The following is a 56,049-nucleotide window of genomic DNA, read 5'->3' as shown; positions in this document are numbered from 1 at the left end:
CTCGCCGAGGGACAGACCGAGCTGCGCAACGCAGCGATCGAGCCCGAGATCATCGACCTCATCTGCATCCTGCAGAAGATGGGCGCGATCATCTCGATGGAGCCGAACCGCGTCATCTTCATTGAGGGCGTCGAAGAGCTCCGCGGCTACGACCACAAGGCCATCTTCGACCGCAACGAGGCCGCAAGCTGGGCAGCAGCCGCGCTCGCGAGCAAGGGCGACGTGTTCGTCGGCGGCGTGAAGCAGGAAGAGATGATGACCTTCCTGAACGCCTACCGCAAGGTCGGCGGCGACTTCGACGTGCGCGACGACGGGATCCGCTTCTGGCATCCCGGCGGCGACCTGAAGCCGGTCACGATCGAGACCGATGTGCACCCCGGATTCATGACCGACTGGCAGCAGCCGCTCATCGTGGCGCTCACGCAGGCCGTCGGGCAGTCGACGATCCACGAGACCGTCTACGAGGATCGCTTCGGTTTCACCGACGCCCTGAACAAGATGGGTGCCGCCATTGAGGTGCACCCGGACGGGCTCGCCGATAAGGCACGCCGTGTGAAGCGGCGCGAGTTCGAGCAGGCAGCGGTCATCACTGGCCCGACGCCGCTGACCGCGGCCGACGTGGTCGTGCCTGACCTGCGAGGCGGCTTCAGCTACCTCATCGCGGCGTTGATCGCCGACGGCGAGTCGAAGGTGTCGAACATTGGCATTATTGCTCGCGGCTACGAGAACATCATCGAGAAGCTCCGCGTGCTCGGTGCTGATTTCCAGTTCGAAGGCTAACGGTTCGGGCCGACGAGTCTCAGCGATGGATCCCGCGCCGCACGGCGCCTATGCTGTTGCGTGCGCGGGATTGCGAGATAATCAAAGTATGACGAAAACGGTGAAGCTGCGAAACCGTCCGGGGGCCGAAAAACGCAAGCCCTCTATGTTTTGGCTGCTTGCGGGCCTGGTGTTGCCGGTGTGGTCGCTGATGGTGCGTTACCGCTTTACGCCGAACTCATCGCTGCCGAAGACCGGGCCGTTCATTCTGGCCCCGAACCACTTCAGCGAGATCGACCCCGTGGCGATGGGCGTCGCCGTGTGGCACCTGGGCCGCGTGCCGAGGTTCCTCACGAAGGCCAGCCTGTTCAAGGTGCCGGTGTTCGGCTGGATGCTCCGCAAGAGCGGGCAGATTCCGGTCGAGCGTACGGGCACGATGCGATCCACCGGGCTCGACAACCCGATCAGCTCGGCGAGCAAGCTCATCGAGAGCCAGGCCGGCGTCGTCGTCTACCCCGAGGGCACGCTCACGCGCGACCCCGATCTCTGGCCCATGCGCGGCAAGAGTGGCGCGGTGCGGCTTGCGCTCGAGAGCGGTGTGCCGCTGATTCCCGCGGCACACTGGGGCACCCAGGAGCTCATGCCGCGCTACGGCAAGTCGATCAAGCCGTTTCCGCGCAAAACCATCGAGGTCGCCATTGGCGAACCCCTCGACATGAGCGAGTTCAAGGGGCGCCATGTCGACCAGAAACTGATTAACGAGGCGACAACGAAGCTCATGAACGCGATCACTGCACTGCTCGAGGGCCTGCGGGGCGAGAAGGCCCCGGCTGAGCGCTGGGATCCAACGCAGCACCAGCAGAACGAAACAGGTCGTTTTTGAACGCCGCGCGGGGCGGTGCGCAGCGCGCTGCGAAGGTTGCGGTCATTGGTTCAGGCAGCTGGGGCACCACCTTCGCGAAGGTGCTCTGCGACGCCGGATCAGACGTCACGGTCTGGGCTCGCCGCTCGGAGGTCTCTGACGAGATTCAGGTCGCGAAGCGCAACAGCCAGTATCTCCCCGGGATCAACCTGCCGAAGAACCTGAAGGCCACCTCGGACCTGGCAGAGGCGCTGCGCGGCGCGCGACTCGTGTTCCTCGCCGTGCCGAGCCAGTCGCTCAGGCAGAACCTCCTCGACATCGAGCCGTTCCTCGAGCCGACGAGCGTGCTCGTGAGCCTCGTGAAGGGCGTCGAGCGCACCACGACGATGCGCATGAGCGAGGTCATCCACGACACGCTCGATTTCGAGCCCGAGCGCATCGCCGTCGTCTCCGGGCCAAACATCGCGCTCGAGATCGCGAAGGAGCAGCCCACCGGTGCCGTCGCCTCGTGCGCGTCGCTGGAGATCGCTGAAGAGGTCGCGAAGGCCTGCTCGGCTCCCTACTTCCGCACCTACGTGAACACCGACGTTGTCGGCACGGAGCTCGGCGGTGTACTCAAGAACCTCATCGCGCTCGCGATCGGCATCGTCGACGGGGTGGGGTACGGCGAAAACACGAAGGCCTCGATCATCACCCGCGGCCTCGCCGAGATGACCGCGTTTGCGGTTGGCCAGGGCGGTGACCCCATCACGCTCTCCGGGCTCGCAGGCCTCGGCGACCTCATTGCAACTTGCCAGTCGCCGCTGTCCCGGAACAACACGGCTGGCCGGCTTATCGGCCAGGGCTACTCGCAAGAGGAGACCCGCGAGCAGATGCAGCAGACCGCCGAGGGCATCACCTCGGTGGCCCCGATCCTTGAAATCGCACACGCACAGGGCATCGTGATGCCCATCGTGCAGCAGGTTGGCATGGTGCTCGACGGCGAGATGGAGCCGAAGAACCTCGGCCCGCACCTCGCAACCGAGGACGGTATTCCGCGGCGCGAGCTCGTGCTCGGCCGCCAAACGACGACTGGGTGGCGACGGTTCTTCGGTCGCCGGAAGGAGCGCACCAAGTGAGCGCAGTTCAGGCAGCAGATCAGACGCCCGCGAATGAGGCCCCCGCAGATGAGGCACCAGCGGAGCGCAAGCAAACCATCGCACTGTTGTTCGGCGGGCGGTCGAGCGAGCACGGCATCAGCTGCGTGACGGCGGCGGGGATCCTCCGCGCCATCGACCGCGCGCGCTTCGACGTGCTGCTCGTTGGCGTCACCAAGCGCGGCGCGATGGTGCTCATGCACGAGGACGACCTCGCCGACTACCGACTCGACGGGCCCGCGCTTCCCGAGGTGCGCGACAACGGGACCCGGGTGATCTGGCCCGCCTCGGTTGACACGCGCTCGCTGACGCTCGTGTCGAGCGACGGCTCGCTGAGCACGCTCGGTCACGTCGACGCCGTGATGCCGACGCTCCACGGCCCCTACGGCGAAGACGGCACCATCCAGGGCATGCTCGACTTCATCGATATGCCCTACGTCGGCTCGGGCGTGCTCGGGTCTGCGCTGTGCATGGACAAGCACCTGGTGAAGGTTGTGCTGCAGAGCATGGGGATCCCCGTCGCTCCCTGGCGCACCATCACGCGCGGCGAGGTGGATCGCGACCCCGCAATCGTCTCGACCCTCGACGAGGGGCTCACGTACCCGCTGTTCGTGAAGCCAGCGCGCGCCGGATCCTCCGTGGGCGTGAGCCGCGTCACCGAGGCGTCGGAGATCCCCGCGGCGCTCGAGATCGCGTTCGCAGAGGATCGCACGGTGCTTGTCGAATCCGGCATCACCGGCCGCGAGGTCGAGATCGCCGTGCTCGAGGGCCGGGAAGGCCAGCCGACCCGCACGAGCGACGTGCTCGGCGAGATCGTCGTCACCGGCCGCGAGTTCTACGACTTCGAGGCGAAGTACCTCGGTGCCGGGGGAGTCGAACTCGTGCTGCCCGCAAAGGTCACGCCAGAGGAGTTCACCGCGATCCGCGACGCCGCTGTGCGCGCGTTCGAGGGCACGCAGGCGCGCTCGCTGTCGCGCATCGACTTCTTCCTCACCGAGAACGGCCCCGTGCTCAACGAGATCAACACGCTGCCCGGCTTCACGCCGGCATCGATGTACCCGATGCTCTGGGAGGCCTCCGGGCTGGGCTACACCGCGCTCATCACCGAGCTCATTGAGCTCGCGCTCGAGAAGCGCCCAGCGTACTAGCCCGCGTAGACTGAAGTGCCCGCGCGGACTGACCTGCTCGCGCGGGCTGACGTCCTCGCGCGGCTGTTTATCCCTCGTCCTTGGGCTTGGCGTCGGGCGCGACGTCGGTCTGGGGCTGGTCGCCGAACTGCGAGTCGTCGATGCTGTCGGTGATCGCGGTGCACTTGCGCTCCTGCGGCAGCTTTGACACCGAGCCGCTGAGCTCGGTGATCACATTGGTGCCGCTCACGCCCTCATCAGCGTTCACAATCACCTCGAGCCCCGGGTTGCGGCCGTAGGCCTCGAAACGGAAGAGCGGGGCGCGTGAGTCGTCGATGATCCAGTCGACGCCGTTGACCGTCACGCAGCTATCGGTTGTCGGGCCGCTCGGCTCGATGCCGCAGTAGAGCAGCACGCTCGAGGGATCGCCCCATGCGCCGGTCGCCTGCGCGTTCGTGAATCGCCTGTCGAGGCCGTCGACCGAGGACGGCAAGCGCACGATGACATCGGCGCAGGCGGGGTTGTTCGCGTCGGGAGCAGGTTCCATCGGAACATCGGTCGCGCAACCACTGAGGGTCATCGCGATGGCCCCGGCTGCGAGAATGAGGGCGCTGGAACGAACTGCACGAGCTTTCACGCTGTAAGCCTACCCGCCGGCGCTCGGGAGAACCGGGAGAGCGCTGAGCGTGGGGCAGGCTGAGCGCTGGGCGGGCGGAACGGGCCGCCAGTCCGGGTCGGCTTGCTCGGCAGCTCCTGCTTGCCCCGCAGCTCCTGCTTGCCCCGCAGCTCCTGCTTGCCCTGCCCCCGTAGCCCGCCCCCGTAGCCCGCCCCCGTACCCCGCCCCGTGCCCCGCCCCTTCTCCCTGACGCACGCGGTACCGTAGGGGAGTGATGACTGTGGGAGAACTCGGCGAATCTGGCGTGCTCGCGCGCATCCTGGCGCAGCTCGGGGCTGCTCGGGCTGCGAGTATCGGGCCCGGAGACGACTGCGCGGTGCTCGCGAGCGTCGGCGATGTCGCAATCACGACCGACACGATGATTGAGGGCCCCGACTTTCGGCTCGCCTGGCACGAGGGCTTCGACCTGGGCTGGAAACTCGCGGCGACCAACCTCTCCGACGTCGCAGCAATGGGGGCCCGCCCGACCGCGCTGACGGTCGCGCTCGCCTGCCCCAAGAGCACCCCCGTCGCGCTGCTTGAAGAAATCTCCCGCGGCCTCGACGCCGCCTGTCGCGAGCTCGCCCCCGGGTGCGGAGTCGTCGGAGGCGATCTCGGACAGGCCCCCGTGCTCACCGCCGCAGTCACCGCCATCGGAGACCTCGAACGACGCACGCCCGTGACGCGCAACGGGGCGAAGCCCGGCGACACAGTCGCGTACTCGGGGGTGCTCGGGCTCGCGGGGCTCGGGCTCTCGCTGCTCTTCGAGCACTGCGCCGACGCAGACGGAACAGCACACTCGATCGGGCTCGCCGAGCTCCGCAACACTCACTCCGCCGAGCTCTCCGCGCAGTTCGCGCCGCGCGCACCGATCCACGACGGCATCCTCGCGAGCGAAGCGGGGGCGACAGCCATGATGGACGTCTCTGACGGGCTCTCACTCGACGCCGATCGGCTCGCGCGGGCCTCCGGGGTGCGGATCGACTTCAGCCCCGAGCTGCTCCTCGCCGGCTTCGAGGCCCAACAGGGGATCAAGGTGCCGCTGCGGGCCATGCTCGACGGCGGCGAAGACCACGGCCTGCTCGCGTGCTTCCCGCGGGGCACCCAGCTCCCCGGCGGCTTTGTCGCGATCGGCGAGGTGCATGCCGCAGCTGGTGAAAGCATCACAGTTGGCGGGTCGCCCTATACCCCGAGGGGCTGGGATCCCTACAATAAGCTCACCACACTCAACAACCCCGCAACGCTGAGTAGCGACGCTGCTGAGTAGTGACCCGCCTGCGCCTGCCCTGAGGGCTCGGGCCCACAACTGAGGGAGACCGCATGACCCAGATCACCGTCACCGGATCAGCCGAGGCCCGAGTTCCCGCAGACCAGGCCGACATCTACGCATCCGCCTCGCAGCGCGACGCCGTACGCGAAACCGCGCTGCAGGCCGCGAACGAGGCCCATGCCAAGCTCGTTCGGCGCGCGCAGGCGCTCGTGGCCGAGGGCGCGGCGATCCACTATGTCGCCGACCCCGTGTCGACCTATTCGAACTCGTGGCGCGACGAGCGCGGCGACAACGTGGTTGAGCACCAGGCACACGCAAGCGTGCGGATCGTGCTGACCGCCCTCGACCGCGTCGGTGAGGTCGCCGCCGAGCTCACCGAGAGCGGAGCGGATGTTCGGGTGCAGTGGGAGCTGGGCGCAGAGCTGCGCGATGAGTGGACCCGGAACCTGCGCAGCGCAGCGGTGAAGGATGCCCGCGCTGCCGCCGAGGACTTCGCCGAGGCGATCGAGGCACCCGCCCTCACCCTCGTGTCGCTACGCGACGGCCGCTCTGGTGGCGGGCCCTCGCCCATGGGCGACGCGCGGTTCGCGATGGCCGCCGCTGCGGCCCCTGAGGTGACCGTTGGCCAGATCTCGGTGAGCGTGCAGGTCGAGGCCACCTTCACGGCTGCGTAGGCAGGTGCGCTGGGCTGAGGATCCGCAGAGCGGTCCACAGCTCGGCGCGAGTGTCGGGGGAGTCGATGTCGCGCTGCAGCAGGCTCGCTGCCGTGCGGATCCGCGCGCGCAGTGTGTGCCGGTGGATCTCGAGCTCCTCCGCCGCCGGTGAGAGCTGACCGTTGTGGCGCAGCCAGGCTTCAAGGCTGCGCTCGATCTCGTCGCCGTGGCGCAGGTCGTGCGTGCGCACCGGCGAGAGGAAGCCCGTGGCGCGGCGGCGAGCGTCCTGGCTTTGGCCGATGAGCTGCAGGAGCCCCGCGTGCATGGCGGGCCGGTATTCGACGAGCTTGCCGCGGAGCGGGGCTCCGGTTCCGGTGCTTCCCGCGCCGCTACCTGCCGCGCGACTGCTCGCCGCGGGATCGGGCGGGAGCGCCTCGGAGAGCGCGTGTTCGAGTGCCCGATCCGCCTGCGCGACGAGCTCGCCCAGGTCGTCGAGCGCCCCGCGCTCAGACAACCCGCCTGGCAGACCGCGCACCAACTTCTTCGCGGCGGGAATCTTGGCGGCCTCGCAGACGAGCAGTAGCCTGCCGTCAACGAGCCCCGCCGCGTGACCGTCGCCGAGCGCTGTGAGATCGAGGCCGGGGTGGCTCCCCGCGAGCGCGATGACCGACACCTGCCCGCGCGGCAGCCGCGGCAGTAACGGCCCGGCGATGTCCTCAGCGAGGCCCTTGTGGCCGGCAACCAGCAGCTTGATGACCGCGGCGGCAAGTGCGGCGATGGATCGCTCAGCCGTCGTGGATCGTGGCGAGTGTGTGCTCGTGAGCCTGTCGATGGTTTGCGCGTGGACGGCGGCGTCGATGAGCCGCGCTGCCGCCCGCGTGATCGCGATGAAGGGCGTGTCGTACGGTACCCGGATGAGGGGGAGGCCCAGACGCTCGCACGCTTCGACGAGCGTGGGCGGGATCCGATCCCACTTGATGCCGACACCCACCCCGAGCGCGGTCGTGCCGGCGGCAACGAGCCGCGAGACGTACGCCTCCGCCGCGCGCAGGCCCAGCGTCGTCTTGAACTGCGCCCCGGTGGTGAGCAGCACGGTGCGCGGCGTGAGGAACGGCGTGGGGTCTGTGAGGTCGCTCGAGTGCACCCACTGCACCGTGCGTGCGCCGGTGTTATCGTCGCCGCCGGCCACGACAACCAGGCCGAGCTCGTAGTCGCGCAGTAGCGTGTCGAGATCGATCCAGGAGTGAATTGCCGGTTCGGCGAAATATTGCATCATCAATCGCCATTATGGCATCTCATCTCGGAGGCTGCGACTCGTATCCTGAGAGGTATCAGTCGCGCGGAGGAATACCCGCCGCGCGCCCCCACCACACAACGTAAGGAGACATCCATGACTCTCACCGGCGGACCCTCACTCCCGCAGGAGCGCAAGCTCGTCACCAGCATCCCCGGCCCGAAGTCGCAGGAGATGCTCGCACGTAAGAACGCAGCGGTTGCCGCTGGCGTCGGCGTCGCACTCCCCGTCTCCATCGTTGCCGCAGGCGGCGGCGTCATGGTTGACGTTGACGGCAACTCGCTCATCGACCTCGGCTCGGGCATCGCCGTGACCGGCGTCGGCAACTCGGCTCCGGCCGTTGTCGAGGCAGTCACCGCGCAGGTCCAGCAGTTCACCCACACCTGCTTCACCGTCACCCCCTACGAGGGCTATATCGCCGTCGCAGAGAAGCTCAACGAGGTCACCCCCGGTGACTACGAGAAGCGCTCCGCGCTCTTCAACTCGGGCGCCGAGGCAGTGGAGAACGCGATCAAGATCGCGCGCCACTACACCAAGCGTGACGCAGTCGTCGTCTTCGACCACGCCTACCACGGTCGCACCAACCTCACCATGGGCATGACGGCAAAGAACATGCCGTACAAGGACGGCTTCGGCCCGTTCGCTCCCGAGGTCTACCGCGTTCCCACCTCGTACCCGTACCGCGATGGCCTCTCGGGCATCGACGCTGCCGAGGTTGCGCTCACGCAGATCGAGAAGCAGGTTGGCTCGAAGAACGTTGCGGCGATCATCATTGAGCCGATCCAGGGCGAGGGTGGCTTCATTGCTCCCGCAGCAGGCTTCCTCCCCGCGATCCAGGAGTGGGCAACCGCCAACGGCGTCGTCTTCATCCTCGACGAGGTGCAGACCGGCTTCGCCCGCACCGGCGACCGTTTCGCAGCTGATCACGAGGGCGTTGTTCCCGACCTCATCACCACCGCGAAGGGCATCGCAGGCGGCCTTCCGCTGTCGGCAGTAACCGGCCGCGCCGAGATCATGGACTCCGCGCACGCAGGCGGCCTTGGCGGCACCTACACCGGCAGCCCGATCTCGTGTGCAGCAGCGCTCGCAACGATCGACACCTACGAGAAGGAAAACCTCGCAGCTCGCGCAAACGAGATCGGTGCAATCATCACCGAGTTCTTCGCAGAGCTCCAGAAGACCGACGACCGCATCGGCGACATCCGTGGCCGCGGCGCAATGATGGCAGTTGAGTTCGTCGAGTCGGGTTCGAAGACCCCGGCTGCCGCACTCACCGGCGCTATCGCGAAGCACGCAGCAAACGAGGGCGTCATCCTCCTCACCTGCGGCACCTACGGCAACGTCGTACGCTTCCTCCCGCCGCTGTCGATCTCCGACGAGCTGCTCCGCGAGGCGCTGCAGATCGTCGCAGACGCGCTGGCAGCAAACTAGTTCGTAGCTCCACGCTCGAAGTATTTTTAGGCTGAAAGGACAGACCGTTATGGCTCTCAAGCCCAACGAACAAGAACTCCTCGACCGCGTCCCCTCCGGGCTCTCGATCGGCGGCAAGTGGGAAGACTCCACCTCGGGCGCGACGTTTGACGTCCGCGATCCCGCAACCGGCGAGGTCATCAAGACCATCGCCGACGCAACCGTCGAAGACGCAGTGCGCGCACTCGACTCGGCCGTGGCCGTGCAGGACGAGTGGGCAGCAACGTCGACGCGCGAGCGCTCGAACATCCTGCGCCGCGCATTCGACCTGCTGCAGGAGCGCAAGGAAGAGTTCGCGCTGCTCATGGCCATGGAGATGGGCAAGCCCATCGCTGAGGCACGTGGCGAGGTGAACTACGGTGGCGAGTTCCTCCGCTGGTTCTCGGAAGAGGCTGTGCGCGTGCGCGGCGACTACCGTCAGAACCCCGAGGGCACCGGCAACATGGTTGTCTCGCACATCCCCGTGGGCCCCTGCTACTTCATCACGCCGTGGAACTTCCCGCTGGCAATGGCGACCCGCAAGATCGCTCCGGCGCTCGCGGCTGGTTGCACCGTCGTCATCAAGCCCGCAGCGCTCACCCCGCTCACGACAATGTTCTTCGCGCAGCTGCTCGAGGATGCCGGCGTTCCCGCCGGAGTCGTGAACGTCGTGCAGACCTCGAAGTCGAGCGCGCAGTCCAGCGCACTCCTCTCCGACACCCGCCTGCGCAAGCTCTCGTTCACCGGCTCCACCCCGGTCGGCGTGACGCTGCTCCAGGCTGCTGCGCAGAACGTGCTCCGCACCTCGATGGAGCTGGGTGGCAACGCCCCGTTCGTCGTCTTCGAAGACGCGGATCTCGATAAGGCTGTTGAGGGCGTGCTGCTTGCGAAGTTCCGCAACATCGGCCAGGCCTGCACCGCTGCGAACCGCATCATCGTGCACGAGTCGGTCGCTGACGAGTTCGCTCGTCGCGTCGGCGAGAAGGTGTCGGCGATGAGCATCGGCCGCGGCGCTGAAGAGGGCAACGACATCGGCGCGCTCGTCGAGGAGAAGGCCGTCGCAAACACGGCTCGCCTCGTCGCAGACGCAGTCGAGACCGGCGCCACCATCATCACCGGTGGCGAAGCGATCGACGGCCCCGGTTACTTCTTCCAGCCGACCGTCATCGACAAGCTCAGCCCGCAGTCGGCGATCATGCGCGAGGAGATCTTCGGACCGGTCCTCGGCATCATCCGTTTCTCGACCGAGGAAGAGGCAGTCGAGCTCGCAAACGCGACCGAGTACGGCCTCGTCAGCTACGTCTTCACTGAGGACATCGCTCGCGGACACCGCATGATCGAGAAGCTCGAAACCGGCATGATGGGCCTGAACACCGGCCTCGTCTCGAACGCTGCGGCACCCTTCGGTGGCCTCAAGCAGTCGGGCATCGGCCGCGAGGGTGGCTTCGAGGGAATCCACGAGTTCCTCTCGACGAAGTACACGCTCATCCCGCGCTAAGCCGCGCTGAGCCCGAAACGGCGGGGTGTCGGAGAGATTTCTCTCCGGCGCCCCGCCGTTTCTGCATCCTGGCCGCCCGTGTCTGCGCGCCGAGCCCCTACATCCTCCCTGCCCCGATTAATTCATTCCGACCCGTGCACAGTCCGAACAAGACGCGCACGAGAAAACTGGGGTCGGAGAGGACGGGCGCGGGGTCGCCTGCCGACATCTGGGTTCGGGGCTGCGGTCGGTGGGCCTTGTTGTTCTGGCGTTTCCGTGAGTCCGGCAATGCTGCTGAACTAGTGGTCAGTCTGCGCCAGAAATGTCACCGAATCGCGTAGTTTTTGGCGCAAATTGACCACTGGTGTGACTGGTATGACTGGTGTGGTGAGCGCGGCATTGCCGGACCCAGCAGAAAGCCACAACACGCGGCCCAACTTGAGCAACTTGTGAGCTGCGCAACGCACACGGCCCGGGCTCACCCGCCCTCATGGCAAGGCCGCGGAGCGCCCGCGGCAGCCCAGCCACCCAATCCATTCTGACCCGATTTTTCCTTGCGGTGCCGAATCCACCCCGCGGAAGGCTCGCACGAGAAAAAACGGGTCAGTAAGGAGTGCAGCAGGCCAGCCGGGCAGCAGAAACGCGGCTAGGCGAGCTCAGACCACCAGAGCACGGTCTCGCCGTAGGCGCGGTTGCGGATCGGCGCGAGAAGCGCGGGCAGCGTCGGCTCGGGGGAGCGGCTGCTGCGCTCCACGAGCACGAGCGCGTCTGGAGAGAGCAGCGGCGCAAGCGCCGTGAGGTTCTCCGTGAGCGCCGCGTCGTCAAGATCGTAGGGCGGATCAAGCAGCGCGACGTCCCAGCGAGCCGACGCCTCACCGCGCGCCAGCTCCCGATCGAGGAACGTCTGCACGGAGTGGCGCTCGATGTCGATTGTTGGCGCAGCCCCGGCCTTGCCCCCCTGCCACGCCTGCAGCACGGTTCGGGCGTTGCGCGAGGCCACCCCCGCCGCCTGCGCATGCTTCTCGACAAGCGTCACCGAGGCAGCCCCGCGGCTCGCCGCCTCGAGTCCGAGCGCTCCCGACCCTGCGTACAGGTCGAGCACGCGCGCACCCTCAATCGCGCCCCACGACTCGAGCGCGGAGAAGATCGCCTCACGCACCCTGTCGCTCGTTGGGCGCGTGCCGGCCTTGGGGACCTCGAGCCTGAGCGAACCCGCCCGACCCGCGATAATCCGTGTCATGCGCTACGCCGCGATAAAGCGGTCACGGAGCACCCGCAGGCGGTCCTCTTCGAGCCCGAGTCCGCGCACGAAGTACTCCTCGACTGTGCCGTATTCGGCGCGCATCGCCGCGAGTGCCGCGCCCAGCATTTCGGGCTGCACGGTGAGCACTGGCAGCAGCATCTCGGGGTCGAGCCCGTTGGCCTCCGCCTTCGCGAGCATCGGCTCGACCATCGGCATGATGTCGACGTTCGTAAGGAGGTAATCCTCGAGCACGGTAGCCTCGTCCGCGCCGAGTAGCAGCAGGAAGACGGCAGCAGCCCAGCCGGTGCGATCCTTGCCCGCCGAGCAGTGGAACAGCGTTGGCCGGTACTCGCCCTCCTCGGTGAGCGCGGCGAAGAAGCCGTGGTAAGCGGTGCGCGCAGAATCGGTCTCGACGAACTGACGGTAGGAGTCCTGTAGCAGCGCGATTCCGCGCCCCTCGCCGAGTGCGTCGGCGATGCCGCGGGCGGCTGCGGCTGCGGCCTCGGGGGTCATCTCGGAATCGTCGCCCGGCATACCAATGTGAGCGAGGCTCGCCGCCATGCTGCTCGGCTGGTCGCCGAGCACGTCGAACACGACACCCTCGACATCGTCGGGCAAGACGTCGGGCGCGCTCTCGCGCTCGCCGGCGGTGCGGAAATCAGCGACACGGCGGATGCCGAGGTCGACGAGCGTCGCGCTGTCTGCTGCGGACAGCGAGCCGAGGGTCGCCGAGCGGAAAATCATGCCCGGAGCGACGGTGCCCCCTGCAACAGGGAGCCCGCCAAGCGAACGAAAGTTTGGAACGGTTGCGAGATGCACTCGGCGGCTGTTGAGTTCTGACACCCCCTCAGACTACCGTCGCTTTCCCGGAAATCTAGGGTGAGCGCGCTAGCCTGGGTACATGGCACAGGTAACGCTCGACTCACCGCTGAGCGGGGTCATCGGTGGCCGCAGCGCGAAGCCGCTCGAGAAGGCGTTCGGGATCACGACGGTCGAGAAACTGCTCTGGCATCTGCCGCGTAAGTACTCTCGCCGCGGTGAGCTTACCCCGCTGCAGGGTCTCCCCGTTGGAGAACAGGTCACGGTCGTTGCGCAGGTGCTCCGCGCGACTTCCCGGCAAATGCAGCGGCGTCGTGGATCGATTATTGAGGCGCAGATCACTGACGGTGTGGGCACGCTCACGCTCACGTTCTTCAACCAGCCCTTCCGCTTGCAGCAGCTGCGCAAGGGCCGGCAGGGGATCTTCGCGGGCAAGGTCTCCGAGTATCGCGGGGCCTATCAACTGCAGAATCCCGACTACGAGTTTTTCGACTCCGATGATGAGGTGCCTGGGGCCGCGCAGCTCGAGGAAGCGGCTGCGAAGGCGTGGGCTGAGAAGCCGGTGCCGATCTACCCGGCAACGGCGCAGATGCCGAGCTGGACGATCGCGCGCGCGGCCGAGATGGTGCTCGATGCGCTGTCGGAGGTGCCGGATCCGCTTCCCGCGGAGCTGCTGCGGGCCGAGGGGCTGCTCTCGCTCGGTGCCGCGTTTGAGGGGGCCCACCGGCCGCGCCGCGACAGCGACTGGCGCGACGCACAGCGCAGCCTGAAGTTTCGTGAAGCGTTCGAGCTGCAGCTCGCGCTGCTCCACCGCAGGCGGCAGCAGGCCTCCGAGCCAAGCACTCCGCGCCCGGCCGGGCCGCTGCTCGCGGGCTTCGACGCGACTCTTCCCTTTGAACTCACCGGTGACCAGCGCCAGGTTGGCGCGGTGATCGCAGAGGAGCTCGCGCGCCCACACCCCATGCATCGGCTGCTCCAGGGCGAGGTCGGCTCGGGTAAGACGCTCGTGGCGTTGCGCGCAATGCTGCAGGTCGCGGAGACGGGCGGCCAGAGCGCCCTGCTCGCCCCGACCGAGGTGCTCGCGTCGCAGCACTTCCGTTCGGTCGTGGAGTCGCTTGGCCCCGACCTGGCTGCTGCGCTGAACCCAGTGCTGGTGACCGGGCGGATGCCCGTCGCCGAGCGCAGGCGTGCCCTGCTCTCGCTCGCGTCTGGGAACTCGCGGATCGCGGTGGGCACGCACGCTCTCATGAGTGAGGGCGTGACGTTCTACGACCTCGGGCTCACTGTCATTGATGAGCAGCACCGCTTCGGGGTGGATCAGCGCGAGGCCCTCAGGCAGAAGGGCGCGCAGCCGCACGTGCTGGCGATGACGGCGACGCCGATCCCGCGCACCGTCGCCCTCACCGCGTTCGGTGATCTTGAGACGCTCACGATTCGCGAGCTGCCGCCGGGCAGGCTCGGCATTGAGACCTTCGTTGTGCCGGAGCTTGAGATGCCGAACCGTGCCGCACGGGTCTGGGCGCGGGCCGCGGAAGACATCGCGGCCGGGCGGCAGATCTATGTCGTGTGTCCCGCGATCTCAGGCGGTGCGACGCCGAGCCTCGAGGAGGGGGAGAGCACGGAGGTCGAAGAGACCCAGGCGAGCGAGCCTGCAGCACAGCGCCCGCTTGCTAACGTCACCGACTCCGTCGCTGAGATCCGCGCGATGCCGCAGTTCGCCGGCTTGCGGATCGAAGCCCTCACGGGAGACATGGCCGGGCCCGAAAAGGATCGGGTCATGAGTGACTTCGCCGCGGGCGCGATCCACGTGCTCGTCGCGACCACCGTCATCGAGGTCGGCGTGAACGTGCCGAACGCGTCAATCATGATTGTGCGCGACGCGGATCGCTTCGGGGTGTCGCAGCTGCACCAGCTTCGTGGCCGTGTGGGGCGCGGATCCCACCCCGGACTCTGCCTGCTGATGAGCACCGCCGAGCAGGGAACCACCGCGCGCGAGCGGATCGAGGCGGTCGCGGCGACGGGCGACGGCTTCGTGCTCGCCGAGATCGACCTCGAACTCCGCCGCGAGGGGGATATTCTCGGAACCGCGCAGTCGGGCGGTCGGTCGACCCTAAAGCTGTTGCGGGTCACCCACGATGGCGAACTCATCGTGCACGCCCGCGAACTCGCCGGTGCGCTGCTCGACAGCGACCCGACGCTCGCCGGCCACCCCGGCCTGGCCGCGACAATTGCCCGCGAGGAGGAACACCTGGAGAACCTCGCGAAGTCCTAGCCAAATCGGGCGACCGAGGAGCGCGGCGCACGGTACCCAGGTACTACGGGGTTGATACTCCAGGGGGATACAGAATCGCGCGGTGCTTTCTAAGCTGAAAGCACAGGCGTTACTTCTGACAATTCACCCCTCTCATAAGGAGACACCATGATCGAGGCTCGCGGGCTTACCAAGCACTACGGTGCGAAGAAAGCCGTCGACAATGTCAGCTTCACCATTAAGCCGGGCCAGGTCACCGGCTTCCTCGGGCCGAACGGCGCAGGCAAGTCAACGAGCATGCGGCTCATGGTGGGCCTCGACAAGCCGACCGCAGGCACCGTCACTGTGAACGGCCAGCGCTACGAAAGCCTCCGCGCGCCGCTCGCCGAGATCGGCGTGCTGCTCGACGCGAAGGGTGTGCACCCCGGCCGCAGCGCACGCAGCCACCTGCGCGCGCTCGCCGCAACGCACGGCATCTCGGACAAGCGGGTAAACGAGGTCATCGAACTCACCGGGCTCGAGCCCGTCGCGGGCAAGCGCGTCGGCGGCTTCTCGCTCGGCATGGGGCAGCGCCTCGGCATCGCAGCCGCGCTGCTCGGCGACCCGAAGGTGCTCATTCTCGACGAGCCAGTGAACGGCCTCGATCCTGATGGCGTGCTCTGGGTGCGCAATCTTCTCCGTCACCTCGCGAGCGAGGGCCGCACGGTGCTGCTCTCGAGCCACCTCATGAGCGAGATGGCCCAGACTGCAGACCACGTCATCGTGCTCGGACGCGGTCGCGTCGTCGCAGACGCCCCCATCGCGGACTTCGTCGGCAACGGGACCACGCGGGTGACGGTGCGCAGCCCCCAGGCCGCTGAGCTTGCCTCGCTCGTGCTCACCGGGCGCAGCGATGTTGACCTACAGCCGCTCGACCGCGGCGACAGCGCCGGCTTCTCGGCGACGGGCGTCACCGCCGCCGAGATCGGCCAGGTCGCGGCGCTGCACAGCATCGTGCTGCACGAGCTGACGCCGGTCACCGGCAGCCTCGAAGACGCTTACATTCAGCTCACCCGTGACGAACTCGAGTACGCGGCCGGCTGAGCCGGGCACGCGACCACACGCACACCTTCGACGGACTGGACCCATCATGACTTCTGAAACCTACACACCACCGGCCACCCGCCAGACGTTCGCGGGCTCGGGCCACGCGCCGACGCTGAGCTTCGGCGGCATCCTCAAATCTGAGCGGATCAAGCTCACCTCGCTGCGCTCCATCCGCATCACGCTGCTCGTGACGCTCCTCGCAAGCGTCGGGCTGAGTCTCCTCAGCGCGTGGGCGATGAAGACGACGTTCACGTACGACGGGATGGATCCCTCATCCCTGCCCGCCGATGCACTCCAGAGCTACCTGCTCACGGTTTCGACCCTCGCCTCGCCGTTCCTCGCCCTGATCTTTGGCGTACTCGGCGTCTTCGTGATCTCAAGCGAGTACTCGAGCGGCATGATCCTCTCGAGCCTCGCCGCGGTTCCCCGCCGCAGCCCGATGTTCTTCGGGAAGGCCATCGTGCTCGCCGTGATCGCAGCGGTCACCGCACTCGTGCTCGTCGTGCTCGGACTCGTGATCGGCCTGCTGTTCATTCCCGCCGCCGGCGCAGAACTCTTCTCCTACCCGGTACTCACCGGCGCGCTGGGCGCAGTGGTCTACCTCGTGTGCATCGCTCTGCTCGGCTTCGGCTTCGCCGCGGCACTCCGCTCGACCGCGGGCGGCATCTCGCTCGTTGCTGGCATCGTGTTTGTGCTGCCCATCGGCCTGCAGTTCCTCATGATGACGGGCTGGGAGTGGGTTCCGACCGTCGGCAGCTTCCTGCCGATGTCGCTCGGCAGCACGCTCGCGCTGGGCGACGTCTCGACGAACACCGACCCGACCTACCTCGTCGGCATGCTCGCGATCGCGCTGTGGGCGGTTGTCCCGATGGCGCTCGGGCTGCTCGTGCTGAAGACGCGCGACGCGAAGTAGCTGCGCTGCGCGGCGCTCACGGGGGAGCGCCAGTAGGGTGAGAGGGTGAAAGGGGGAACGCTGATGAATCAGACCGCGAGAGTCGACTCTGAGGCGTTCCTCCCCAGGCCCCCCGGGGCGATTCGGCGCTGGGTCGCTGCGCACCCGCGCGCGATCGATATCGCGATCCTCGTTTGCTACCTCATCGGTGCGGTGCCGCTCGCGCTGCTCGACGTCTTCACGCTCTACTTCGATCGGGTGCAGGGCAACCTGGTTGCGGGCGCTGTCTACTCCCTGATCGTCGCGCTGCGGCTCGCGGCGGGCACAGTTGCTCTGCTGCTCAGGCGACGTGCGCCCCTGCTCGGCTTCATCATCGTCACGATTTCACTGGTATCCGACGGCGGACCCCTGCTCGTGGCCAACGCCGTCGCGAGCTGGTTCTTGCTGTACGCGGTGCCCGTGTATCGCGATGTGCGCACCGGGTGGATCGCCTACGCTATCGGCGTCGCCGCCAGCATCATCAACGCGTACATACCTGACATCGAGCCGGTGTTTGGCATGGATACGCCGGCAGTCACGATCGCCAACGTGATCCTCGACGCGATTTGGATGCTCGCGGTGCTCCTCATCGGTATCAACCTCGGTAACCGCAGGCGCTACCTCCAAGCGATCATCGATCGAGCGCACCAGCTTGCCCGCGAGCGCGATCAGCTCGCGCAGCTTGCGGTCGCTGAGGAGCGATCCAGAATCGCGCGCGAGATCCACGACATCGTCGCGCACTCAGTCTCCGTGATGATCGCGCTCTCCGAGGGCGGCGCGAGGGCTATTGAGACCGCGCCGGCAGAGGCCGCGAACGCGATGCGGCGCAGCGCCGAGACCGGCCGCACCGCGCTCACCGAAATGCGCAGACTCCTCGGCGCGCTCCAGATGAGCGAGGCCGCAGACATGGCCCCGCAACCTGGCATCTCAGACATCCCCGGCCTCGTACGCGGCTTCGAAGACGCGGGTCTGAAGGTCTCGCTCAGCGACAGCGGGTTGCGGCTCGACGACAGGCTCCAGGGCCTCGCGATCTTCCGCGTCGTGCAGGAGGGGCTCACGAATGTGCTGCGCTACGCAGGCCCCGGTGCCCGCGTGGACGTCACGCTCGCCGAAGACGCGGCCGGGTCGACGATCACAGTGCGCGACTATGGCCGGCCAGCGAACACTGTGGGCCCCACAACGGGCGTAGGATCGGGGCGCGGCCTCGCCGGCCTCGCCGAGCGCGTTCGCGTCTTTGGTGGCACGATCGAGTCCGGGCCTGTCATCGGCGAGCCAGGGTGGCGGCTCCGCGTGCTCTTCCCACGGGCCGTGACGAGCCCGGCACACGCAGTTTCGAACGAAGAAGGGTGATCGTGAGCGATCCGAACCGCATCAGAATCATGCTCGTCGACGACCAGGAGCTGATCCGCACCGGCTTCCGGCTGGTCCTCATGTCGGAGGCCGATATGGAGGTCGTCGCAGAAGCCGGTGACGGGGGAGAGGCACTCGCTGCCCTCGCGCGGCTGTCGGGAGAGGGCAGCGGCTGCGACGTCGTGCTCATGGACGTGCGCATGCCCGGGATGAACGGGATCGAGGCGACGAAGCGCATCGCCGCCGAGTTCCCCGCGACCCGCGTGCTCGTGCTCACAACATTCGACCTCGACGAGTATGCGATCGGTGCGATCCAGGCAGGCGCGAGCGGCTTCCTCCTCAAAGATGCCCGCCCGACCGAGCTGGTCGACGCGATTCGGCGCGTCGCGAGCGGCGACGCCGCGATGGCCCCCGCTGTGACAGCGCGCATGATGGAGCGGCTGCGTGAGAGCGGCGGTGCCCAGGCCTCCTTCTTCGCCGCGCCTGCCGAGGCGGCAGACGCTCCGCTGGCCGCGGAACTCGCCGAGCTCACGGAGCGCGAACTCGATGTGCTCAGGCTGATCGCCGACGGAAAGAACAACTCCGAGATCGGTGCCTCACTGTTCCTCTCAGAATCAACGGTAAAGACCCACGTGGGCCGGGTTCTCGCGAAGTTGCAACTGCGTGACCGGGTGCACGCCGTTATCTTTGCAAAGCAGCACGGCCTATAGGGTTTCTTGCACCTCAACCGCGTACTGTAGAGGGTATGAGCAAAATCGCAGTGGTTCCCGGGTCGTTTGACCCGATCACCCTCGGGCATCTCGACGTGATCCGCCGCGCTGCAGCGGTGTTCGACGAGGTCCACGTACTAGTCGTCCACAATCCCGGTAAATCGGCGATGCTGCCGATCTCGGAGCGCATGGCGTTGATTCAGCAGTCGCTTGACGACGACCCCGAGACACCTGACAACGTCATCGTTGCCTCGTGGTCCGTCGGGCTGCTCGTCGACTACTGCACCGAGGTTGGCGCTTCGGTGCTCGTGAAGGGCATCCGTTCGCAGCTCGACGTCGCCTACGAAACGCCCATGGTGCTCATGAACCGCAGCCTCGCCAATGTCGAGACCGTATTCATGCTGCCGGAGCCCGCGCACGCCCACGTCTCCAGTACGCTCGTGCGGCAGGTGTCGTCGCTCGGTGGCGACGTGAGCCCCTACGTGCCGCCCGCAGTTGCACGCTTCCTCGCGACGACGAGGCCCGCATAATGGCGCGCCTGTACGAAGAGAGCGTCCGCGACATCATGAACCGTCCGGGCGAGATGCGCGAGCGCGAGCTCGACATCGTCGTTCCTGACCGTTTTGGTGAGGCCCTGGCCTCGATCCCGGCCGGCGAGAACCTCAAGCTCGACGTGCGGCTCGAGTCCGTGCACGAGGGCATTCTGGTGTCTGCGACGGCCTATTCGACCATGCACGCAGAGTGCGGTCGCTGCCTCGAAGATTTCACCTCGCCGTTTGAAGTCGAATTCCAGGAACTTTTCGCGTATACTCCTACGGAGGCCGACGAGTATGGGGTTCACGGTGATCACGTGGATCTTGAACCCCCGCTCCGAGACGCGGTAGTGCTTGCACTGCCGTTCCAGCCTGTGTGTCGTCCGGACTGTCCGGGTCTCGATCCCGAGTCCGGCGAGTTGCGCGATGCCGAGGCTGCGATGGCGACTAATGTGGACACAGACCCGCGTTGGGCGGCACTGGCTAACTTCAATGCTGTAGAATCATCTGGTTCGGGTGTGCCCGAATCTGAGAGTAACTAGGAAAGAGAGCATCATGGCTGTTCCCAAGCGCAAGATGTCGCGTTCGAACACCCGCCACCGCCGTTCGGCGTGGAAGGCTGCGGTACCCGCACTCGTCAAGACCGTCGAGAACGGCAAGACCGTGTACAGCCTCCCGCACCGTGCCCGCGTGGTCGAGGATTCGCAGGGCACCCCCCTGTTCCTCGAATACAAGGGTCGTCGCGTAGCTGACGCGTAAGACTTACCCGTGACGGGGAATGAATCTTCACTCCCGCGACGCGAACACGAAGAGCCGTCGGGCGTGCCTCAGGGCGCGACCGGCGGCTTTCTTCACGCGTTCGACGTTGCGGTAGACCCGGAGCTGCTCGAACTCGCGCTCACGCATCGTTCGTGGGCCTACGAGCACGGGGCCGCTCCGCACAACGAGCGCCTGGAGTTTCTCGGCGACTCGATCCTCGGGCAGGCGGTCACGGTCAAGCTGTATCGCGACTACCCCGAGCTCACCGAGGGTGAACTCGCGAAGCGCCGCGCCGCGCTCGTGTCGACCGTGGCGCTCGCGGAGGTAGCGCGCGGGCTCTCGCTGGGAGCCGAACTCAAGCTCGGCAAGGGCGAGGAGCAGACTGGCGGGCGCGACAAGGATTCGATCCTCGCGGACACGGTTGAGGCCGTGATCGGCGCGGTGTTCCTGTCAACCGACTCGGTGATCGCCGCAGAGTTCGTGCTGCAGCTCATTGATCCGCTGCTCGACGACCCCGACCGCTTCTCCGAGGTGCTCGACCCGAAGACGACGCTGCAGAAGGAGGCCGCCGCCCGCGGCCTCTCGCATCCCGCCTACGACACCGTCGGCACCGGCCCCGACCACGCCCGCGTGTTCGCGTCGACCGTGCAGCTCGGTGACGTGACCGGCCGCGGCGAGGGCACGAGCAAGAAGGTTGCCGAACTCGCCGCCGCGCGCGACGCTGCCGCTCAGCTGCGCGCACTGCGTGCCGCGCGAAAGCCCCGTTCCGCCCGAGCGCCCAAGGCTTAGCCGTGCCCGAGCTTCCCGAGGTTGAGGTGGTGCGCGCGGGGCTTGCCCCCGCCGTCACCGGCGCGCGGGTGATCGCCGTCGAGGTGATGGATCCGCGCGCCCTGAAGCGTCACACCCCGCTCGGCGAGGTGCCGGGCTCCGCCCCCGGCGAGGGCGGCCACGGCCGCACCCTGTCTGCGGAGGCAGGCCGCCGCCGCGCCGCCGACTTCGAGCGGCGGATGACTGGCCGAGTGCTTGCCGCCCCGCTCAGGCGCGGGAAGTTCATGTGGATCCCGATTCGGGGGGAGAGCGGAGGCGGGGTTTCCTTGCCTGGCGCTGGCGCTGCGCTCCCCGAACCCTCCAGTGCGCTGCTTGCCCACCTCGGCATGAGTGGTCAGATGCTACTCCGTGCGACGGACGCCGCGGACGACCGGCACGTGCGCATCCGCACCTGGATCGAACACCCCGAACACGGCGAGCTGCGGCTCGACTTCTCAGACCAGCGGCTCTTCGGCTCGCTCGCGATCGACGAACTCGTTGACGCCGCGCCCGGCACGATCCCGGCGCAGGCCGCGCACATCGCGCGCGACCCGCTCGACGAGCACTTCGACGACGAGGCCTTCGTCGCGGCGATCCGCGCCCGATCGGTCGGCGCGAAGAAGCTGCTGCTCGACCAGCGGCTCGTGAGCGGCGTCGGCAACATCTACGCCGACGAAACACTCTGGCGCGCCCGCGTGCACCCGGATACACCCGGCACCTCGCTCTCGCAGCGAGGGGCCGTTACCCTGCTGCACCACATGCGCGAGGTCTTCGCGCAGGCGCTCGCCGAGGGCGGCACGAGCTTCGACGCGCAGTACGTGAACGTGAACGGGCAGGCCGGTTATTTTGCGCACTCCCTGAACGCGTACGGTCGCGGGGGAGAAGCATGCCCCAGGTGCGGCGGGCTCATCAAGCGGGTGCCGTTTGCTGGGCGGTCGAGCCACTTCTGCCCAAAGTGCCAGCGGAAGCGCTAAGCGTCGACGGAGTCACCCCATCGCGGCGCGCTCCTTGTGCCGAGTCTCGCGAGAGCGTGGCTAATCATCGCGCTGGGGACCAGCAGACAAGCTCCCATGATGAAGTCTTGTGTTCGTAGCGGAATGTTGGATCGGTGAAGCTCTCGTCGCGCAGCAATCGCGCCCGGCAGCATAACCGGCACGGCGGTGACGACTCCGGGGGTGTAGCCCCGTTTTGCGATTGACGCGGCGAGGTGGGTGTACACGTGCGCCTCGAGACCGGCGAGGATGGCTCGATACAACATCGACTGGCCACCCGTGCGCTGACCTCGCCAACACGCTGCTCCAACGATGACGCCCATGATTCCGATGGCTGTCCAAGACTGACGCTTGCCGATGCGGAGACAGTCGATTCCTGTGCGGTCAGCCGCATCGTTGCAGGCGGCAGGGAACGTCAGAGCTTCCTCGATGTCGTGAATTGCCCAAGCGGCGAACAGAAGCGCGGGTCCGCGAACTTTCATACGCACATTCTAAGTGCGAGAATGCGTGGATCCCTAGGGGCGTCATGCCGGTTGGACACCTTGTGATGATGGATTCGGCGCTCTCCTAGGCTCTCTCAGCGCCCAGGCGTGGCATGTACATCGTGTACATGATGCGCGCTTGCATCTCGTGATCTCGGAAGGCGCGCTATACCCCTCATCGTTCCAGACTACGACTCGATGGCCTCAGTGCGAAGGAGCTTCGGGGCTGTTCTAGACTCCGCCGAGCGAGGCCGGGCCGTAGTGATTCGCCGGCATGCGAGGACTGCTGCCGTAGTGCAGGCAGACCAGCTCCGGGACTATCGTGCCTCGACTCTCGACTCTCGACGCTCGACGCGCACGCGGAAGTCTTTAAGAATGGCGGTCATTGGGTCGTCTTGCTTCGCAGCAGGCCCTTCGTCTCAGAGGGCCTCACCGTTGACGAAGCTATCGATGATCTCGTCGCCTCTCTGCGAGAATACGCCGAGGAGTGGGAAGACCTGCTGAGTAGCGTCTGAGTAGGTATCCAGCGCCTACGCGCGAGCTCCACGATGTCTTCTGCACGACGGAAGACTGGACTATTGTGCGCGGGGCGACGGATACGCCGGTCAAGCACCATCGCGCGTACGAGCTAGCGCTGTGGGACGGGCGCATCCTGCGGACAAGGATCCCCAATCCAATCGATAGCACTACCTATGGTGCAAGAGTCTGGGCCCACATTCTCCGTGACCAACTCACAGTCTCCCAATATGAATGCTGGGACTGCGCCCTCCGCTCGATGAAGCCCGACCGGGGCGGCCCAAACAGGTCGCCCCTCGTGCCGCGCTGCCGCTCCATATGTACCGGCTCCTCGTGCGGATCGGTGCGACCGGCGAAGAGATTGCGCAGCTTGACCCCGCACCCGCACCCGCACCCGCATCCGTATCCGTATCCGCATCCGCGAGGCTGGCCGAGTTCTACCATCACGAGAACGAGTAGCACCTTCTCAGTAGTCGCCTTGTGGAGCTTCGAGCCCACCGGGCGAGGGCGATAGCCGCTCCGGCCATCGCCCTCGCTCAGCCTTACCGCTGCCGCTTCACCCGCCCCTCGCCCCACACCGGCACGTCCGATTCCGTCACCTCGCCGTCCTCGCCAAACACGAGGAACCGCTCGAAGTCACGCGCGAACCAGCGATCGTGCGTGACCGCGAGCACGGTGCCCTCGAAGGCGCGCAGCGCCTGCTGCAGCGACTCGGCCGAAACCAGGTCGAGGTTGTCGGTCGGCTCGTCGAGCAAGAGCAGCGTTGCGCCGCCGAGCTCCAGCAGCAGAATCTGCAGCCGGGCCTGCTGCCCGCCCGAGAGCGCCTCGAACACCTGCTCGGAAGCGCCCGCGAGCTCGTAGCGGGCTAGGGCGCGAGCGGCTTGCTCGCGAGGGAGCCCCTGCCGGTGCTCGTCGCCGCGGTGCAAAATGTCGAGGAGCGTGCGCCCGGCAAGGTCGGGCCTGCCCTGGGTTTGCGCGAACCAGCCGGGCCGCACGCGCGCGCCGAGTTTCGCGGTGCCCTCGTGGGGCACCGGCTCGATCACGACGTCGGTTCCCGGCCGGTTTTCCGGCTCAGGGTCAGTGCCGCCCCCGGCGAGCAGCCGCAGCAGGTGGGACTTGCCTGAGCCGTTCGAGCCGAGGATCGCGACCCGGTCGCCGTACCAAACGTCGAGGTCGAAGGGGAACATAAGCCCGGTGAGCTCGAGCTCGCGGCACTGGATCGCCTTCTTGCCCGTGCGTCCGCCCGTGAGCCGCATAGCGAGATCCTGTCTGCGCGGCTGTTCCTCGGGGGGACCTGCGGCTTCGAAGCGTGCGAGCCGGGTTTGCGCGGCCTGGTACCGGCTCGCCATTCCGTCATTGAACGCGGCCTTGTCCTTATACATTTGCACGAGGTTCTTGAGTTTCTGCCGTTCCTCATCCCACCGCCTGCGCAGCTCGTCGAGCCGCGCAAACCGCGCATCGCGCGCCTCGTGGTAGCTGGCGAAGGATCCGGGGTGCGTCCACGCCGTGTTCCCGGCGGCACCGAGTTCCAGGGTGACGAGGGCGGTGGCGCTGCGGGCGAGCAGCTCGCGGTCGTGGCTGATGAACAGCACGCTCTTCTCCGACGCGCGCAGCCGGTCCTCGAGCCAGCGTTTTGCCGGGACATCGAGGTAGTTGTCGGGCTCGTCGAGGATGAGCACGTCGTCGCTGCCGCGCAGCAGCGCTTCGAGCGCGAGCCGCTTCTGCTCGCCGCCGGAGAGCGTGCTGAGCTCGCGGTCGCGGCACCGGTCGTAGGGGACGCCGAGTGCCGCGATCGTGCAGACGTCCCACAGCACCTCGGCGTCATAGCCGCCGGCGTCGCCCCACTCGGAGAGGACGCGCGCGTAACGCATCTGTATGGCCTCCTCGCGGAGCGGATCGGTGTTCTCGAGCATCGCGGTTTCTGCGAGTAGCACGCGCTCCGCGGCTGCCCGCACGGGCTCCGGGGAGAAGGAGAGGAGCAGCTCGTGCACCGTGCCCGAGGTGAAGAACTGGCGCATCACGCCGACGGAGCCGCTGCGCGAGACGACGCCCTCGTCGGGGGAGAGATCGCCCGTGATGATGCGCAGGAGCGTGGTTTTGCCGGCGCCGTTCGCGCCGATGAGGCCGACTTTCGCGCCGTTGCCGACGCGGAAGCCCACGTCGTTCAGCAGGGGTCTGCCGTCGGGCAACGTGTAACTGATGCCGGTGAGTTCAAGATGAGACATGCGGGTGCTGCTTTCTTCCCCGGATATCGCGGGGAATGAAGAGGGAAGTGGATCTGTGCGCGCGGGCTGCCCGGTGAGCTCGGGGCTGCCCGGTGAGCTCGGGGTGCCGCGGGTGCGCGGGCGGTGGGGTCACGCGCGGGCGCATTGGATCGATCCGGCATCGTGCGAGCGCACAAAGCGTGCGGCGAGAAAGCGGTGGCCACGAGGCCTCCTGTACTGCGTGCCGCGAGCAAAGAGAGCGCTCGCGATGGTCTGACGGGGGTCAGGAGGGGTCAGCGACGACACCCTCCGTGGGGAACCCTGCGCGGATGAGACGCAGGCCCGTTAACCAAATGACAGGCGGTACACGCTACGACAGTATCGCGAATGCGGGGGAGAGCGCCAGACCGGGTTTCGGCAGCGCTCAACTGCGCGTTCTCGATTGCCGCGGTCGTTCGCAGCCTCGTGAGGTTAGTGTTGGACGCATGGAATCAACGATGATCGACCAGCCGACCGTGGGCTTTGTCGCCGAGCTCGCCGCGCGCATCACCCAGTCGGTCAGCCTCGCCATGAGCGATTCTCACGCCGCGGTCGACGCCGCGATCGCCACGCTGTTTGCCGGCGGACACCTGCTCATCGAGGATGTGCCGGGAGTCGGGAAGACGACCCTCGCCACGGCGCTCGGCCGCTCCATCGATGCGAGCGTGCGCAGACTGCAGTTCACCTCCGACATGCTGCCCTCGGACGTCACGGGGCTCTCGGTCTACCATCAAGACGCGCACGAGTTCACGTTTCACCCGGGGCCGATCTTCAGCAACGTCGTCATCGCCGACGAGATCAACCGAGGCACCGCGAAAACACAGTCGGCCCTGCTCGAAGCGATGGCGGAGCGCACGGTGACGATCGACGGTCATACGCGGGATCTGCCCGAGCTCTTCCTCGTCGTCGCGACGCAAAACCCCGGCGACATGGAGGGTACCTTCCCGCTACCGGAGGCGCAGCGCGACCGCTTCATGACGCAGATCTCGCTCGGGTATCCGAGCGCAGACGCGGAGACTGCGATGCTGCGCGCGCGGGCCGGTGGCGATCCCGTTCGATCGATCACCCCGGTCGCCGACGTCGCGGAGGTGCTGCGCGCGCAACGCGCAGTCAACGACGTCCACATCTCAGAGGCCGCCGCCCGGTACCTGGTGGCACTCATCACCGCGACCCGCACGCACGCGGCGCTCTCCCTCGGGGCCAGCCCGCGGGCCACGCTGCACCTCGCCCACATGGCGCGCGCCCGCGCCCTGCTGCGGGGCAGAAACTTCGTCACGGCGGACGACATCGCGCGGCTCGCCTCAGCGGTCCTCACACACAGGCTGCTCCCGAGCGGATACTTCGACAGCGAACTCGACGCGACGCGGGCCGTAGCGAACGTCGTCACTGAGATCGTCGCGAACACCCGAGCTGAGTGACACCACCGTGACGAAGCCGCGGAAGCCGCCAGGGCGCTCGCAACTGCGGGTGCCGCTCACGCTCACCGGGCGGGGCGTGTTCGTGCTGCTCGCCGCGGCAGCGCTCGGCGCGCTCTGGTGGCTGCCCGGACTGCACGGGGTTAGCATCTTCTGCTTCTTCCTCTCCGCCTGCCTGCTGCTCGCGGTGCTCCTCGTCGCGGCAGCGCCGCGAGTCTCGCCGGTGTCGCGGGGGTCGCGAGTTGCGCCGGTGTCGCGAGTTGCGCCGGTGTCTCCGGCGGCGCACGCCGGGCGGATCCTCAGCGTCGAGTCCTCGACGGCGACGGCCGGGGAGCCGTACACGGTGCACGCGAGCTTCGGCGCGCGGAGGCACCCGGTGGCCGCAGTGGCAGCGGAGTGGGAGATCAACGAATACCTCAGCGAGACGCGACGCCGCAGCTTGCCCGTGGAAACGCAGGCGGGCGAGGCACGCGGTCGCCAGGGCATCTCGGCCGCGCTCACCACCGAGCTTCACCCTCGGGGGCCCGCGACGCTGCGGCTGCTCGCGGTGCGGTTCCAAGACCCGCTCGGCTTGGTGCAGCGGTGGATCAGGGTCGACGCGAGCGTCGACGTGCTGGTGCTGCCGCGGCTGCTCACCGGTGACTACCGCTCACCGTCGCTCGATGGAGCCGGCGCGGGCGACGCCCGCCAGAAGCTCGTGGACACCGACAAGCGCGGCCTCCCCGGCGGCGACGTTCGCGAGTACCGCGCGGGCGATCCCGTCCGGCAGATCAACTGGAAACAGAGCGCGCGCCAGCGGGAGCTGCTCGTGCGCCTGCCCGAGCAGGAATCGCAGTGGGCCGTCGATCTGCGAATCGACACGGATCCGGCCGCCTACGCGGCTGCTGGCTCGCAAGCTGGCTCGCAATCTGGCGGTATCGCTGACGCTGCTACGACTGCAGCGTTGTTCGAGCACGCGGTGTCGGCAGCTGCCACCGACGGGCTGCGTCGGCTCCGCGCCGGAAGCTCCGTGCGGTTGCGCGCCGGGGCAGCTGATCCTCAGCTCTGCACGAACGCCTCGCAGCTCATGCGAGCGCTAGCCTTCGTGCGCCTCGACGACCCGGCGGCGGCGACGCGTGGCTGACCGCCGACTCCGCGCCCCAGCGAGTGGATCGCCCGCCGCGAAGCTACTCACGGTCGCGATTGGTGTCGCGCTGAGCGGGCTCTGGGCACTCAGCCTGGGGGCGCTGACCGCACTGCTCACACCCCAGGGCTGGTGGGGCACCGCAGCCGCAATCTCCGCGGTCGTGACGCTGCTCGCATGTCTCGGTCGCGCGGCGACGAGAACGCCGCGGTGGCTCGTGCTCACTGTGGCGGGCGCGGCAGGCTTCGCGCTCTGGATCGCAAGATTCGCAGGCAGCGGCAGGCTCCGGGAATGGATCTCAGCGCCCGCAGAGCAGGCCTCGCGACTGCAGGGCGAGGTGCTGCGCGGCGTCGCCCCACTGGATCCCACCCCCTTGCTCCAAGACGTCGTGCTGCTGCTCGTGTGGGCATGGAGCCTGATCGTGGTCGCGGTGCTCGCCGCATTCGGTCGTCGCCGCAGTGGCGTACCTGGCGTACCTGGCGTACCTGGCGTGCCTGGCGTGCCTGGCGCGCTGACCGCGGCCCTCCTCGTCGCGCTGCCACCGCTCTTCGTTCCACTCCTCACGAACGAATCTCCGCGCACCGGGGTGCTCGTCGGCATGGTGACGCTCGTCGCACTGATCACGTGGCTGGCGTCCGCCAGAGTCAACCTGTTCGGCGCGGCGGCCGCGGGATGCGCGGTTGCGCTCGCCGCAGGGGCGTTCGCGGTGGTGCCGGAGGTGCGCGCCCCGAGCGGGAACCGTGGCGTGCAGTTCGCTCCGGTGGGTGAGTATGTCGACGATGTCACGATCGAGCTCGCCCGCGATCTTCGGGCGGGCAGCACCACCCCCGTCCTGACGTACACGAGCGACCAAGAGCAGGCCATGTACATTCGGCTCGCAACCCTGAGCACGTTCGAAGGGGGAACGTGGCTGCCTGACGATGCACCCGACGCAGCGGGCTTGACCGTGGGGGAGGAGCGAGTGCTGGTCTCGCCGAACGGGGAGGGGGCGGTCGCCGAACTCGCGGCATTGCAGCAACTCTCCAATGGGCAGCGCGACGAGCAGGGGCGGATCTTCATTGAAACGCCGGCCGGCGCGGCATGGTTCTCCCCGAGCTCCGGGCGGCTCATCGGGATACAGTCGGCAGTCTCCGCGCGAGGTGACTTCACGCTCGAATACAACGAGAACGAGCGCTTCGTAGCGAATGTCTCGATCGCCGCGCTGCGCAGTTCGTGGCTGCCGTTGCCCAACGGGGCGACGCAGGTGGGAACCGACCGCGCAGGGGCATTCGACCCCGGCGCGTGGGCCTGGACAGCGCAGGCGAGCACCGCGATGTCGAACGGCGGCATGACGAAGCGGGGAGACAACTACCGGGTGTCGCTTGACCCCTGGAGCAGCTCGCCCACACGACTCCTCCCGGGGTGGCTGCCGCCTGAATTGCTGCGGGTATTCCCCACTCCGGAGGACGCACCGAGCGGCCTGCGCTCCTACCTCGAGCTGCCGGGGGCGCTGCCGCCGTCGCTGGCAGGCTTGACCAGCGCGCTGAGTGGATCAGATCTCGACAGAATCGATATCGCGTTCAGGCTCGAACAGTACTTCCGGCAGTCCGGCCAGTTCACCTACGACGAGGCTGCCCCGTATCTCCCCGGCGCGGATCCCGACAGTCCCTACGGTGTCATGGACGCCTTCCTGACGACCAAGACCGGGTACTGCGTGCACTTCGCCACGACGTTTGCGACGATCGCGCGGAGCCTGGGGGTGCCGACGCGGGTGGCGGTCGGATACGCGTCGCGTGCGCGGGGCGATACGCGCGTCGTGGTGCGCGGCAAGGAGCTGCATGCCTGGCCCGAAATCTACGTCGACACCGTCGGCTGGGTTCCCTTCGAGCCCACCCCGGGCGGGGCCGGGTTCCGGGCCGAGGTGGGCGGCGCGAGCTCCCAGGACGCGGAGGAAGCCGCCGCACGCGAGGCCCTCGCCAGCGCGGAGACCGACGGCGAAGAGGCAGCAGAAGCTGAGGGGCTTGCCGGCGAGATGAGCCCCCTGACCGACGAGGAGCTGGCAAGGACCCAGGATCCCGAAGCAGCCGAAGCCGCGAGCGCTGGCGGAGGAGCTCCCTGGGTCGCCACCGGGGTGGCGCTCTTGGCAGCAATCCTTCTCCTCACCGCAGTCCCCATGCTGCTGCGAACGCTGCGGCGCGCGCTGCGCGTGCGCGCGATCCGGAGCGGCGTGGATCCTGCCCGCGCGGCGTGGGCTGAGTTCGTCGCTGTGCTGCGCGACTACCGTCGCGCGCCGGGACAGGGTGCGGTCGGGGCCTCGGTGCCGCGCGCGCAGACGCCCGAGGCCCTCGTGGCCGCGCTGCGCGCCAACGGGGCGCTGTCGACGGAGGGAGGCCGCGCGGCCGCCGATCGCTTGGCGAGCGCGGTGAGCCGGGAGCGGTACGCGCCCGCGCGGCAACAGACGTCTGCGCGGCAACAGGTGCCCGCGAAGCAACAGCAGCCCGCGCGGCAGCAGGTGCCTGCGCGGCAACACTCGCGCGCGCAGCCGGCGGGGGAGGAAGCGGCGCAGCTCATTGCCGACCTCGATACGGTCCGGACCGAGTTGCGGGCGGGATCCTCCTGGAAGGGAAGAGCCCGAGCTCGCTGGATTCCGGCCTCGGTGCTCAGATAGTCACGATCACTGCTGTGCCGCAGCGGACGTGATGATCTCGGCGAGCTCAGCCGGCCTACTCCACATGGGCCAGTGACCGGTCTCGAGGTCGACGAAGGTGACGCGCCTGTAGCGCTCGACCTCGGTGAACATGGGGTGACCAGCGGCGGCCATCTCCCGCACCTCTGCGCTCAGCAGCGAGCTGCACACAAACGTCGTCGGCACGTCGAACCGCGCCTCGTTCGAGAGCTCGACCCGCTGCCGAAGCACGCCCGCGGGCTCTGCGACGGCTCGCGCGCGGAACTGCGCAAGCGCGTCGGCGCTGAGGCCCGCAATGCTTGCCTGCCCAGCGAGCTCCTCGAATGGGGGCAGCTCCAGCGCCCCGGCACCGGCCGGGTAGTCGGCAGCGAAGGCGGTTCCGGGCGCGACCGGGCCGCTGTCCACCCAGATCACCCGGTGCACGAGTTCGGGGTGGCGATCCAGCAGGAGCGTCACCGGCCCGTTTGCGCCGCTGTGCGCGACGATCACGACGGGCTGCGCGCTGTCGCGCACCGTCAACTCGATCGCTCGGAACTGGTCATCGAGCGTCCGCAGGGCGCGATCTACGTCGGTGGGGTCGAGGCCCGGGAGCGTGAGCGCTGTCGCGCGCCCGCCCGTCGCGGCCAGGTGGGCGGTGACCTCATCCCACGCCCAGGCACCGAGCCAGTGGCCGGGGATAAGGATGAGTGTGGGGCTCTGCTCGTGCGATGTCATGCCTCAATCCTCGCGCGGCCGGAGGACAGCGGCATGTCACTATTTCTGGCATGATTTAGGCGAGGCGAGGCGGGAATATGAGGCGGATCGAGCGGTTGCAAGCGCTGTCAGAGGTGCTGCGGCGCAGTGGCGCCCGCGGGGTGACGGCTGAGCGCCTTGCGCGCGAGTTTGGCGTCTCACTGCGCACAGTTAAGCGCGACATCGAGGCGCTCGACAACAGCGGGCTGCCGGTCTGGTCGCGGCCCGGGCCCGGCGGCGGGTACGGGGTGATCGCGCAGGCAAGCCTTCCTCCCGTGCGGTTGAGCCCGGCCGAGTCGGTTGCGCTTCTCGCCGCGGTCTCGGCCGCGTCGGAGGCGCCGTACTCGGATCTCGCCGCGGCGGGTGTCAGGAAGATCCTCGACGTGCTCGATCCAGAGACACGTGCGCAGGCCGATCAGCTCGCGAACCGCATCTGGGTGAACGCGGAGGAGACGGCGACGAGAGTGGTGCGTTCCGCGCTCGAAGAGGCGATGGCGAAGCAGCTGGTGGTGCGGATCCGCTACGTATCCGGCGCGGGAGATGAGACGCGCCGCGACGTCGAACCGATCATCTTCGCGTCCACCGGGGGGCGCTGGTACCTCATCGCGTGGTGCCGGCTGCGTGAGGGGATTCGGTGGTTCGTGATCTCCCGGGTTGCGCGCGCGACGGTCACGCAGCTCGCGTGCAGCGGGCACGAGATCGCGGAGATAGGCGCCCCGCCCGAGACGGCGAGGCCGCTGCGCGCCGAGGGGTGAGCCGGGCCGCGTCGTTACGTGTGCCGGATCGGTGCTTGTTATGGTGGGGCGATGAGTAGTCAGGAAGCGCAACGACGGAGGTCAAGCCCCATACCGCTGGAGATCGGTATCGCGCTTCTCGCTGCGGGGCTGAGCTGGGTCGCAGTGCCCTCGTCCGGGGTTATCATGCACTGGGATGGTGGCGGCGTGGCCGGGTGGTCGATGAATGCCGCTGGCTACGCTTCGGTTGCGGCGGTGGCGACATTCGTGATCGGCCACTTCATCACGCGGTTCGCCGCACGAAAGACTGGCTTCGCGTATACCTGGCTCGCACCTACCGCGGTCGGCGTGTACTGGGTAGCGTTCGCGGCGTTCCAGCGGCTGTGGCTCGGAGCCGGAGAGTTCGTGTTCGCGCTGGGGCTTGCCGCGATTGTGTACTTCGTGCTGCTGTGGCTGACGCTTCGCCGTGCCGCGGGTCGGGCTGACGGGACCGTGGCCTAGCTCGCGTCGAGAGTGATTCGGGCGCGTGGCCGTTCTGTTCAAGACGCCGGTCCGGGGCCGCCCGTAGCCTGATGCCATGACATTGACACTTGGTTTTATCGGAATCGTTACCCGCGACATGGGCGCCTCGCTCGCCTTCTACCGCGCCCTGGGCGTGCACATCGAACCGGGGCAGGATGACGCGCCCCACGTCGACGGCAAGCTCGACGACGGCGTCGTTGTCGCGTGGGACACCATCGAGACGATCCGCGGCTTCGATCCTGCCTTCGAGCCCGCGACCGGCGGGCATCGCATCGCGCTCGCCTTCGACAAGGGGACGGCGGCCGAGGTGGACGCCTCGTATGCGGCGCTCATCGCTGCCGGCTACCGCGGGCACGTCGAGCCCTGGGACGCGCACTGGGGGCAGCGCTACGCGACGCTCCTCGACCCCGACGGCAACTCGGTTGACCTCTACGCGGAGCTCGCCGCGAACTGACCCGGGCTCATTCCAACCAGTCGCTGGAACTCGCGCGAGAGATGCGGCTGGTCGGAAAAACCCGCGGTGGCCGCGGCGTCGGAGAGGGAGGATCCGCCCTCGAGCAGTGCCCGCGCGCGACTCGCTCGCTCGATGCGCACGAGCGTCGCGTACCCGTAGCCGAAGACGCCGAGCATACGCCGGCGGAAGGATCGTTCTGACGCGCCGAACTGCTCGGCTGCGGAGCCGGCTGGGACGAGTCCGCCAGCTGCGCGGCGCACCGCGTCAGCCCACGCGTTGTGTGCTGCGTGTGCTGCCGCGAGTACGGACGCTGCCTGAGCGAGGCTCGTCGGCGAGGTCCCGCCGCGACCCCACCGCAGCATCGCATCACGCAGCTGGCCGGCCCCGGGGTCGTGTGCGAGGTCGCTGAAAGGCACGAGCTGGTCGGCGATCTCGGGGAGGGCCGGCCCGAACAGCTGGGCGGCATGACCGGGAGGGATCCTCAGCCCGAGCGATCCACCCTCGCCGTCGCGCTCCGACACGATCCGCATCGTTGATGGCCCAGCGACGAACACGCGGTCGTCGCGCACGATGAGGTCGACGGACCCGTCGGCGGGAATCACGGCCCCGCCGGCGCTGCCCTGGGAACGCCAGAGGGCGGCGCCGTTCGGCAGGAGCGACTCGGAATACATTGCACACAGGTTATCGGGGCAGCCTGAGCTTCACGGGCGCTCCCAATTGAAGGTGCCCCAAGCCTCCTGCCCCCTACCCCCAGCGCGCCGAAAGGACATGTTCTCAGCGAGGTCAGGGTCTTTCGACTGCTTAACATCCCTGACCTCGCCGAGAACATGTCCTTTGAGCGTCGTTCGTGGCTGCTGCAGTGCAGGAGTCGCGCCAGGGGGCTGATTCTGATCGCGCAAGTCACTCGCTGCTCGGACGGGGCCCCGCCCCAGCAAACTAGACTCTCGGTATGGAGCAGCGGCAGCGGGGGAGTCAAGCAGCGGGTCGACAAGCGGGCGCCGCTATCGGCATCCGGCGGGCTACGGCAGCGGACCTGCCGAGTCTTGCGCGTGTGCTCGCCGACGCCTTTGCGGCCTATCCCTGGACCCAATGGAGCATTCCGGCAGAGGAGTACGACGCGCGCCTCGAAGAGCTACAACTGCAGTACCTAGGCCACGCGCTCGAGCATGGCCGTATCTGCGTCGAGAGCAACCTGCGCGCTGTCGCGGCCTTCCTGCCGCCAGACGCGCCGCAGCCATCGGAGGCACTGCAGCAGCGCGTCGGCGAGCTGCATGGCGATCGACTCGGCCGGTTGCTCCGTGCCTCGCTCCCGCCAGGCCCGGAGGGCGCGTGGACGCTCGCCACCGTTGGCGTCTCGCCCGAGAGCCAGGGGGCGGGCCTCGGGTCGGCAGTGGTTCGCGCCGGGCTCGCTGCAATCGATGCACTCTCCGCGCCCGTGGCACTCGAAACCTCATCCAAAGACAACGTGCGACTCTACCGCCGGCTGGGCTTCGCGGTCGACGCAACCACACACATCCCAGAGGGGCCAACCGTCTACTCGATGAGTCGGCCCGCGGCCACCGGGCACGGCGAAATGGGTAGCGACCAGCCTCGCTCCGGCTCGCGCGACGCCTAGGCTGCACTGCTGTGGGGCAGGAGGAGGCGCTCGCCGCGGTCGTGCGCGACTGCGGGGCTCCCGCCGCGGTGGTGCGCGACTGCGGGGCTCCCGCCGCGGTGGTGCGCGACTATGGCAGCAGGGCGCGCGAGTACGCCGAGCTGCTCGGCGGCGTCGAGCACCTCGCGGCCCCGGACGTCGAGCTGGTGCTGGACTGGGCTCACGGACTCAGTCAGGCTGCTTCGGCGGCAACTGTGCTCGATGTCGGTTGCGGGCCTGGGCAGTGGACGCGGCTCCTCACCCAGGCGGGCGTTGCCGCGCGCGGGATCGACTCCGTGCCCGAGTTCGTCGAGCTCGCCCGGGCCCGCTACCCGCAGCAGCGATTCGACCTAGCGTCGGCGCAAGCGACCGGCGCGGCTGAGGGCACGGTCGACGGGGTGCTCAACTGGTACTCCCTCATCCACGCGGAGCCGAGCGAGGTGCGCGAGTCGCTTGCCGAGTTCCACCGCATCCTGCGCCCAGGCGGTGGGCTCGCCGTCGGGTTCTTCGAGGGCCCGGTGCGAGAACCGTTTGCCCACGCGGTGACGACTGCGTACTTCTGGCCGATGGAAGAGCTGAGCCGCGAGGTAGCGGCTGCCGGATTCACGGTGATCCACACCGAGGAGCGGAGCGACCCGGGCTCGCGCCGGCACGGAGCACTCATCGCCACCCGCAACGCGCTGCGATAGCGCGTCCGCTGTCGCTGGGTGCCCTACGCGCGCAGCGTTTCCGCGAGCCGGTTCGCCGTCTCGAAGTCGCGGGCGACGACCTGGATCCCCCTGCCCGCGCTTGGCGTGATGGTGAGGGCGGCCGCGCCGCCCATGTTGAGCCGCGTGAGTTTCTCGCCGTCGACCTCGGCGGGCACCGCGATCCAGTTGAGGATCCCGGGGTTCATCCCATCGTCAGGTGTGACCCGCACCTGTGCGATGGTCTCGCGGGGGACTGATCGCCGGAACAGTGGTGCCGCGAAGTGGATGGAGTCGCGATCGACTGCGACCGTGATGCGTGCGACCCAGATCCACCACGCGGCAAACGCAGCGAGAGCTGCGGGCGCGACCCACGCCATGAGCGAGTCGGTTGCGGCCGCGATGAGCGCGGCGAACGCCGCCGCGATCCCCAGCGCGATGGCCGGGCCAAGCCGGGCGCTTCCGGTCGCGCGTTCGACATGCACATACTCGGAGCGGGTGCTGGGGGATCCCGAATCCTGCTGCGTCATAAATTAACTGTAGCCCGACCCGGGGTATTCAGGGCTCGGGCGTGGGTCGCGCGGCAACGAGAAACAGACGTTTGAATGGGCGGAATTTTCTAGAGGGCAGAAATACCCGCAAATTTCACCCCGGAATTGTGGGTTCGGGTGGTTGCAGAGGGGGCAGAGTAAGAACTAGCCCAGAAAGATCACCGCGACGTGATCTGGCAATCACTACAAAGGAGTCACCATGACTGCATTCAGCAACGACATCGAAGCCGTAGAAGCACTCAAGGCGCAGCACGGCAGCAGCTGGGACCGCATCAATCCCGAGTACGTCGCACGCATGCGGGCGCAGAACCGTTTCAAGACCGGCCTCGAGATCGCGCAGTACACCTCCGACATCATGCGCAAGGACATGGAAGAGTACGACGCAGATTCGTCGCTCTACACCCAGTCGCTCGGCGTCTGGCACGGCTTCATCGGCCAGCAGAAGATGATCTCGATCAAGAAGCACCTGAAGACCACGAACAAGCGCTACCTCTACCTCTCCGGCTGGATGGTCGCCGCACTCCGCTCTGAGTTTGGCCCGCTGCCCGACCAGTCGATGCATGAGAAGACCTCGGTCCCCGCGCTCATCGAGGAGCTCTACACCTTCCTCCGCCAGGCTGATGCCCGCGAGCTCGACCTGCTCTTCTCGCAGCTCGACGATGCACGCGTCGCCGGCGACGAGACCGCCGTTGAGTTCATTCAGTCGCAGATCGACAACTTCGAGACCCACGTCGTGCCGATCATCGCCGACATCGACGCGGGCTTCGGAAACCCTGAGGCGACCTACCTCCTCGCAAAGAAGATGATCGAGGCAGGCGCATGCGCGCTGCAGGTCGAGAATCAGGTCTCCGACGAGAAGCAGTGTGGCCACCAGGATGGCAAGGTCACCGTGCCCCACGAGGACTTCATCGCCAAGATCAACGCGATCCGCTACGCATTCCTCGAGCTCGGAATCGACAACGGCGTGATCGTCACGCGCACCGACTCGCTCGGCGCGGGCCTCACCCAGAAGATCGCCGTGAGCGAGACCCCGGGCGACCTCGGTGACCAGTACAACTCGTTCCTCGACGTCGAAGAGATCTCCGACGCAGACCTCGGCAACGGCGACGTCGTCATCAAGCGCGACGGCAAGCTCCTGCGCCCGAAGCGTCTCGCATCGAACCTCTTCCAGTTCCGTGCGGGCACCGGCGAGGACCGCTGCGTGCTCGACTCGATCACGTCGCTGCAGAACGGCGCAGACCTGCTCTGGATCGAGACCGAGAAGCCGCACGTCGAGCAGATCGCAGGCATGGTGGATCGGATCCGCGAGGTCGTCCCGAACGCGAAGCTCGTCTACAACAACAGCCCCTCGTTCAACTGGACCCTGAACTTCCGCCAGCAGGCATTTGACCAGCTCGCAGAAGAGGGCAAGGACGTCTCGGCATACGATCGAGACGCCCTCATGAGCGTCGACTACGACGGCACCGAGCTCGCTGACCTCGCAGACGAGAAGATCCGCACCTTCCAGCGCGACGGAGCCGCTCGCGCCGGCATCTTCCACCACCTCATCACCCTGCCGACCTACCACACGGCCGCGCTGTCGACCGACAACCTGGCCAAGGGCTACTTCGGTGACGAGGGCATGCTCACCTACGTTCGTGATGTGCAGCGCGAGGAGATCCGCCAGGGCATCGCGACCGTCAAGCACCAGAACATGGCTGGCAGCGACATCGGCGACAACCACAAGGAGTACTTCGCAGGTGACGCAGCGCTGAAGGCAGGTGGTAAGGACAACACGATGAACCAGTTCAACTAACAGTCTCCGGGGCTCAGCCCTGTAGAGGCGATCACATTTCCCGCAAACGGGGGTTCGGCTTCGGCCGGGCCCCCGTTTGTGTTGTGCGGTGGATCGCCGCGCCGCGCGCGCCTCGGTTACGGCCTGTGCCTGGCGATGCAGGAGACTGGGGGTATGCAACGCCTCCTCGCCTCCGGAACCCTCGCACTAGTCACCGGCCTGGCGCTCGCCGGCTGCGCGGCCGAAGTGCCCACGGGCACGGTGACGCTGCAGGTGAGCGAGTTCGCTGCTGACCACGGAAGTGACAGCGTTGAGATTGCCCTGAGCGTTGGCGGCGAGGAAGTCGAATTGGTCGAGCTTGGGGAAGGAGATGGGCGCGTCATCGAAGACGTCCCCCTCGGCTGGCTCAAGATCGATGCGCTCGACTATTGCTCAGGCGAGGCCGAGCTCACTGCCGGGGCCCCAGCAATGAGTCTCGTGATCTCGGCCGAGGGCTGCACGTTTGGCGACTAGCGTGCCGCCGTCACAGCCTTCATCGAGCGCCCCGGAGCACGGTGAGCCCCGCGAGGAGCAGGCGCGGCCCGAACTCTCAGCGCGGCTGACTGCCGCGGAGTTTCAGCGCTGGTATTGGCTGAAAGACGAGCTCGCAGCATTCGCGCGTGAGCTCGGGATCCGGGCGACAGGAAGCAAGGCCCTCCTGTCTGAGCGGATCGCCGCGAAGCTCGCGGGCCAAGCGTTCGCTGAGCCCACCACCACCGCACGCGCGCGGGGATCGCGGCAGCTCGCAGGCGAACTCACGGACGAGACCGTGATCCCCGCGGGCCAACGCTCGAGCCAGCTCGTTCGCGCGTGGATGATCGAGCAGGTTGGCGAGGCGTTCCACTTCGACGCCGAGATGCGCGGTTTCTTTGCCGAGTCAGACGGCACGCGCACGATGCGCGACGCGGTGGCGCACTGGCACGCGACGCGGGATCAGGCACCCCGCGACATTGACAAGCAGTTCGAGTACAACCGCTTCACGCGCGCCTGGCATGCCGAGCACCCCGCAGGGGATCGCGGCGAGTTGCTCGCCGCCTGGGCCGCGTACCGCAGCCGTCCCATCGACGAGCGCGGCCGCGCGTAGGGGCTCCTCATCGTTCGGGACGTAGGTCTCAGCGATCAGGGGCGTCGAAAGGATATGTGTTCGGCGAGGTCGGGGCCTTTCTGCTGCTGAGCAGGCCTGACTTCGCTGAAGACATATCTTCTGAGCGCTATTTAGTGGGACTGTGCCGCGCGGCGAAACACGAGGAGCGCGTCTGCGACGAGGTCGTGGGGGAGCGTGTCCCAGTGGATCTCGGTGAGGCCGGCCGGCTCGAGATGCCGTTCGAGCACCCGCGCGCAGTCCGCGATGAGCGGCGTTGTTGCGCCCATGTGGTGGATGTCCGCGACGTTCCAGACGACGAAGCCGCCGGGCTTCACGAGCCGGGCACACTGCGCCGCGACCAGGCTGAGCTCCTGCAGATACTTGCCGTAGTCGCCGGTGTTCTGCTCATATGCGGTGAGCGGATCGGCCTCGTGGTGCTCCTTCGTCATATACGGGGGTGAGGTGAGCACAAGATCCACCGAGCCGTCCGCGACCGCGGGGGAGGAAGCGCGCACGATCCGGAGCAGCTCGCGGGCGTCACCCTCGATGACGCGCGCCCCGGGAACGCGCCGCTGCAACTGCTCGACGCGCTCGGGGAGCAGCTCGATCCCGAGCGCGCGCCGATCCAACCGCGCGGCGCGCTCGATCGTGGTGCCGAATCCGGCGAACGGATCGAACACGAGATCGCCAGGCGCACTGCAGCGCTCGAGCACGTGGTCGACGAGCGCGGCGACCATGTGCACATCCTCTTCGGCTCCGGGCGGTCGCTCGGCGAGAAACGTTGCAAGCGTCGCGGTCAGCGTCCGGTCAAGCGGGGAGAGTCGTGCGGGGCGTTCGAGCAGCTCTTCGGAAGGGATACTCACCCCCGTAGTGTACCGCGGCTTGCTCAGTGCAGCCGGGGGCGCGTAGCCTCAGCGTATGTCGAAGCTGCGTGCCACTCTGGTCGATCCGCGATACGTGACCGAAGAGGATCACTCGCCCGTCTACCGCGTGGATTTCTGGGATGCGCAGCGCGCCTCCTCAGAGCACCGAATTGAGGGTGCCGAGAGCGTGCACGAGGTGCTCGAGTGGGCCGAAGCGCACCGGCAAGGCCGGTACGTCGTCGTGTGGGCAGAGTATGCTCGCGCAGGCGGCGCTGGGCTGACGCGCCTGGCGGGGTGGGAGCCCAATCACCCCGAATCGCCCTCGTGGGCCGACCCCACCTTCCGGCAGTAGGGTGGGGGCCATGAGCACGTCAGGGAGCCCCGCGGAGCCCGCTGCGAAACCCGCCGGCCGGCCACGCAAGTCATACCGGACCGATGCGGTGACCATCTGGCTGCGGCGCGGATCCATCGCGCTGACCGTGGGCTCCGCGCTTGCGGTCGTCAGCGGCTACGCCTCGCTGCCCGACGAGATCCCGATCCACTTCAACCTCGCCGGCACCGCCGACGGTTGGGGCTCGAAGAGCAACGTCTTTCTGCTCATCGGGATCTTCGTCGTGATCGTGTCTGGTTCAGTCTGGCTGTCGTCGAAGCCGCACCTGTTCAACTATCCGACCGAGATCACGGTGGAAAGCGCGCAGGCGGTCTACCGGGAGGGGGAGCGGATAATGGTCTGGCTTGCCTTCGTGGTCTCGCTGATCGCCGTCAGCTTCGCGCTGAGCACGCTGTTCGAGATTGACCTCGGGTTCTTCACCCTGTTCATGGCCGCGGCGGCGCTCGGCGTCACGGGAGTTGGCGTCGTGCGGATCATCAACGCGTCGCACTGAATCACTGCACGCAACCGCGGTTGGGGGCGCCCCGAGAGCGCCCCGAGAGCGCTTCGATGGGGCTGGGACGGTACCCTGGGGCGGTGAGTTTCTCGAGCCTCGACCGATACCTGCAGCGCGACGAGACAGGTCTGGTTGTCGAAGGCCCGTGGGGCGAAGAAGAGAGCAGCGGCTACGAGTCCGGCACCGTCTCGCTCGGTGGCGAGCTCTGGCGGATCCGCACCGCGCGCGTCACCCCGACGAAGCCGGGCGCTTTCGTCGCGGTGTGGGAGCGCGGCCCCGACGGCACGACCCGGCCGTTTGCTGCCGAGGACCGGGCGACCGGGCTGCTCGTCTTCGTGACCGAGGGGTCGCAGTTCGGGGTGTTTCGCTTCTCGCGCGCCCTCCTCGCCGAGCTCGGCATCACCAGCTCGGCGCGTGCTCGGGGCAAGCGCGGTTTCCGGGTGTATCCGAGCTGGAGCACCGGCCTGAATGGGCAGGCAGCTCGCACTCAGCGCGCGCAGGCACCCGCGTTCGAGGCGCTCGAAGGGATCGTTCCACCAGGAAACGCGGCTACGCGTCCGCGATGAGTCGCTTGCCGAGCACGAGCACCTCGTTGAGCTCGTAGCCGAGGCCCGTGTAGAAGCCCTGGGCCGCCGCATTGTCCGAACGCACCATCAGCTGTGCCTTCGGGCAGCCGATCCCCTCAAGCAGGCGCTCCGCCTCGGCGACGAGCGCCCGGCCGATCCCGCGACCGCGGTGCTCGGGGTCCGTCGCAAGGTAGTACATCCAGCCGCGGTGACCGTCGTAGCCTGCCATGACGCTGCCGACGATCTCGCCCGCTATTTCCGCCACAAGAAACAGTTCGGGCTGCACGCTGAGCTTGCGGGCGATGTCGGCGCGGGGATCGTTCCACGGCCGGGTGAGTCCGCAGGTCTCCCAGAGAGCGACGGCTGCTTCGGTGTCACTCGGGTGGAACTGTCGGATCGTCGCTGCGGTAAACATCTACACAAGCTACCGCAGGGCAGCGCCCGGCTATGCCAGCGGAGCCTTCGCTGCAGAGCGGTCGACGGCAAACGCGAGGTGCGGCATGTCTACGCCACGATAGTGCTTCTCAAACCGGCCGCGCACGGTCATCCCGAGGCGTATCGCGACATTCATGGAAGCGATGTTTGTGTCGCGCACCTGCGCATAGACCTGCTCTGCCCCGAGGGCCTCGAAAGCGTAGTCCCGGCACGCGGCGGCTGCCTCGACCGCAAAACCCTGGTGCCAATACGCCCGGTTGAAGAGGTACCCGACCTCGACGACGTCAGCTCCGAGTATCTGCTGGCGGGTGAGCCCGCACTGGCCGATCATCCGCTCAGACTCCGAACGAGCGGGATCGCGCAGCGTGACTGCCCAGAGCCCGAATCCGTCATTCGCGTATCGGTCGAGCATGCGTGCGAGCCAAGCTTCGACCATGGCATCGTCGAATGCGCCCTCGTACGCAGTCATAGTCTCGGCATCCTGCAGAATTTCCCGGAGCGCGGGGAGATCTTGCTCAGTGAGTTCGCGCAGCGACAGTCGGCGGGTCTCAATAACCATGCGGCCATTGTTGCACGCGCGGTAAGGCTGGCCGTGCGCCGCAACGGCGGGGCATCCGTCACGAGACTAGGCTGCAGAGCCTGCAGGCTGCAGCGGCCCGCAGACAGCTTGCGGGTGCCCTCGCGCGAGGTTATCCGCGGATGAGGTCGGGGAGGGCGCAGAACTCGACAGGTGCTCGGCCGGGCGCGGGGATGCCCACGTAGAACGCGCGCATGCCGGCGGCCTGCGGCCCCTCGACATCGGCTTCCCAGTTATCGCCCACGAATGCGGCCTGGTCGGCCGTGATTGCGTCTTCGGCGAGCACCGCGGCAAAGATCTCGGGGTGGGGCTTTCGCCACCCGAGCTCCACCGAAGTGAAGACGTTGGTGAAGTAGTCGGCGATCCCGAACCGGCGGAGCATGCGCGGAACGAGCCCGGCGTCGTGCGTGTTGCTCACGACCGAAAGGGTGTGGTCGCGCGCGAGATCCGTGAGGCAGTCGGTGACGCCGGCCGCAAGGCGAATATTCGTGGTCCACGCCTCGAGGTACTCGCTGACGAGGCGATCGAGACCACCGGAGGGGATCGCAAAGCCCGCTTGGCCGAGGAGCTCCGCGTACCGGCCCGCGATATCGAGCATTGAGCACTCACGGCCTGAGGCGTGCGCGGCGGTATCAAGCTCGGTCCAGGCTCGCTGCCACAGCTCGCTCGCGTGCGCCCCGGAGATGCCTGCTCCGGCTCGCGCCGCGAAGTCGTACGGGGCATTCGCCGTGTCCGGGAGCACCGAGGGGTCGTAGTCGACCAAGGTGCCGAAGAAGTCGAAGTAGACGTGGGAGGTCATGGGTGACGCATTCACTCCGCGTAGCGTGGGCCGGTGGCCCGGACGAGCACGCGGATCCGCTCGGCGAGCAGCTTAGGCCTGGTGAAGGGCGCGTCGTGCGCCGCGTCATCTGCGATGACAAGTTCGCTGTGGGGGATCGCGGCGTGGGTGAGCTTCGCGGAGTCGTGCATGAGCTTGCGCTCCTTCGTGCCGACCACAACGGTGACCGGGCGAGTAAAGCTCGACCACGCGTCTGGCAGCGTGAACGCGATATTCTCGCTGACGCTCGCGAGCAAGGTTTCCACGCTGAGCGACTGGCTGTCGCGGACATAGTTCGCGAGATACGCCCCCGGCACACCGAGCTGTCTTGCCTGGAGCTTTGCGAACCACTCCTGCTGTGCGAGCGGGGCGGTGCGCTTCAGTAATGCGAGCGTTGCCGCCTGCGCGGGGGCTGGCTTTGTCTCGGCGCTGACGATGAGCGCTGCGCGCACGAGCTCGGGGTGGGCGCTCGCGAGCGCGATGGCGAGCTGGCCGCCAAGGGAGAACCCCGCAACGACAGCTCCGCGGGGTGCCCGGTCGCGAATGAGATCAGCGAGCCGCGCGACCGTGTCGTCGTGCGAGACGTAATCGATCGTTCCGCTGGTGCCGTGGCCGGGAAGGTCAGGCACGATCGACCGAACTGTTCCTGCCAGCTGATTGATCACGGGTTTCCACATCCAGCCGGAGACCCCGCCGCCGTGGAGGAAGAGCACGTCAGATCCGGAACCCGAAATCATAGTGTTCATAAGGCCGAAGCATAACAGCGAGAAGCCCAGATGACGCCAAATAACGTCGTGTTGCTGAGTGTGTCGCGGCGCAGTGCGACCGCGGAATTTCGTGATTACTGTGGCAGCCATGACTACTCTCACAGACACCAGCATCGTTCCCGAGATCACGTCCGACGAGCGGGCGACGCGCCTCCAGCAGGCCGGCGCTGCGTGGGCAAAGCGGATCGACGCGAACCGATCCTCATCGCAGCTCACCTACCGCGCCGAGGGCGTGGGCGAGGGCGGCGTCGCGACCCGTGTTCGCGCCGGTAAGCACGAGTTCTTCATCGACGAGCCCGCGGCTCTCGCGGGCGACGACATCGCAGCGAGCCCGGTTGACTACGCACTTGGCGCGCTCATCGGCTGCCAGGTCGTCGTCTACCGGCTCTACGCGCAGGCACTCGGTATCCAGGTTGACGACGTGCGCGTGACCGCCGAGGGCGACCTCGATGCCGCGCGGCTGCTCGGCAAGGACGACTCGGTGCGGCCCGGATTCAGCGCGATCCGGCTCCACGTCGAGCTCACCGGCCCCGAGACGCAGGAGCGTTACGAGGCGCTGCGCGACGCGGTCGACATCAACTGCCCGGTCTACGACCTGTTTGCGAACCCGACGCCGGTCTCAGTGACCGTCGCTAAGGCGTAGCAGGGCGGAAGTGGGGCGGTAGCGGGGTGGTAGCGGGGTGCGGTAGCGGGCCCCGCCCAGCCTCCCACCCCAGCACAGCGGTACCATGAGCCCATGGGTTATTCGCGCGTTGTGTGGGGCATGAGCGCCCTCCTTTGGCTGATCATTACCGTGCTGTGGTGCGTCTGGTTTGGTGCACCCGCCGTGGCGGTTGCGGTCACCTTCGCGATCCTCCCCGACATCGCACTCATCGGTGCCTTCGCTGAGAAGGGGCGGTTGAAGCCCGAGCGCGTGGCGTTCTACAACGCCATGCACAACGCGCTGGTCGCGGTCGCTGTGCTCGCGGTCGGCCTGGTGATCTTCTTCCTCACCGGCGGCATGGACGGCGGCAGCTGGTTCTTGGGCATCGCGGGGCTAGCGTGGTTTGTGCACATCGCGGCGGATCGCGCCCTGAACTTCGGCAGGCGCGCGCCCGACGGCAGCATTATCCCCGTCGTGTAGCGCGGGTCGGCCCGGCGGGGCCGCGGGGCCGCGGGGCTGGCGGGGCCGCTGAACCGCGCCGCGCCCGGGAAGATCATCCCGTGGGAGGACCCGCGTCGTACCACGGTACGACGCGGCCGGTGGGGTCAGCGCAGCAGAATTGACGGGTACGAGCGTCCGATCCTGCCCGAAAGACTCTATGACCCCGCTCACCAGACTCAGTCTGAAGAATCGTCTCATCGTCGGACTCGTGACCCTCGCGGTCGCCGTGCTCGGCATCATTTCGATGGGGGCGCTCAAGCAAGAGCTCATGCCATCGATGAAGGTGCCGATGGCGTTTGTATCGGTGCAAGCCGAGGGCCTCGCCCCGGAAGAGATGGTCGATACCGTCACCGAACCGATCGAGCAGGCGCTGGGCGCGGTGCCGGGGGTGACCAGCGTGACCTCCAACACCCTCAGTGGCTACTCGAGCATCACCGTCGAGTGGCCGTTCGACGAGGACGCAGACGAGACGATGCGTGCCCTCCGCGGTGCGGTCGACGCGGTGAAGACGGGTTTCCCGAGCGGTGCCGTCACCGAGGTGTACTCGGGCGGCGCGGACGACATGCCGGCGATGATGCTCAGCGCAGGCACCACCGGCGACGAGGCGACGTTCGGCGACGCGCTCGAGCAGCGACTGGTGCCAGCACTCCAGGCGATCCCCGGGGTGCAGAAGGCCGAGCTGTCGGGCCGCGAGGCCCAGCGCATCGTGGTGGATCTGCGCCCCGCGGACGTTGTGAAGCTTCAGGTGGATCCCGCCGCGATCGAACCCGTGCTGCGGGCGAACGGTGCGAGCCTCCCCGCGGGACAGGCCGCAACCGACGAGGGATCGATGCCGATCACCGTCGGCACCGCGCTCGGCTCCGTCGAGGAGATCGGGGCACTCCCGATCGCTGTCGAGAACGGGGTTGTGCGGGTCTCTGACTTCGCCGACGTGCGCACGGAGGCGATCCCGGCTGACACGATTTCGCGGGTGAACGGGAAGCCCGCGCTGACGCTCACCATCACGCCGTCGCAGGGCGCAAACGTCGTACAGATTTCGCACGCGGTGACCGCGGAGCTCGACCGCCAAGCACCCGGCCTGAAGGCCGAGTTCGTGACGATCTTTGACCAGGCACCCTTCATCGAACAGTCGATTCACGACCTCGCGGTCGAGGGCGGCCTCGGTCTCGCGTTTGCGGTACTCGTCATCCTCGCGTTCCTCGCGTCGTGGCGCTCGACGATTATCGCCGCCGTGTCGATCCCGCTGTCGCTGCTCATCACGCTCATCGGCTTGCAATGGAGCGACAACACCCTTAACATCTTGACGCTCGGCGCGCTCACCATTGCGATCGGCCGTGTGGTCGACGACTCCATCGTCGTCATTGAGAACATTAGCCGCAGGCGCGGGAGCGGGCCGCTCACGGTCGAGGGGATCGTCGCCTCGGTGCGCCAGGTCGCTGGAGCGATCACAGCGTCGACACTCACGACGGTTGCCGTGTTCCTTCCCATCGCGTTCGTGTCGGGCATGGCCGGCCAGCTCTTCAGGCCGTTCGCGATTACGGTGTCGATTGCGCTGCTCGCGTCGCTCGTTGTCGCACTCACGATCGTTCCCGTGCTCGCTTACTGGTTCATGCAGAAGCCGCCGAAGCCGAAGGGCGACGCAGCGGCGGTGTCGGGTGAGGCTGACGAAACGGCCACAGTCGAGCACGAATCAGATGTCCCCTCGGAGCTCAGCGAGATCCACACCGCACCAGACCGGCTGCAACGCGCGGTCATGCCAGCGCTGTCTGCGACGCGCAGGCACCCGGTGATCACGCTCGTGAGCTCGGGGCTCATCCTCGCGGTGACGCTCGTGTTGGCAGTGTTCATTCCGACTGACTTCCTCGGCTCGTCGGGGCAGGAGAGCCTGCAGCTCACGCAGACCGTTGAGGCCGGCACCGGTGATCTCGTTGCGGCTGCCGAGCCCGTCGAGGAAGCGCTCGGCAAGGTCACCGGTGTGCGCGACGTGATGACCACGATTCCTGTCGGAAACGGCGCGGGTGAAATCTCCTACAGCCTGCAGCTGGCGGACGGCTCAGACGCCGATCAAGTGAGCGACGCCGTTCAATCGCGGCTCGACAAGCTCGAGGGAGCGGGGGAGCTGCGGCTGCTCACGCAGGACGCGTTTGTTGGCGAGGGATCGGGCGGCGGCGGCATCTCGCTGCAGATCCGCGGCAACGACCCCGTCGCGATGCGCAAGGCGAGTGAACTCCTCGAAAAGGAACTCACGGACGCGAAGGGCGTGAAGTCCGTCTACAGCGAGCTCAAGGGCGAAGAACCCCTCATGCGCGTTGAACTCGACGAAGCGAAGGCAGCGGGTCTCGGCTTCGACAGGGCAGGCGTTGCGCAGGCGATCCATGAGGCGCTCGAGGGGCAAACCATCGGGCGGATGATGCTTGCCGGTAGCGAACGCGACATCGTGTTGCGAACCCCGGGTACCGAGTACACCGCGGCGAACCTCGGTGAGCTCAAGCTACCGGTGACCGCTCAGCAGACCGCGCTCGCCCAGAAGGCTGCGGGCGACGCGCTCCAGGAGAAGGCCGAGGCCGAGGCCGAGCGCATGCGGCTCGAGGCGAACACCGAGCTCAGCAACCAGATCTGGGAGGCCGGAGTGCAGCGCGGGGAACTCGTGCAGCAGCTCGGTGAGCTCAACGCGCAGCTCGCCGAGCTCTCGGAGGCGCCGGTGACGCCCTACCCGCCCGTCGACCCGAGCGACGCGGGGAAGGAACAGGCAGCGCAGGAGCGTGCGGAGCAGCTTGCTGGCTTGCAGAGTGCGATTGCGGGCGCACAGGCCGGCATTACCGGGATGGACGAACAGATTGCGGCCCTGCGGCAAAGCCAAAGCGATGCCGCGCAGCAGCTCGTCGACCAGCAGGCTGCGGAGGCTGAACAGAAGGCCGCGGCCGACGTGAAGGGCGTGCCCCTCAAGCTCTCCGATGTCGCGACCGTCACTGAAGAGCTCACCGCACCGATGATCATCCGCGCTGACGGTGACCGGCAGGTCGCGCTGTCAGTTGAGCCGCGCAAGGGGCAGCTCGACGCGGCGAACAAGGCCGTGGAGCGTGCGATCGCGACCGTGGACCTTCCGGCAGGCGTGACCTTTGACGTTGCCGGTGTGAGCGCAGAGCAAGATGAGGCCTTCACCCAGCTCGGCATCGCGATGCTCGCCGCGATTATGCTCGTGCTACTCGTCATGGTCGCCACGTTCCGCAACTTCCGCGGACCCTTCGTGTTGCTCGTCTCGGTACCGTTTGCGGCAACCGGCGCGATCCTCGGACTCCTCCTCACGGGCGTTCCGCTCGGGCTGCCCGCGCTCATCGGGCTGCTCATGCTCATCGGCATCGTGGTGACGAACGCGATCGTGCTCATGGATCTCGTGAACCGGCTGCGAACGAGCGGCGCGACGCTCGAAGAGGCAGTCGAGCACGGCACTAGGCTGCGCCTGCGCCCGATCCTCATGACTGCCGCCGCGACGATCTTCGCGCTCCTGCCCATGGCCTTCGGGCTCACGGGCGGCGGCGTGTTCATCTCGCGCCCGCTCGCGATCGTCGTGATCGGAGGGCTTGTCTCATCGACGCTGCTCACCCTGATCCTCGTACCTGTGCTGTACACGCTGGTTGAGCGTCGACGCGACCGGAAGCTGGCAAAGCGCGCGGCTCGGCGGGCCGAGCGTGCCGAGCAGCGAGCCGGTGAGCTCGCCGCCGAGAGCCGCGACCTCACCGCGGAACTCGGGCTAGGGGAGGGCGAGGGCGAGGGCACCGCGCGGAGCTAGCCCCTGCGGCACTGCGGCACTGCGGCACTGCGGCCCTGGGGCCCTGCGGCGGCGGACGATCAGTGCCGCCGCCCCTGCGGCCGCGAGTAGTGTCACGGTGAGGCTCCCGAGGAGTGGGAGTATGACGGCCGCGGCGAGGGTGGTCCCGGCCGTCTAGGCGAGATCGGCGAGCGCATCGAGCACGGCCCCCACGACTCGGCGCTGCGCTCGATTCATCGGGCCGAGGAGCGCATCGGTGAGAAGATCAACGGGGTGCGAGTCAGCGGCGCCCCCAGGCGGGGCCGCCAGCCGCTCAGTCGCCACCAGGAACGCCCGCGCTCGGTACGCGGCGCGCTGCGAGAGATCCGCGATCTCCGTGTCACACGCGGTCGGAGCAAGCCCGATGAACTCCCGCTCGATCTCCCGCAGACCCTCGTCGATGCCCGCGAGTCGCTCGACGACTGCCGCGAGGTACCCCTCTTCCGTGAGCTGGGTCAGCAGGATCGCGATGTCGCGCGATGTCTGATCCTCCCCGAGCACGGCCTGGACGCGCAGCGCCGCGGGCGAGACATCCGGTGGGCCGTCCACAGCAATCAACTCGTCGATGTCACGCCGCACCCGCTCAAGCTCGGCGATCCTGCCGTCAAGCGCAGACCTGAGCTCGGCCAGCTCGGAAGTTGAGTGCGTGGCAGTTGCCCCTCAGGGACGGCCCCGTCGAGCATCTCGCCAACCCGGTCTAGCCGGAACCCAAGGGAGCTCAGCCGCTTTATCCGCAGCACGCGAACAAGATGGGTGGTGTCGTACCGCTTGTACCCGTTCGAGCGGCGCTCGGGCTCGGGGAGGAGTCCGATCTCGTGCCAGCGGCGGATCGCGCGTGTGCTCACGCCAGCGACGCCAGCGAATACCCCAAGCATCTCGCTCCGCCCACTTTGGTGCGCCTATGCGTGAGGTGTGGGGTCGGGTAGTGTCGCATCCAGAACGGCCCTCGCGAACTCTGGACACGATCCATGACAGTACCCCGATGGGCGCACATGCCCCAACGAGAGACCGAGCCCACACCCATGAACACACAGACCTGCTCTGCAGACCCGGATCCCGCAGGCCCGGATCCCGCAGGCCCGGATCCCGCAGACCCAGGCCACCCATGGCTCCGAACCACGCTCTGGTCGAAGGTGTGGCGCGTCGCCCTCTGCGTCCTCTTTGTCTGGATCATCTGGGTCATCGTGAACGCGCTTGTCCTCGGCCAGGGGAGGGCAGACTACTTCTTCCCGAGCCTCGGCTACGCCGCCTTCGTGCTTGCCGCCCCGCCGCTCGGCTGCGCTGCGCTCGCCGCAGTCACCCAGCGCGTGCTCACCGAATACGTTCCCTTCACGCAATCGCTGCTGTTTGGGGCGATGAGCTACGCGGCAGGCCTGGCGCTCGTGATCCTCACCCTGCTGTTCGTTCCGGGCGCGGCTGCGGGCGACGGCTGGGGCCAGCTCATGTTCCTCGCGGTCGTGCTGCTGCCAGCGGTCCTCGTCGCGGGGCTCGGGTACGGCCTCGCCCTCGCCACCGTGACCGAGCGCGGCCCCCGGGTGCTCCGCTGGGTGCTCGGGGTCTCGGGGTTCTTGCTCGCCGGGGTCGTGGTAGCGCTCGTCGCCCAGGGCATCGGCGCGTAATAAGGGATCTCGCGCGATTCACGCGGTAAGGTTTGGAAATAATCTGCGCGAGCTACGAATGAGCGGAAGGGAGATGGCGTGCACCTGAAGAGCCTCACGCTTCGCGGTTTCAAGTCGTTCGCGCAGCCGACGACCTTCCAGTTCGAACCCGGGGTGACCGCTATCGTCGGCCCGAACGGCTCCGGCAAGTCGAACGTCGTCGACGCGCTCGCGTGGGTCATGGGCGAGCAGGGCGCGAAGACGCTCCGCGGCGGCAAGATGGAAGACGTCATCTTCGCGGGTACGTCCACCCGCGGGCCGCTCGGCCGCGCCGAGGTGCGCCTCACGATCGACAACTCCGACGGGGCGCTCCCGATCGAGTACACCGAGGTGACGATCAGCCGTATCCTGTTTCGCAACGGCTCGAGCGAGTACGCGATCAACGGCGAATCGTGCAGACTCCTCGACGTCCAAGAACTGCTCAGCGACTCCGGTCTCGGCCGCGAAATGCACGTCATCGTCGGCCAAGGCCAGCTCGACACTGTGTTGCGCGCAACCCCTGAGGATCGCCGCGGCTTCATCGAGGAGGCCGCCGGGATTCTCAAGCACCGCAGGCGCAAAGAGCGTACGGTGCGCAAGCTCGACGCGATGGAGACGAACCTCACCCGGCTGAATGACCTCGCGGGCGAGATCCGCCGCCAGCTCAAGCCGCTCGGCCGGCAGGCAGAGGTGGCGCGCCAGGCACAGGGCATCGCGGCCGAGGTGCGCGACGCGAAGGCGAGGCTGCTCGCCGACGACGTCACGCGGCTGCGTACCGAGCTCGCGAGCCTCGCCAAAGACGAGTCCGAGCGGCACTCCGAGCGCATCGTGCTGCAGGAGCAGGTCGAGCAGAAACAGCTCCGGATCGAACGCCTCGAACACGAGCAGCAGGGTGACGAGCTCGACGCCGCGCGCCGCGTGACCTTCGCGCTCGAGGGCGCGCAGGCAAAGCTGCGCGGGCTCTACGCGCAGGCGCAGCAGCGGCTCACGTTCCTAGCGACCCAGTCCGAAGCCCCTGAACAGACGCAGCTCACGAGCCGCAACATGGTCGATGAGGCCCGCGAGGAGGCTCACGAGCTCGCGGCGCTCATCCCCGAGCGCGAAGACGCCTGGCGGGCCGCAGAGCAAGCGACGCGGCGCGCCCAGCAGGCGCTCGACGCGATCGACGAGCAGATCCAAGCCCAGGCAGAGCTCGTCTCGAAGCACGATCTCGAGCTCTCGGCCTTGCGTGGCAGGGTGGACGCGGCCGAGCAGAAGCGATCCACCATCGCCGCCGAACTCGAGCGCCGCACCCAGGCCGTGACGCAGGCCGAGACTCGCGCGACCGATGCGCAGGCTGAACTCACCGCCTTCGAAGCAGAAAGCGCCTCAGCCGAGCTCCCCGAGGGTGGCCTCGACGGCGCGTACCGTGCGGCGCAGGAGCGCGAGACCGAGGCGGAGCAGCTCGTCGACGAACTGCGCAGCACCCTGCACGCGCTCGAGCAGGAGTCCGCGGGCCTCGAAGCCCGCGCGAGCGCTCTCGCGAGATCGCTCGACCAGCGCGACGCCTCGGGGGAGATGCTCGCCGCCGCGCCGGCCGGCGTGCTGGGGCGGGTCGCCGACCACGTGCGCGTGCGCGAGGGCTACGAGGCCGCCGTCGGAGCAGCGCTCGGGCTGTTCGCTGATGCCCTGCTCGTGGAGAGCGACGCTGTTGCGGGGGCGGCCGTCGCCGACGCGCGCGATCGCGACCTCGGCAGGCTGCGCGCGGTGATTGCGCGAGTGGCCGGCGCCGAGGCCGGAAACGCGGGTGCATGCGACGCTGGTGGTGACGGTGGCCTTGCCGCCTCGGTCGCGGGGCTCGTCGCCGTCTCCGAGATCCTCCTCGACGCGCCGGACGGCGTGCGTGGGCTGCTCGCGCGCAGCTACGTTGCCGACGACCTTGACGCCGCGGTGCGCGGAGCCGCGGCGCTTGGCTCGGAGCTCGCCGGCGGCGGCTTCACGATCGTCACGCCCGGCGGCGACGTGCTCACAGAGCACACGCTGTCGGGTGGATCGGGGCTCGCGCCCTCCCGCATCGAACTCACGGCAGACCTCGCCGATACCCGGGCCCGCCTCGCTCAGATCGAGACCGAGGTCGCCGCTGCAGCCGCGGCGCTCGCCGACCAGCGCGAGCTCGTCGCCCGGCTCAAGGGCGAGAGCCGCGCCGCGTACGCCGAGCTGCGTGAGGCCGACGCGCGCCTCGCCGAGCACGCGAGACGCCGGCAGCAGCTCGTCGTGCGCGCCGAGGCGACCCGCTCGGAGGCTGAGCGTGCGGCGACTGCGCTCGCGGGGGTCTCCGGTTCTGAAGACGAGGCGGCCGATGACGCCGAACGGGCGCAGCGGGCGTTTGCGGAGGCGGAGGCGCGGCCGCGGCCGATCCTCGACGCGAGCCAGCGCGAGGGGTTGCTCGCCGAGGTCGACCAGGCGCGCTCGCTCGAAATCGAAGCACGCCTCGGCTTCGAGACCGCGAAGGAGCGCGCCCGCGCCGCCGACGCGCGCAGCGAGTCCGTCGCCGCACAGTTTGAGGCCGAGCGAGTAGCAGCGGAAGAGGCCGCTCGGCGGGCCGTGCTGCGCTCTCGCCAGGTCGCGCGGGCCGAGCACGTCGCGGAGGCGCTACCGGGGATCCTCGACGCCTGCGACCGCTCACTCTCCGAAGCGCGGACCGCCCAGGCCGCGGCCGAACAGGAGCGCGCGCGGAACAGCCAGGAACTCACGCTACTGCGCTCCGAGGAATCTGAGGTGCGGTCGCGCCTGCAGTCGCTCACCGAGCTCGTCCACGGGGCAGAGCTGAAGAGGTACGAGCGCAAGCTGCAGCTGTCGTCGCTGCTCGAACGCGCTGGGAACGAACTCGGGCTCGTCGAAGAGGTGCTCGTCGCTGAGTACGGTCCCGAGGTCGGGATCCCGGTAGGCGAGCTTCCGGCGGGAGGCGACGAGGCGGGATCCGGATCCGCCGCGGCCAGTACGGCTGAGCCAGCGAGTGAGCTCACCCTCGAAGAGCAGCTCGCCGAGGAGCTCGGTCTCACCGCGGAGTCCAGTGTTGCTGCCGAAGTCGAGGCCGAAGCCAACGCCCACACCGATTCTGACTCCGGCGCCGCGCAGCGGCCTGCCCGCGACACGATCCCATTCGTGCGTGCGGAGCAGGAGAAACGCCTCGCGAAGGCCGAGCGTCGACTCACCGAGCTTGGCCGTATCAACCCGCTCGCGCTCGAGGAGTTCGCAGCGCTTGAGCAGCGGCACAAGTTCCTGGTCGAACAGCTCAGCGACCTCACAAAGACTCGGGCAGACCTGCGGCAGATCATCGACGAACTCGACGAACACATGCAGGGCATCTTTGCGGCCGCCTTTGAAGACACGAGGGCGGCGTTCGCAGAGGTGTTCCCGATCCTCTTCCCCGGCGGATCTGGCGAGATCGCGCTCACGAACCCCGATGAGCTCCTCACGACCGGCATCGAGATCTCGGTGCGGCCGGCAGGCAAAAAGGTCGAGCGGCTGTCGCTGCTTTCGGGCGGCGAACGATCCCTCGCCGCGGTCGCGCTGCTCGTCGCAATCTTCCAGGCACGCCCGAGCCCCTTCTACATCATGGACGAGGTCGAAGCCGCGCTCGACGACGCGAACCTCGGCAGGCTGTTGCAGGTGTTCGAACGGCTGCGCGAGACCTCGCAGCTCATCGTCATCACCCACCAGAAGCGCACCATGGAGATCGCCGATGCGCTCTACGGTGTCTCCATGCGGCGGGACGGGATTTCGGCGGTCGTAGGCCAGCGCCTCGGAGCCGAAGCGTAGTCCGACCGGGTCAGAATCTAACGAATCCATCTCGGGCAGGTGTGCAGACCCCATGAGGCTCGCAGTCAGCGATACGCTACGAAAGTACTACTCCAATGGTGGGGTGTATCAACACGTATGGAAAGGCGTAGCCAATGAAGGTTTACTCCAAAAAGACTGCCGCCGCGATCGCTCTGTTCGCCGGTGCAGCACTCGCTCTCTCTGCCTGCTCTTCGACTCCTGAAAAGGCCCCCGAGGACACGGCATCCGACACCACCGCCGACGCTGGTGCGCTGCGGATCGGCACGCTGCTGCCCCAGACAGGCACGCTCGCGCACCTGATCTTCGGACCGCGTGCGGCGGTCAAGCTTGCGATGGAAGAGATCAACGCGGCTGGCGGCGTGCTCGGCCAAGACATCGAGCTGGTCGTCGAGGGGAACGAGCATGACGCCTCAGACCCCACCATCATGAACAAGAGCCTCGACGAGATCATCAAGGCTGATCCGTCGTTCGTACTCGGTGCTATGGGTACCGGCAACTCGAACGCGGCGATGCCTCGCCTCACGGAGGCCGGCATCCTGATGGGCTCGCCGTCGAACACGGGCATCGCGATGTCCGGTATCAACAAGAACTACTTCCGAACCATCGCGTCCGACATCATTCAGGGGCGCGCGCTCGGCAACCTCGTCCTGCAGGACGGCCACACCTCAGTCGCTATTCTCGCGCAGAACAATGACTACGGCATTGGTCTTCGAGACAACTTCCAGGCGACCATCGAGGATGCTGGCGCCGAACTTGTCTACGGCGCCGACGAGGTCTTCCCGGAGGGGCAGACGTCGTTCACGTCAGAGGTGACGGCTGTGCTGTCCAAGAAGCCCGACGCGATTGCGATTGTCAGCTACGAAGAGGCGAAGCAGATCATCCCAGAGCTGGCAGCGCAGAACTTCGATCTCTCGAAGCTCTACCTCGTTGACGGCAACACGGTTCCTTACGAGGAGTTCGATGACGGCCTACTCGAAGGCGCACAGGGCACCACGCCCGGTCGCGCTTCAGAGGGCGACTTCCTCGAGTCGCTCGTCGCGGCAGACAGCACCGCGACACAGAGCACGAACTTCGCGCCCGAGTCGTACGACGCTGTCATGCTCGTCGCGCTCGCGGCTCAGAAGGGTGGCGGCACCGACACCGAGACGATCCTCGCGAATCTCCACGCAGTGTCCGGCACCGACGGCGGCGAGACCTGCAGCACCTTCGCTGACTGTGTCGAGCTGCTCGACGATGGCAAGGAAATTCACTACGAGGGCCGCGCAGGCAGCGGCCCGCTGACCGACAAGAACGAGCCGTCATCAGCACTCATCGGCATCTACAAGTACGACGCGACGAATACGCCTATCGCTGTCGGAGAGATCAAGGGCTAAGCTCTCATCCTCTCAACGTTTCTGCCCCGGCCCATCGAGCCGGGGCAGAAGTGTTTCCCGCGGACTCGTCTCGCTCAGGGGTGAGGCCTCTCCGAGATGTCCTGCCCCGGCCTTTCAGCTTCACCCGGGGAGTGTCCGTGTCAGTGCCCGTGTCAGTGTCGGCGTCAGTGTCAGTGTCAGTGTCGGTGTCGGTGTCGGCGTCGGCGTTCGTGCTCGTGGCTGCCGCGGGCGCTTCGCGCCCTTGCCATGGGGGAAGGTGCGCCCGGGCTGTGCGCATTTCGTAGCTCCGCGGTGCCGACGTTGCTCGCCGCTAGAGTTTCAAATTTGCGGGGCCACATGGGCAGCGGTCGCTGCTTGGGGCTGCCGCTGTGTACCGGGGAGTTAGAAAGGATGTAGCTCGGGCTCTTTCGCTGCAGGCTTGAATCTGACCTTGCGTTGAGGTGTGTGCCTTGATGCTCGGTGTTCCGGGAGTAGATCCCGTGGCCTGTCGATGTGGATGCGCCCGGACGGCGCGGTCCATTCCAGTACTCCGCCCGC

Annotated in this window: 54 protein-coding genes (1 of these 54 only partly in view); 38 read left to right on the top strand and 16 right to left on the bottom strand. The window is 67.6% G+C overall.

Features of this window, described 5'->3' with window-relative positions:
- The 4 genes from murA to ACI1US_RS09530 all read left to right on the top strand — a co-directional run.
- Window positions 1–780 carry the 3' portion of a UDP-N-acetylglucosamine 1-carboxyvinyltransferase gene (murA, locus tag ACI1US_RS09545; protein ID WP_416549689.1) on the top strand. 582 nt of this gene lie to the left of the window's left edge, so only the last 780 of its 1,362 coding nucleotides appear in the window; its start codon lies off the left edge, out of view; the stop codon is at window positions 778–780.
- An 88-nt stretch (window positions 781–868) separates the two neighbouring features.
- On the top strand, window positions 869–1,642 hold the full coding sequence (locus ACI1US_RS09540; protein WP_416549683.1) for a lysophospholipid acyltransferase family protein: 774 nt from the start codon (window positions 869–871) through the stop codon (window positions 1,640–1,642).
- Complete coding sequence (locus tag ACI1US_RS09535; protein ID WP_416549682.1) at window positions 1,639–2,739, top strand: NAD(P)H-dependent glycerol-3-phosphate dehydrogenase; 1,101 nt, start codon at window positions 1,639–1,641, stop codon at window positions 2,737–2,739. Before ACI1US_RS09540 ends, ACI1US_RS09535 begins: the two co-directional genes overlap by 4 nt.
- A gap of 77 nt (window positions 2,740–2,816) precedes the next feature.
- The gene (locus ACI1US_RS09530; RefSeq protein WP_416549688.1) at window positions 2,817–3,905 is read left to right on the top strand and encodes a D-alanine--D-alanine ligase family protein; all 1,089 of its coding nucleotides are present in this window, start codon (window positions 2,817–2,819) and stop codon (window positions 3,903–3,905) included.
- Between the two features lie 67 nt (window positions 3,906–3,972).
- On the opposite strand, the gene ACI1US_RS09525 is transcribed toward ACI1US_RS09530, so the two are convergent.
- The gene (locus tag ACI1US_RS09525; RefSeq protein ID WP_416549681.1) at window positions 3,973–4,521 is read right to left on the bottom strand and encodes a DUF3515 family protein; all 549 of its coding nucleotides are present in this window, start codon (window positions 4,519–4,521) and stop codon (window positions 3,973–3,975) included.
- Window positions 4,522–4,774: 253 nt separating this feature from the next.
- Between ACI1US_RS09525 and thiL the strand changes: the two genes are divergently transcribed.
- Together thiL and ACI1US_RS09515 are read left to right on the top strand one after the other, a co-directional pair.
- Window positions 4,775–5,806, top strand: coding sequence for a thiamine-phosphate kinase (thiL, locus tag ACI1US_RS09520; RefSeq protein WP_461639979.1), 1,032 nt, complete (start codon window positions 4,775–4,777; stop codon window positions 5,804–5,806).
- Between the two features lie 53 nt (window positions 5,807–5,859).
- Entirely contained in the window at window positions 5,860–6,483 is a 624-nt protein-coding gene (locus tag ACI1US_RS09515) for an SIMPL domain-containing protein (RefSeq protein WP_461639977.1), read from the top strand.
- Here the strand turns inward: ACI1US_RS09515 and ACI1US_RS09510 are convergent.
- Window positions 6,470–7,738, bottom strand: coding sequence for a PucR family transcriptional regulator (locus ACI1US_RS09510; RefSeq protein WP_416549679.1), 1,269 nt, complete (start codon window positions 7,736–7,738; stop codon window positions 6,470–6,472). The genes ACI1US_RS09515 and ACI1US_RS09510 overlap by 14 nt on opposite strands.
- Window positions 7,739–7,852: 114 nt before the next feature.
- Between ACI1US_RS09510 and gabT the strand changes: the two genes are divergently transcribed.
- Window positions 7,853–9,187, top strand: coding sequence for a 4-aminobutyrate--2-oxoglutarate transaminase (gene gabT, locus ACI1US_RS09505; RefSeq protein WP_416549678.1), 1,335 nt, complete (start codon window positions 7,853–7,855; stop codon window positions 9,185–9,187).
- A gap of 49 nt (window positions 9,188–9,236) precedes the next feature.
- The gene (locus ACI1US_RS09500; protein ID WP_416549677.1) at window positions 9,237–10,703 is read left to right on the top strand and encodes an NAD-dependent succinate-semialdehyde dehydrogenase; all 1,467 of its coding nucleotides are present in this window, start codon (window positions 9,237–9,239) and stop codon (window positions 10,701–10,703) included.
- A gap of 625 nt (window positions 10,704–11,328) precedes the next feature.
- Here the strand turns inward: ACI1US_RS09500 and ACI1US_RS09495 are convergent.
- A complete protein-coding gene (locus tag ACI1US_RS09495; protein WP_461639974.1) occupies window positions 11,329–11,922 on the bottom strand; it encodes an RsmD family RNA methyltransferase in 594 nt (197 codons plus the stop codon).
- Window positions 11,923–11,925: 3 nt separating this feature from the next.
- Window positions 11,926–12,768 (bottom strand): tyrosine-protein phosphatase, encoded by an 843-nt coding sequence (locus ACI1US_RS09490; RefSeq protein WP_461639972.1) that lies wholly within the window; start codon window positions 12,766–12,768, stop codon window positions 11,926–11,928.
- A 58-nt stretch (window positions 12,769–12,826) separates the two neighbouring features.
- Between ACI1US_RS09490 and ACI1US_RS09485 the strand changes: the two genes are divergently transcribed.
- The 10 genes from ACI1US_RS09485 to mutM all read left to right on the top strand — a co-directional run bounded on the left by ACI1US_RS09485 (window position 12,827) and on the right by mutM (window position 22,145).
- On the top strand, window positions 12,827–15,016 hold the full coding sequence (locus ACI1US_RS09485; RefSeq protein ID WP_461639970.1) for an ATP-dependent DNA helicase RecG: 2,190 nt from the start codon (window positions 12,827–12,829) through the stop codon (window positions 15,014–15,016).
- A gap of 147 nt (window positions 15,017–15,163) precedes the next feature.
- Window positions 15,164–16,078: an ABC transporter ATP-binding protein gene (locus ACI1US_RS09480; protein ID WP_461639968.1), complete on the top strand. Its 915-nt coding sequence runs from the start codon at window positions 15,164–15,166 to the stop codon at window positions 16,076–16,078.
- 46 nt (window positions 16,079–16,124) lie between these two features.
- The gene (locus ACI1US_RS09475; RefSeq protein ID WP_461639966.1) at window positions 16,125–16,994 is read left to right on the top strand and encodes an ABC transporter permease; all 870 of its coding nucleotides are present in this window, start codon (window positions 16,125–16,127) and stop codon (window positions 16,992–16,994) included.
- Window positions 16,995–17,057: 63 nt separating this feature from the next.
- Window positions 17,058–18,362 (top strand): sensor histidine kinase, encoded by a 1,305-nt coding sequence (locus ACI1US_RS09470; protein WP_461639964.1) that lies wholly within the window; start codon window positions 17,058–17,060, stop codon window positions 18,360–18,362.
- Window positions 18,363–18,391: 29 nt separating this feature from the next.
- Window positions 18,392–19,072, top strand: a complete 681-nt coding sequence (locus ACI1US_RS09465) for a response regulator transcription factor (RefSeq protein WP_416549676.1) — start codon at window positions 18,392–18,394, stop codon at window positions 19,070–19,072.
- A 35-nt stretch (window positions 19,073–19,107) separates the two neighbouring features.
- The gene (gene coaD, locus ACI1US_RS09460) at window positions 19,108–19,602 is read left to right on the top strand and encodes a pantetheine-phosphate adenylyltransferase (RefSeq protein WP_416549673.1); all 495 of its coding nucleotides are present in this window, start codon (window positions 19,108–19,110) and stop codon (window positions 19,600–19,602) included.
- Complete coding sequence (locus ACI1US_RS09455) at window positions 19,602–20,147, top strand: YceD family protein (protein WP_416549672.1); 546 nt, start codon at window positions 19,602–19,604, stop codon at window positions 20,145–20,147. The genes coaD and ACI1US_RS09455 overlap by 1 nt, the downstream gene beginning before the upstream one ends.
- 13 nt (window positions 20,148–20,160) lie before the next feature.
- A complete protein-coding gene (rpmF, locus tag ACI1US_RS09450) occupies window positions 20,161–20,364 on the top strand; it encodes a 50S ribosomal protein L32 (RefSeq protein WP_059061128.1) in 204 nt (67 codons plus the stop codon).
- 63 nt (window positions 20,365–20,427) lie between these two features.
- Complete coding sequence (gene rnc / locus ACI1US_RS09445) at window positions 20,428–21,153, top strand: ribonuclease III (RefSeq protein ID WP_416549675.1); 726 nt, start codon at window positions 20,428–20,430, stop codon at window positions 21,151–21,153.
- Between the two features lie 2 nt (window positions 21,154–21,155).
- Complete coding sequence (mutM, locus tag ACI1US_RS09440; protein WP_461639961.1) at window positions 21,156–22,145, top strand: bifunctional DNA-formamidopyrimidine glycosylase/DNA-(apurinic or apyrimidinic site) lyase; 990 nt, start codon at window positions 21,156–21,158, stop codon at window positions 22,143–22,145.
- Here mutM and ACI1US_RS09435 read toward each other — a convergent pair.
- The gene (locus tag ACI1US_RS09435) at window positions 22,142–22,645 is read right to left on the bottom strand and encodes an HXXEE domain-containing protein (RefSeq protein WP_461639959.1); all 504 of its coding nucleotides are present in this window, start codon (window positions 22,643–22,645) and stop codon (window positions 22,142–22,144) included. The two genes, mutM and ACI1US_RS09435, sit on opposite strands and share 4 nt — an antisense overlap.
- Window positions 22,646–23,703: 1,058 nt before the next feature.
- Window positions 23,704–25,386, bottom strand: coding sequence for an ABC-F family ATP-binding cassette domain-containing protein (locus ACI1US_RS09430; RefSeq protein WP_461639957.1), 1,683 nt, complete (start codon window positions 25,384–25,386; stop codon window positions 23,704–23,706).
- Window positions 25,387–25,850: 464 nt separating this feature from the next.
- Between ACI1US_RS09430 and ACI1US_RS09425 the strand changes: the two genes are divergently transcribed.
- The 3 genes from ACI1US_RS09425 to ACI1US_RS09415 are packed head-to-tail and all read left to right on the top strand — an operon-like array spanning window position 25,851 to window position 30,589.
- Complete coding sequence (locus ACI1US_RS09425) at window positions 25,851–26,822, top strand: AAA family ATPase (protein ID WP_461639955.1); 972 nt, start codon at window positions 25,851–25,853, stop codon at window positions 26,820–26,822.
- Window positions 26,823–26,829: 7 nt separating this feature from the next.
- A complete protein-coding gene (locus ACI1US_RS09420; protein ID WP_461639953.1) occupies window positions 26,830–27,942 on the top strand; it encodes a DUF58 domain-containing protein in 1,113 nt (370 codons plus the stop codon).
- On the top strand, window positions 27,935–30,589 hold the full coding sequence (locus tag ACI1US_RS09415) for a transglutaminase-like domain-containing protein (RefSeq protein WP_461639951.1): 2,655 nt from the start codon (window positions 27,935–27,937) through the stop codon (window positions 30,587–30,589). The genes ACI1US_RS09420 and ACI1US_RS09415 overlap by 8 nt, the downstream gene beginning before the upstream one ends.
- Before the next feature lie 6 nt (window positions 30,590–30,595).
- Here ACI1US_RS09415 and ACI1US_RS09410 read toward each other — a convergent pair whose 3' ends face one another.
- Window positions 30,596–31,321, bottom strand: a complete 726-nt coding sequence (locus ACI1US_RS09410) for an alpha/beta fold hydrolase (protein WP_461639949.1) — start codon at window positions 31,319–31,321, stop codon at window positions 30,596–30,598.
- 77 nt (window positions 31,322–31,398) lie between these two features.
- Here ACI1US_RS09410 and ACI1US_RS09405 point away from each other — a divergent pair, with 77 nt between their 5' ends.
- The 3 genes from ACI1US_RS09405 to ACI1US_RS09395 all read left to right on the top strand — a co-directional run bounded on the left by ACI1US_RS09405 (window position 31,399) and on the right by ACI1US_RS09395 (window position 33,049).
- A complete protein-coding gene (locus ACI1US_RS09405; protein WP_461639947.1) occupies window positions 31,399–32,094 on the top strand; it encodes a helix-turn-helix transcriptional regulator in 696 nt (231 codons plus the stop codon).
- Between the two features lie 51 nt (window positions 32,095–32,145).
- A complete protein-coding gene (locus ACI1US_RS09400; protein WP_461639945.1) occupies window positions 32,146–32,574 on the top strand; it encodes a hypothetical protein in 429 nt (142 codons plus the stop codon).
- A gap of 76 nt (window positions 32,575–32,650) precedes the next feature.
- Window positions 32,651–33,049: a VOC family protein gene (locus ACI1US_RS09395; protein ID WP_461639944.1), complete on the top strand. Its 399-nt coding sequence runs from the start codon at window positions 32,651–32,653 to the stop codon at window positions 33,047–33,049.
- Here the strand turns inward: ACI1US_RS09395 and ACI1US_RS09390 are convergent.
- Entirely contained in the window at window positions 33,025–33,720 is a 696-nt protein-coding gene (locus ACI1US_RS09390; RefSeq protein WP_461639942.1) for a helix-turn-helix domain-containing protein, read from the bottom strand. The two genes, ACI1US_RS09395 and ACI1US_RS09390, sit on opposite strands and share 25 nt — an antisense overlap.
- Window positions 33,721–33,998: 278 nt before the next feature.
- Here ACI1US_RS09390 and ACI1US_RS09385 point away from each other — a divergent pair, with 278 nt between their 5' ends.
- Window positions 33,999–34,664 carry a GNAT family N-acetyltransferase gene (locus ACI1US_RS09385; protein ID WP_461639940.1) on the top strand — a complete coding sequence of 222 codons (666 nt, stop codon included), beginning with the start codon at window positions 33,999–34,001 and terminating at the stop codon, window positions 34,662–34,664.
- An 11-nt stretch (window positions 34,665–34,675) separates the two neighbouring features.
- A complete protein-coding gene (locus ACI1US_RS09380) occupies window positions 34,676–35,371 on the top strand; it encodes a class I SAM-dependent methyltransferase (protein WP_461639938.1) in 696 nt (231 codons plus the stop codon).
- A 23-nt stretch (window positions 35,372–35,394) separates the two neighbouring features.
- On the opposite strand, the gene ACI1US_RS09375 is transcribed toward ACI1US_RS09380, so the two are convergent.
- Window positions 35,395–35,898 carry a hypothetical protein gene (locus ACI1US_RS09375; protein WP_461639936.1) on the bottom strand — a complete coding sequence of 168 codons (504 nt, stop codon included), beginning with the start codon at window positions 35,896–35,898 and terminating at the stop codon, window positions 35,395–35,397.
- 220 nt (window positions 35,899–36,118) lie between these two features.
- Between ACI1US_RS09375 and ACI1US_RS09370 the strand changes: the two genes are divergently transcribed.
- The 3 genes from ACI1US_RS09370 to ACI1US_RS09360 all read left to right on the top strand — a co-directional run bounded on the left by ACI1US_RS09370 (window position 36,119) and on the right by ACI1US_RS09360 (window position 38,816).
- On the top strand, window positions 36,119–37,714 hold the full coding sequence (locus tag ACI1US_RS09370) for an isocitrate lyase (protein WP_416549670.1): 1,596 nt from the start codon (window positions 36,119–36,121) through the stop codon (window positions 37,712–37,714).
- A gap of 153 nt (window positions 37,715–37,867) precedes the next feature.
- Window positions 37,868–38,206: a hypothetical protein gene (locus tag ACI1US_RS09365; protein WP_461639934.1), complete on the top strand. Its 339-nt coding sequence runs from the start codon at window positions 37,868–37,870 to the stop codon at window positions 38,204–38,206.
- A complete protein-coding gene (locus tag ACI1US_RS09360) occupies window positions 38,196–38,816 on the top strand; it encodes a DUF6434 domain-containing protein (protein ID WP_461639932.1) in 621 nt (206 codons plus the stop codon). Before ACI1US_RS09365 ends, ACI1US_RS09360 begins: the two co-directional genes overlap by 11 nt.
- 131 nt (window positions 38,817–38,947) lie before the next feature.
- On the opposite strand, the gene ACI1US_RS09355 is transcribed toward ACI1US_RS09360, so the two are convergent.
- Window positions 38,948–39,679 carry a DNA methyltransferase gene (locus ACI1US_RS09355; RefSeq protein WP_461639931.1) on the bottom strand — a complete coding sequence of 244 codons (732 nt, stop codon included), beginning with the start codon at window positions 39,677–39,679 and terminating at the stop codon, window positions 38,948–38,950.
- Window positions 39,680–39,734: 55 nt separating this feature from the next.
- On the opposite strand from ACI1US_RS09355, the gene ACI1US_RS09350 reads away from it, so the two are divergent.
- The 3 genes from ACI1US_RS09350 to ACI1US_RS09340 all read left to right on the top strand — a co-directional run bounded on the left by ACI1US_RS09350 (window position 39,735) and on the right by ACI1US_RS09340 (window position 41,132).
- The gene (locus ACI1US_RS09350) at window positions 39,735–40,031 is read left to right on the top strand and encodes a hypothetical protein (protein ID WP_461639929.1); all 297 of its coding nucleotides are present in this window, start codon (window positions 39,735–39,737) and stop codon (window positions 40,029–40,031) included.
- 10 nt (window positions 40,032–40,041) lie between these two features.
- Complete coding sequence (locus ACI1US_RS09345) at window positions 40,042–40,563, top strand: DUF1648 domain-containing protein (RefSeq protein WP_461639927.1); 522 nt, start codon at window positions 40,042–40,044, stop codon at window positions 40,561–40,563.
- Window positions 40,564–40,646: 83 nt separating this feature from the next.
- On the top strand, window positions 40,647–41,132 hold the full coding sequence (locus tag ACI1US_RS09340) for a MepB family protein (RefSeq protein WP_461639925.1): 486 nt from the start codon (window positions 40,647–40,649) through the stop codon (window positions 41,130–41,132).
- Here the strand turns inward: ACI1US_RS09340 and ACI1US_RS09335 are convergent.
- From ACI1US_RS09335 to ACI1US_RS09320, 4 genes are all read right to left on the bottom strand, one after another.
- The gene (locus tag ACI1US_RS09335; RefSeq protein ID WP_461639923.1) at window positions 41,116–41,547 is read right to left on the bottom strand and encodes a GNAT family acetyltransferase; all 432 of its coding nucleotides are present in this window, start codon (window positions 41,545–41,547) and stop codon (window positions 41,116–41,118) included. The genes ACI1US_RS09340 and ACI1US_RS09335 overlap by 17 nt on opposite strands.
- A gap of 30 nt (window positions 41,548–41,577) precedes the next feature.
- Window positions 41,578–42,126, bottom strand: coding sequence for a GNAT family N-acetyltransferase (locus ACI1US_RS09330; protein WP_461639921.1), 549 nt, complete (start codon window positions 42,124–42,126; stop codon window positions 41,578–41,580).
- Window positions 42,127–42,256: 130 nt separating this feature from the next.
- Entirely contained in the window at window positions 42,257–42,943 is a 687-nt protein-coding gene (locus ACI1US_RS09325; RefSeq protein WP_461639919.1) for an HAD family hydrolase, read from the bottom strand.
- Between the two features lie 11 nt (window positions 42,944–42,954).
- Window positions 42,955–43,707 (bottom strand): alpha/beta fold hydrolase, encoded by a 753-nt coding sequence (locus tag ACI1US_RS09320; RefSeq protein ID WP_461639917.1) that lies wholly within the window; start codon window positions 43,705–43,707, stop codon window positions 42,955–42,957.
- A gap of 109 nt (window positions 43,708–43,816) precedes the next feature.
- Between ACI1US_RS09320 and ACI1US_RS09315 the strand changes: the two genes are divergently transcribed.
- The 3 genes from ACI1US_RS09315 (at window position 43,817) to ACI1US_RS09305 (ending at window position 48,662) form a co-directional block, all read left to right on the top strand.
- Window positions 43,817–44,371 carry an OsmC family protein gene (locus ACI1US_RS09315; protein WP_461639915.1) on the top strand — a complete coding sequence of 185 codons (555 nt, stop codon included), beginning with the start codon at window positions 43,817–43,819 and terminating at the stop codon, window positions 44,369–44,371.
- A gap of 93 nt (window positions 44,372–44,464) precedes the next feature.
- Window positions 44,465–44,851: a DUF4260 family protein gene (locus tag ACI1US_RS09310; RefSeq protein ID WP_461639913.1), complete on the top strand. Its 387-nt coding sequence runs from the start codon at window positions 44,465–44,467 to the stop codon at window positions 44,849–44,851.
- Window positions 44,852–45,029: 178 nt separating this feature from the next.
- Window positions 45,030–48,662, top strand: a complete 3,633-nt coding sequence (locus ACI1US_RS09305; protein WP_461639911.1) for an efflux RND transporter permease subunit — start codon at window positions 45,030–45,032, stop codon at window positions 48,660–48,662.
- A gap of 153 nt (window positions 48,663–48,815) precedes the next feature.
- On the opposite strand, the gene ACI1US_RS09300 is transcribed toward ACI1US_RS09305, so the two are convergent.
- A complete protein-coding gene (locus ACI1US_RS09300) occupies window positions 48,816–49,229 on the bottom strand; it encodes a hypothetical protein (RefSeq protein WP_461639909.1) in 414 nt (137 codons plus the stop codon).
- 5 nt (window positions 49,230–49,234) lie between these two features.
- A complete protein-coding gene (locus ACI1US_RS09295) occupies window positions 49,235–49,555 on the bottom strand; it encodes a MerR family transcriptional regulator (RefSeq protein ID WP_461639907.1) in 321 nt (106 codons plus the stop codon).
- A gap of 147 nt (window positions 49,556–49,702) precedes the next feature.
- Between ACI1US_RS09295 and ACI1US_RS09290 the strand changes: the two genes are divergently transcribed.
- The 3 genes from ACI1US_RS09290 (at window position 49,703) to ACI1US_RS09280 (ending at window position 55,512) form a co-directional block, all read left to right on the top strand.
- Window positions 49,703–50,299, top strand: a complete 597-nt coding sequence (locus ACI1US_RS09290) for a hypothetical protein (RefSeq protein ID WP_461639905.1) — start codon at window positions 49,703–49,705, stop codon at window positions 50,297–50,299.
- Window positions 50,300–50,377: 78 nt separating this feature from the next.
- Window positions 50,378–54,118: an AAA family ATPase gene (locus tag ACI1US_RS09285; protein WP_461639903.1), complete on the top strand. Its 3,741-nt coding sequence runs from the start codon at window positions 50,378–50,380 to the stop codon at window positions 54,116–54,118.
- 134 nt (window positions 54,119–54,252) lie between these two features.
- Window positions 54,253–55,512: an ABC transporter substrate-binding protein gene (locus ACI1US_RS09280; RefSeq protein WP_461639901.1), complete on the top strand. Its 1,260-nt coding sequence runs from the start codon at window positions 54,253–54,255 to the stop codon at window positions 55,510–55,512.
- Window positions 55,513–56,049 lie beyond the last annotated feature (537 nt).

This window comes from Leucobacter sp. BZR 635 (assembly GCF_048061935.2).
Lineage (GTDB): Bacteria > Actinomycetota > Actinomycetes > Actinomycetales > Microbacteriaceae > Leucobacter.
This window is presented reverse-complemented; position numbering and strand designations above follow the sequence as displayed.

Coding starts and splice junctions, on each gene's coding strand:
- ACI1US_RS09510 (WP_416549679.1), bottom strand. CDS start 7,738: ATGATGCAATATTTCGCCGAACCGGCAATTCACTCCTGGATCGATCTC.
- ACI1US_RS09305 (WP_461639911.1), top strand. CDS start 45,030: ATGACCCCGCTCACCAGACTCAGTCTGAAGAATCGTCTCATCGTCGGA.
- ACI1US_RS09500 (WP_416549677.1), top strand. CDS start 9,237: ATGGCTCTCAAGCCCAACGAACAAGAACTCCTCGACCGCGTCCCCTCC.
- ACI1US_RS09400 (WP_461639945.1), top strand. CDS start 32,146: ATGAGTAGTCAGGAAGCGCAACGACGGAGGTCAAGCCCCATACCGCTG.
- ACI1US_RS09390 (WP_461639942.1), bottom strand. CDS start 33,720: ATGTATTCCGAGTCGCTCCTGCCGAACGGCGCCGCCCTCTGGCGTTCC.
- ACI1US_RS09455 (WP_416549672.1), top strand. CDS start 19,602: ATGGCGCGCCTGTACGAAGAGAGCGTCCGCGACATCATGAACCGTCCG.
- ACI1US_RS09515 (WP_461639977.1), top strand. CDS start 5,860: ATGACCCAGATCACCGTCACCGGATCAGCCGAGGCCCGAGTTCCCGCA.
- ACI1US_RS09495 (WP_461639974.1), bottom strand. CDS start 11,922: ATGACACGGATTATCGCGGGTCGGGCGGGTTCGCTCAGGCTCGAGGTC.
- ACI1US_RS09465 (WP_416549676.1), top strand. CDS start 18,392: ATGCTCGTCGACGACCAGGAGCTGATCCGCACCGGCTTCCGGCTGGTC.
- gabT (WP_416549678.1), top strand. CDS start 7,853: ATGACTCTCACCGGCGGACCCTCACTCCCGCAGGAGCGCAAGCTCGTC.
- ACI1US_RS09405 (WP_461639947.1), top strand. CDS start 31,399: ATGAGGCGGATCGAGCGGTTGCAAGCGCTGTCAGAGGTGCTGCGGCGC.
- ACI1US_RS09325 (WP_461639919.1), bottom strand. CDS start 42,943: ATGACCTCCCACGTCTACTTCGACTTCTTCGGCACCTTGGTCGACTAC.
- ACI1US_RS09350 (WP_461639929.1), top strand. CDS start 39,735: ATGTCGAAGCTGCGTGCCACTCTGGTCGATCCGCGATACGTGACCGAA.
- ACI1US_RS09330 (WP_461639921.1), bottom strand. CDS start 42,126: ATGGTTATTGAGACCCGCCGACTGTCGCTGCGCGAACTCACTGAGCAA.
- rpmF (WP_059061128.1), top strand. CDS start 20,161: ATGGCTGTTCCCAAGCGCAAGATGTCGCGTTCGAACACCCGCCACCGC.
- ACI1US_RS09345 (WP_461639927.1), top strand. CDS start 40,042: ATGAGCACGTCAGGGAGCCCCGCGGAGCCCGCTGCGAAACCCGCCGGC.
- coaD (WP_416549673.1), top strand. CDS start 19,108: ATGAGCAAAATCGCAGTGGTTCCCGGGTCGTTTGACCCGATCACCCTC.
- ACI1US_RS09430 (WP_461639957.1), bottom strand. CDS start 25,386: ATGTCTCATCTTGAACTCACCGGCATCAGTTACACGTTGCCCGACGGC.
- ACI1US_RS09375 (WP_461639936.1), bottom strand. CDS start 35,898: ATGACGCAGCAGGATTCGGGATCCCCCAGCACCCGCTCCGAGTATGTG.
- ACI1US_RS09475 (WP_461639966.1), top strand. CDS start 16,125: ATGACTTCTGAAACCTACACACCACCGGCCACCCGCCAGACGTTCGCG.
- ACI1US_RS09280 (WP_461639901.1), top strand. CDS start 54,253: ATGAAGGTTTACTCCAAAAAGACTGCCGCCGCGATCGCTCTGTTCGCC.
- ACI1US_RS09370 (WP_416549670.1), top strand. CDS start 36,119: ATGACTGCATTCAGCAACGACATCGAAGCCGTAGAAGCACTCAAGGCG.
- ACI1US_RS09395 (WP_461639944.1), top strand. CDS start 32,651: ATGACATTGACACTTGGTTTTATCGGAATCGTTACCCGCGACATGGGC.
- ACI1US_RS09540 (WP_416549683.1), top strand. CDS start 869: ATGACGAAAACGGTGAAGCTGCGAAACCGTCCGGGGGCCGAAAAACGC.
- thiL (WP_461639979.1), top strand. CDS start 4,775: ATGACTGTGGGAGAACTCGGCGAATCTGGCGTGCTCGCGCGCATCCTG.
- ACI1US_RS09435 (WP_461639959.1), bottom strand. CDS start 22,645: ATGAAAGTTCGCGGACCCGCGCTTCTGTTCGCCGCTTGGGCAATTCAC.
- ACI1US_RS09315 (WP_461639915.1), top strand. CDS start 43,817: ATGACTACTCTCACAGACACCAGCATCGTTCCCGAGATCACGTCCGAC.
- ACI1US_RS09295 (WP_461639907.1), bottom strand. CDS start 49,555: ATGCTTGGGGTATTCGCTGGCGTCGCTGGCGTGAGCACACGCGCGATC.
- ACI1US_RS09335 (WP_461639923.1), bottom strand. CDS start 41,547: ATGTTTACCGCAGCGACGATCCGACAGTTCCACCCGAGTGACACCGAA.
- ACI1US_RS09485 (WP_461639970.1), top strand. CDS start 12,827: ATGGCACAGGTAACGCTCGACTCACCGCTGAGCGGGGTCATCGGTGGC.
- ACI1US_RS09480 (WP_461639968.1), top strand. CDS start 15,164: ATGATCGAGGCTCGCGGGCTTACCAAGCACTACGGTGCGAAGAAAGCC.
- ACI1US_RS09425 (WP_461639955.1), top strand. CDS start 25,851: ATGGAATCAACGATGATCGACCAGCCGACCGTGGGCTTTGTCGCCGAG.
- ACI1US_RS09365 (WP_461639934.1), top strand. CDS start 37,868: ATGCAACGCCTCCTCGCCTCCGGAACCCTCGCACTAGTCACCGGCCTG.
- ACI1US_RS09320 (WP_461639917.1), bottom strand. CDS start 43,707: ATGAACACTATGATTTCGGGTTCCGGATCTGACGTGCTCTTCCTCCAC.
- ACI1US_RS09290 (WP_461639905.1), top strand. CDS start 49,703: ATGAACACACAGACCTGCTCTGCAGACCCGGATCCCGCAGGCCCGGAT.
- ACI1US_RS09470 (WP_461639964.1), top strand. CDS start 17,058: ATGAATCAGACCGCGAGAGTCGACTCTGAGGCGTTCCTCCCCAGGCCC.
- ACI1US_RS09385 (WP_461639940.1), top strand. CDS start 33,999: ATGGAGCAGCGGCAGCGGGGGAGTCAAGCAGCGGGTCGACAAGCGGGC.
- ACI1US_RS09310 (WP_461639913.1), top strand. CDS start 44,465: ATGGGTTATTCGCGCGTTGTGTGGGGCATGAGCGCCCTCCTTTGGCTG.
- ACI1US_RS09410 (WP_461639949.1), bottom strand. CDS start 31,321: ATGACATCGCACGAGCAGAGCCCCACACTCATCCTTATCCCCGGCCAC.